The following is a 56385-nucleotide window of genomic DNA, read 5'->3' on the forward strand; positions in this document are numbered from 1 at the left end:
CCACAGGCCGGTCCCGCCCACGACCGTGCCCACCACGCCCAGACCCCCCAGGGTCAGGGCGGTCCGCCGGCTGACCGACCTCACGACCCGTCCTCCCCCCGGGCCAGCACGGCCCGACGCTCCTCGTACTCCTGCGTGCTCAGCTCTCCAGCGGCGTACCGCTCGTCCAGGACCTGCCTCGCCCGCGGCCCGCCGGAAGACGTTCGAAGGTCCGCGCCGCCGGAACCATCTGCCAGGCCACCAGCCAGCACGCGCACGGCCGTGTAGCCGAGCAGCGCGACCCCGACCACCAGCAGGACCGACCACAACCAGGTCACCGGGTCAGGCTCCGCCGTCGTGGAGGTGCTCCACCATGCATGTCAGGTCCTGTCACAGGTCCTCCAGCATCTGTTCCATCACGTCGATCTCGGCCTCCTGGTCGGCCACGACCTGCTGCGCCAGCTCTTGCGCGTCGGGGTCCTGCCCGTCGGTCAGAGCCCCTTCGGCCATCAGGATGGCCCCACGGTGGTGCTCGATCATCAGCTCCAGGAACCGGCGGTCGAACTCCTGCCCGGAGTGCGACTCCAGCTCGGCCATGGCCTCCTCCTGGGTCATCCCCTCCATCTGCATCGTCGTGCCCATGTCCCCGTGGCCCATGTCGGCCATGTCGTCCTCGGGCGCGGGTGGCTCACCCCAGGCCTGCAGCCAGGTGTGCATGAGCTCGATCTCGGGGCCCTGAGCCGCCTCGATCTGCCCGGCCAGGTCCTGCACCTGCGGGGTGGCGGCGCGTTCCTGGGCCAGCTGGGCCATCTCGACGGCGCCCTCGTGGTGCACGATCATCTGCTGGGCGAACTGGGTGTCCATCGCGTTGTGCGAGGTCTGCACCGCCGCCGTCGCCGTCGCCGTCGCCGTCAGGGTCGGCGGGTCGTCGTCGGTCCCGGTCTGGCTGCTGCAGGCACCGAGCACCAAGGTCAGCGTGAGGGTGGCGGTCAGGACTGGTCGCGGTGCTGAGAAGGTCACGAGGGTCCACCCTGCACCGCTCACCTGCCGGGAAGCCTCAGGTTCGATGGAGATTCGATGGAGATCCCAGGGGCAGGGCCAGGCGGAGGGTCGCCCCCGTCCCCGGCCCGTCGCTGGCGGCGGACAACGTGCCCCCGTGGGCTTCCACGATGGCCCGGCTGATGGTCAGCCCGATGCCCGAGCCGGACCGGTCCCGGTCGCGCGCGCTGTCGCCACGGAAGAACCGCTCGAAGACGTGCGGCAGCTGGTGGGCGGGGATCCCCTCACCGTCGTCGACGATCTCGACCACCGCCACCGCGCCGTCGCGGACGGCCCGCACCGTGACCTGGCCACCGGGCGCCGTGTGCCGCAGGGCGTTTCCGAGCACGTTGGTCAGCACCTGGCCCACCCGTACCGGGTCCACGTCGACCACCAGGTGCGGGCCTGCGGCCGGGTCCACGTCGACGAGCAGATCCACCTGCTTGCGGGCGTACGCCTCCCGCATCGTCTCGGCAGCCAGGCGCAGCAGGTCGGGCACAGCCACCGGTCGCCGGTCCAGGAGGAGACGTCCCTCCTCGGCCCTGGACACCTCGTCGATGTCCTGGGCCAGCCGGGCCAGCCGGTCGGTCTGCTCGGCCAGCACGGCCCGGGTCTCCGGTCCCGGCGGCACCACGCCGTCCGAGAGGCCCTCATGGTATGCCGTCAGCGTGGCGATCGGGGTGCGCAGCTCGTGGGCCAGGTCGGACAGCAGTCGCCGCCGCGTGTCCTCGACCCCTTCCAGGCGGGCAGCCATCACGTTGAACGCCTCGGCCAGCGTGTCCAGCTCGGTGCCCGAACCGACGTCGGGCACCCGGGCGTCGTAGTGGCCCCGCTCCAGCTCCTGGGCGGCGTCCGTCAGGTCGGCCAGGGGCCGGCGCAGCAGCCGGGTCAGGAACCAGGTGACCCCACCCGCCGCCAGCAGAGAGATCAGCAGCCCCAGGCCCACCGCGAGCAGCGAGGCGTCCCGGTAGGCCAGCTCAACGTGCACCATCTCCGACGCCCCCTCCGGCAGGCCAGCCCGGAGCAGGTGCTCGTGGAAGATCGGCGGTCCGACGACCGCAGCGACCAGTCCTACGGTCAGGGCACCAGCCACGAGCACGACGGCCTGTCCCACCAGCAGACGGGTCGCCAGTCCGGCCCTCCGGAGGACCCACGTCTCTTCTCGAGGGGCCCGCCGCGTTCGTCGAGGGGGCAGGTCCGTGCTCATCCCGGTCCCATCCGGTAGCCGACCCCCCGGACGGTAGCCACGTAGCGACCCTCCTCAGGGGCGTCGCCCAGCTTCCTGCGCAGGTGGGCGATGTGGCTGTCCACGAGATGTTCGTCACCCACCCAGCCGCCACCCCAGACCTCTTCGATCAGCTGGCGTCGGGAGAAGGCGGTCCGCGGGCGGGAGGACAGGGTCAGCAGCAGGTCACGCTCGGTCGGCGTCAGGTCCACCGGTCGCCCCGCCAGCCGCACCTCCAGACCCGCCTGGTCGACCTGCAGGTCACCGAACACCCGCATGGGCTCCACCGGGTGGTCCCCGCGGGAGCGGCCTGCGCGGGGTCGGCGGAGCATGGTCTGCACCCGGGCCACCAGCTCGCGCACGCTGAACGGTTTGGTCACGTAGTCGTCCGCGCCCACCGACAACCCGATCAAGGTGTCCACCTCGTCGGCCCGGGCGGTCACCACCACCACATAGCAGTCAGAGAAGGTCCGGATCCGGCGCAGCACCTCCACCCCGTCCATCCCCGGCAGCCCCAGGTCCAGGACGACCACGTCCGGGTCCTGGGCGCGCGCGGCCTCGACGGCCTCGGGGCCGGTGTGGACGACCGAGGTGCCGTAACCGGCCCGGGACAGGTAGCTCGAGACCACGCCCGCCAGTGCGCGCTCGTCCTCGACGATCAGGACACGGGCTTGATGGGCAGGGGAGTTCGTCACGGACATGCCCGCATCATCGCGCACCCGGGAGCGTGGCCCCGCCAGAACCTTCATCGAACCTACAGGCATCGCACGCAACAGACGCAGCAGACGGGACGAGACTCGCTGCGAGGTGGACCCCCGACCTGAGGAGAAGCGATGATCTGGAGCGGTATCGGCCTGACCACGCTGCTGGTCACGATCATGCTCACCGTCGCCCTCTGGACCACGGTCCTCATCACCGTCCGGGCTCTCCTGCCCCGCGGACGCTCCTCACGAAGGGGCCCGGACCTGGGCACGCGCCGACGCCGGACCGCCGGTCCCCCTCAGTGATGCTCCCGTGATCCGCCGGCGTCCTCACCGAGGACGAGGGGCGCAGAGGACGCCCGTTCGGACGACGGCAGCGGAACCCGTTCGACTCGTGACGCTTCTGTCGCGTTGAACTGCTCGCAGCGCCGGTAGACCAGTCCATGAGGATCGACGACGACCGACTCCCGCACCGCCCGCACCGGCCCGCTGAGGGCGGTGCGGGCAGCAGGGTCAGGGCATCGGGTGCGCGTGGCTGTGCTCCCAGCCTGCTTTGCCCTGGTGCATACCCGGATTGTGCGATCCGTCGAAGCCCATCATCTGGGCGTGCATCTGCACGTGCTGACCGAACGCGGCGTTGTCGTCGTCCGCCTGGGCAGACCCGGCGACGACCAGCCCAGGACCTGCCAGGGCGACGACAGCGAAGACCTTGACGAACTTGTGCATGAGTGTCCTTTTCGCGAGTGGGCGACAGCCGGTCCGCTGCCGCCAGTCCGATCGTGGCACCCGCGGTGGGGGCTGGTGGGCCGAGGACGAGTTTCTCCATCAAACCTTCGTGATCGGGGTGAGGAGTCCTTGCCCGCCACGGTCAACCGTCGGCGGGCAGGGCCGGGGAACCGGGAGCTTGTGGAGGTTGGTTGGAGGCACCCGTCGACCGAACATCAATTCTCCATGGGACCGCCGCAGATCCGCTGCCCCGGCACGTGAGGCTGGTCCGTGTCCAGCCTGAGGCCGCAGAAAGGAACACGCGTGACGACCACCAGTACATCCCGACCCGTGCAGATCGAGGTCGTGGACAGCCCTGGATGCCACTCGTGCGACGAGACGCACCGCGTGCTCAGCGGGCTCAAGAAGGACGGGTATCTCATCGAGGTCAGGTCCTTCGACGCCCGCACCGCACCGGGTCAGGACCGGATGCAGGAGCACCGGGCCGGGCTCACCCCGCTGGTGCTCGTCGACGGGGCCTTCTTCAGCCAGGGCGGGGTGTCCCGCCGCGAGCTGATCACCCTGCTGGAGAACTGAGATGGGAGAGCTGCTCACCACCGGTTCGGTGCTGGCCGCTTTCCTCGCCGGAGGGGTGGCCCTCTTCGCCCCCTGCTGCATCGTGTTCCTGGCCCCCAGCTACCTCGCCGCGGCCGTCAAGAACCGGCGGTGGCGACTGCTCCCCCTCACCTTCCTGTTCGCAGCCGGTCTGGGCCTGGTCATGGTACCGATCACCCTGGGCATCGGCCTGGTCGCCTCCGCGGTCGCGAACTACCACACCCCGCTGTACTACGCCGGCGGCGCGCTCATGCTGGCACTCGCCGCAGTCAGCCTCTCCGGGCGCATGCTCACCCTCCCCGCCTCGCTGCGCGCGCCCGACACCCGGGGCGGCGACGGGCTCAGCTTCTTCAGCCTCGGCGTGTTCTCCGGCATCGCCAGCAGCTGCTGCGCCCCCGTCCTGGCCGGGGTCATGACCCTCTCGGCTCTCTCCGGATCCGCCGTCGGAGGTTTCGCCCTCGGTCTGGCCTACACCTTCGGGATGGTCTTCCCCCTGTTCGTCATGGCCCTGTTCTGGGACCGCTTCCGCCTGGGGGAGCGACGCTTCCTACAGGCACGCCCCGTCCGGCTGCAGCTCGGCGGCCGGGTCCTGGCCACCAACTCGATCAACATCGTGGTGGCGGCCGCCTTCACCGCGATGGGCATCTTCGTGATCTACCTCGCCGGCACCGGGACGATGACCAACGGCCCGGAGTCCCAGGTCGAGATCGGCCAGGGCCTCGCCGGTCTGTTCGACCGCTTCGAGCAGTGGGTCTCCCCGCTGCCGGAGCCCTTGCTGGGCCTTGGCGTGATGGCGCTGGCCGCCGTCTTCGTCGTCGCGACCCTGCGTGACCGACGGCGCCCGCAGGGCGAGCCCCGTCAGAAAGAGGGCGTCTCCGAGGCCGACGCCCCCGCCGACACCTGCCACCACGCGCCGGCGCTGCACACCGGTGCCGTCCCCGACGACGCAGAACACCGCTGAGGAGAAGACGTGTCCACCAGAGCCGCCCGCGAGTCCCGTCTCGCCAGGATCGAGGCGCAGGAGCAAGAGGCCGAGAAGCGCCGACGACGACGCCGGTTGACCGTCATCAGCGTCGCGCTCCTGGCCGTGGTCACCGTGGTCTCGGCCATGCTGCTGACCTCACGCCCAGCCTCCGACGCCCAGGCCCGCCCGGCGCCCACCTTCACCCTGACCGACACCGACGGCCAGGTGGTCAGCCTGGAGCAGTTCCGCGGAAGCAACGTCCTCCTCTACTTCAACGAAGGTGCCGGTTGCCAGTCCTGCCTGGTTCAGATGGCCGAGATCGAGAAGGACGAGGACCTGTTCGCGGACCTGGACCTCACCGTCCTACCCATCGTCATGAACACCCGCGACCAGATCACCCGCGACATGCAGCTCAACGGGGTGCGCACGCCGTTCCTCCTCGACGACGGCACCGTGTCCGACGCCTACAACACCCTGGGCAAGGGCATGCACGCCGGACTGCCCGGCCACAGCTTCGTCCTCATCGACCGCAACGGCCAGCAGCGCTGGTACGGGGAGTACCCCTCCATGTGGCTCTCCCCGACAGACCTCCTCATACAGGTCCAGGAACACCTGCCCGCCTGACCCACCCGCTAGGCCGCATCCTCGAGCTCACGCTCGTGATCCTCTCGGTCATCACGCGAGCTTCCCCGCCGACCACGCCGGCGCGTCAGGCAAAAACCACCGCTTGGTGGACAGTCCCGACGGTGGCGTGACCACCAGCCTGCGGTGTGGCCAAGCCCGAGCTGGGGGCCTCCGCCGCGGCTCTCGTGTTGGCCGCGGCCCGAAGTTGATGCCACGTGGTGGACCTCTCGTACTCGACTGGTGGGACCTGCCCACGCTTGAGTGGAGCTGGCCCTCCTTGCACAAGTCCACCCAGCCGGCATTCGCGTACGCGACCTCACGCCCTGCACCCATTCGAGCCGGCGGCACCTGTCGGCCACGTCATGCATTCTGAGATCCTGACGGCCTGCGGAGCCGCTGGCCTTCCGCCAAGTCCGTACACGCCATGGTCGACTCCGGGGTGCCAGTGCGTCGGGGGCACCACCGGGATGCGTAGACATCGGCTCCTGGCCGAGGGTGGCTTCGCTGTGCTGCTTGCCCGAGGGGCCGTCACGAGCGGTGTGACAGCCACCATGGCGGCAGGCGTCACTAGCAGTCTCAACTGGCACACTACTGCCACACCGGGAGCGTTCCGACTGTATGCCTAGGTCAAACGCTTGCGGGTTATGCTCCCGTCACTCACCCCGAGGTCCTCGTCGAGGACAGCAGCAGACCCCCGGGCCGTCGGCCCGGGGGTCTGCTGCCTCCGTGGGGGAAGCGGTCGGCTCAGACCTTGGGACCGCTCTCGCGCCCGGGCAGTCCGGACTCCTTGCCCGAGTCCTTCAGCTGGCGGGCCGCCTTCATCCGCAGCTGGCGGGCCTCCCGCACCAGCTTGGCCGACTTCTCGGCCTTCTTCTCGGTGCCCTTGCTGTCGCGCGGGGGCAGCAGGATGGTCTCCTCGGCGGCCATGCCGGCGGCCAGCTCGCGGCCCCGCTCCAGCTCGGCATCCAGCTCGGCGCCCAGGACCAGCACGTTGTTGATGATGAAGATCAGCAGGAGCAGGACGATGACACCACCCAGGGCCCCGTAGGTGGCGTTGTAGCTGCCGAAGTTGGCCACGTAGAAGCCGAAGCCGGCCGCTGCCAGGATGGCCACCACGACGGCCAGGGCGGCACCGGGGCTGAGCCAGCGGAACTTCGGCTGCTTGATATTCGGGGTGCCCCAGTAGAGCAGCGCCACGATGACGACGAGGATGAGCAGGATCACCGGCCACTTGGCGATGTTCCAGACCGTGGTGGCGGTGCCGGAGAGCCCGATCGCGCCGAAGACCAGCTCGGAGACCGTGCCGGACAGGGTCACCGACAGGACGATGGTGATGAGCAGCAGGAGGATGACCACGGTCAGGCCCACGAGCCAGGGCCGCAGCTTCCAGACCGGGCGCCCCTCCTCGACCTCGTAGACGTTGTTCATCATCCGGCTGAACGCGTTGACGTAGTTGGACGCCGACCACAGGGCACCGAGCAGACCGACGATCAGCAGGATCCCTGCTCCCCCGGCCTCGCCCATGCTGTTGAGGTACTTCACGACCGTCTCGATCGTGCCCTGCTGCAGCCCCAGCTCGGCGCCCAGGTCCTCGATGGCCGTCTGCGTGGCCTCGCCCTGGCCGAGGAAGCTCAGCGAGGTCGACAGGGCCAGCAGCATCGGCGCCAGCGACATGATGGCGAAGTACGTCAGCGCCGCGGCCAGGTCGGGGCCGCCGTCCTCGCCGAACTCGGCGACGACCCGCTTGGCCACCGCCTTCCAGTCGGGCTTGTCCAGCTCGGCGGGGCTGTCGGGCCCACGCTCCTCGGCCTGGTCGAAGGACCCCTCCTGCTGGTCGCGGGCCATGGTCTCCCGGTGCTGCGTCTCACTCACGCGCCCCAGTGTGGCACGCAGGTCCGACCCCGGCAGGTCGGTGCGCCCCGTCCGGGGCCCGACCGGGTATGCCGAAGGGCCAGGTCCGGGGGCGGACCTGGCCCTTCTCGCGGTGCGCCCACAGGGACTCGAACCCCGAACCCGCTGATTAAGAGTCAGCTGCTCTGCCAATTGAGCTATAGGCGCGACAGCCGACAACTGTAGCACCGGGGGCAGCCCCCGCCCAAAACGCGCGGGGGGCGGGCACCCGCACCCACGGGCGCGAGGGCATACGCAAGGATGGGCCCATGCGCGCCCTGGTCAAGCCCCGTCCCGGTCCAGGCCTTGAGCTGATGGAGGTGCCCGAGCCCTCGCCGGGGCTGGGCGAGGTGAAGATCCGGGTGCTGCGGGCCGGGCTGTGCGGCACCGACCTGCACATCGAGTCCTGGGACGACTGGGCGGCCTCGATGCTGCGCCCGCCGCTGGTCGTGGGCCACGAGTTCTACGGCGAGGTCGTCGAGGTCGGCGAGGGGGTGCCCGACGACGAGCGCTACGGGCTGCGGCCCGGCCAGCGGGTCTCGGTGGAGGGGCACGTGGTGTGCGGGCACTGCCGCAACTGCCGGGCGGGCCGGCGGCACATGTGCGTCAACACCTCCAACCTGGGGGTGAACCGGGACGGGTGCTTCGCCGACTACGTCGTGGTGCCGCACTCCAACGTGTGGGTCCAGCCCGACCTCATCGACCCCGACCTGGGCGCGGTGTTCGACCCGCTGGGCAACGCGGTGCACACGGCGCTGTCGTTCCCGCTGGAGGGCGAGGACGTGCTTATCACCGGGGCCGGCCCGATCGGGGTGATGGCCGCGGCGGTCGTGCGGCACGCCGGTGCCCGGCACGTGGTCGTCACCGACGTCTCGGCCCCGCGGCTGAAGCTCGCCGCCGCCGCGGGGGCGGACCTGGTCCTCGACGTGTCGACGGAGCGCATCGCCGAGGCCCAGGAGCGGCTGGGGATGACCGAGGGCTTCGACGTAGTGCTGGAGATGTCCGGCAACCCGCGGGCGATGGCCGAGCTGATCGACAACTGCACGCACGGCGCCCGGGTGGCGATGCTGGGCCTGCCCTCGGAGCCCTACGCGATCGACTGGGGCAAGGTCATCACGCACATGATCACCCTCAAGGGCATCTACGGCCGGGAGATGTACGAGACCTGGTACAAGATGACCGCGATGCTGCAGACCTCGCAGGTGCTGCGCGACCGCGTCCGCTCGGTCATCACCCACCGTTTCCCGGCCGAGCAGTGGCAGGACGCCTTCGACGCGGCCCGCTCCGGCGAGGTCGGCAAGGTCATCCTGGACTGGAGCTGAAGGAGAAACCATGTATGCCGTCAAGGACCAGCTGCGCGCCGAGCTCGACCAGATCGAGGCCGACGGGCTGACCAAGCACGAGCGGCTGATCACCACGCCGCAGTCCTCCCACATCGCCACCACGGCCGGGGAGGCGCTGAACTTCTGCGCCAACAACTACCTGGGCCTGGCCGACCACCCGCAGATCGTCGACGCGGCCCGGAAGGCCCTGGACGACTGGGGCTTCGGGATGGCCTCGGTCCGCTTCATCTGCGGCACCCAGACCCAGCACCGCGAGCTGGAGACCGAGATCGCCGACTTCCTCGGCACGCAGGACTCGATCCTGTTCCCCTCCTGCTTCGACGCCAACGGCGGCATCTTCGAGGTGCTCCTCGGCCCGGAGGACGCGGTGATCTCCGACGAGCTCAACCACGCCTCGATCATCGACGGGGTGCGGCTGTGCAAGGCCAGCCGCTACCGGTACAAGAACCGGGACATGGACGACCTGCGCGCCCAGCTGCAGGCCGCGAGCGACCAGGGCGCCCGACGGACCCTGGTCGTCACCGACGGCGCGTTCTCGATGGACGGCTACCTCGCGCCGCTGCCGCAGATCTGCGACCTGGCCGAGGAGTTCGGGGCGCTGGTCATGGTCGACGACTCGCACGCCACCGGCTTTCTCGGCGAGGGCGGCCGCGGCACCCCCGAGCACTTCGGCGTGATGGACCGGGTCGACATCGTCACCGGCACCCTGGGCAAGGCGCTCGGCGGCGGCTCCGGCGGCTTCGTGGCCGCCCACACCGAGGTCGTCGAGCTGCTCAAGCAGCGGGCCCGCCCCTACCTGTTCTCCAACGCGGTGGCCCCCTCGGTCGTGGCCGGCTCCCTGGCCGCGCTGCGGCTGGCCCGCGACTCCGACGAGCCCCGGCGCGCGCTGCGCCGCAACGCCGAGCTGTTCCGCACGCTGATGACCGAGGAGGGCTTCGAGCTGCTCCCCGGTGAGCACCCGATCGTGCCGGTGATGTTCCCCGGCGAGGACGGGGCGCGCCGCGCCAGCCAGACGGCCGACGCCATGCTCGCCGAGGGCGTCTACGTCATCGCCTTCTCCTACCCCGTGGTCCCCCGCGGCAAGGCCCGCATCCGGGTCCAGCTCTCCGCCGCCCACTCCGAGGAGGACGTGCGCGCCTGCGTCGCCGCGTTCGTCTCGGCCCGCGACAAGGTCGGCTGAGCGCACGGACGCTGCGCCACCGGTGACCGGTGGCGCAGCGCCTCAGCGTCCGTCGGCGGTGCAGAGGATCGGGATGCTGCGCACCTCCTGCAGGGTCCGGCCGGAGTCCTCGTCGGAGAAGACCAGGTCGTTGCGACCCATCCGCAGCAGGAGGGTGCCGTCCTCCTGCACGGTCCCGGGGTCGGGCGTCCAGGCCAGGGCCTGCGCCTCCTCCAGGGTCATCCCCACCCGGTAGTCGAGCGACATGACGATGCGCCCGTCGTTCCCGGTGACCGACCAGCCGTCGACGACAGGGGTTCCGGCCGGGTCGGTGGTGACGTCGATCCGCAGGGCAGCGCCGAAGAAGTGCTGCTCGAGCGGCCGGCCGCCGCAGGCCGGGGCCGACTCGGTCCGCCGGACCTCGGCCTCGCCGAAGATGTCGGCGAGGCCCGGCAGCACCTGCCCCGCCGGCACCCCGACGGTTGCCGGTGCGGCCAGGTTGACCTGCTCGTCGGGCGCCGCGCAGTGGAGCGGGCCGAACTGGACCGTGGAGACGACGTCGTCGGTGAAGACGTGCACGTCGTCCTGGGCGTGCCAGGTCGGGGCGTCGAGCAGGATCTGGTTCTGCCGTTCCTCGGCCTCCGGCATCATGGCCAACGCCTCCTCGCCCGGCATCCCGATCCGCAGGTCGAAGGGCAGGGCGAGCAGCTCGCCCGCGTCCTCGCGCACCTCGTAGGTGTCGACCTCCCACTCCCCCTCGACCTCCCGGCCGCGGACGTAGAGCGTGGTGCCGTCGACCTCCCAGTGCGCGAAGCGGGCCTCGCCGGGGCCGGGCACCAGGCCGACGGCCTCGCAGCCGGTCGCGTCGCCGAAGTCGGGGTAGTAGCCCGGGCCGGGCGGGTCGAACTGCGGGCCGAGGTGCTCCTCGACGGCGGCCACGACCTCCTCGCCCGGAGCGGGCAGGGCGATGCCGGCGATGGACCCCGGGGCCAGCTCGAGGCGGTCGGGGGCCGTCGTCTCCCCGGCGGTGTCCTCGACGGTCGGCAAGGGCGTCGGCGTCGGCGTGGCGGTTGAGACGTCCCCGTCCGGGGGGACGGCCGGCTGCGGTGCCGACAGGTCCTGCAGGCCACCGCCGACGGCGAGGGCCAGCGCCAGGGCTCCCGCCCCGGTGGCGGTCAGCCCGGTGGCGGCCAGCACCCGACGACGGCGCCGGATCCCCATGCCGTCCTGCCACGCGGCGTCCACGAAGTCGACCTCCGCGACGTCCTCCGCACCGCGGTCGAGCAGCTCCCTCAGCCGATCGCGTGTCATGACCGTTCACCCCCGTCCAGGGTCAGCGCCGGGGCGGCCGCGGGCAGCAGCCGGCGAAGGTTGACCAGGGCCCCGCGGGCCAGCGTCTTGACCGTGCCCCGGGCGATGCCGAGCGACTCGGCGATCTGGGCCTCGGACAGGTCCTCGTAGTAGCGCAGCACCATGACGGCGCGCTGTCGGGGCGGAAGGGCCGCCAGCGCCTGCCGCACCGCGGCCCCCTCGACCCACCGCTCCGCGGGGTCGGACGCCTCCCCCCGTTCGGCCAGAGCCGTCACGACGCCGGGATCGGTGACGCTCTGCCGCCGCCCCCACCGACGCCACCCGGAGACCGCGTCGCGGTAGATGATCCGGCGCACGTAGGCGTCGGGCGAGCCCTCCCGCACCCCGGCCCACCGGCTGGCCAGCTTGGCGAAGGCCTCCTGCACGAGGTCCTCTGCCTGGTCCCGGTCCCCGCAGACGAGGTATGCGGCGCGCAGCAGCCCTCGCTGCCGCGACCTCACGAACGCGGCGAAGTCGTCGTCGACCTGGCTGGCCATGGTGTCCGTCCTCGGTTGTCCATGGCCTTTATACGCCCGGGACCGGGCCTCCGGTTGTGTCGACGGACGGATCGGGGTTCGGCACCGCCCACGCCGTCCCCTCAGGAGGGCGCGCCGCAGCCCCCCGCGCCGCAGGCGCAGCCGCCCAGGCTGCCGCCGCCGCACCCGTCGGTGTCGACGGCCGCCGAGGCGGCGCGCAGCTCCTGGTCGGTCAGCGGCGTCGCGCCCAGCCGCTCCCCCAGCCGGGCGAAGACCTCGACGAGCCGGCGCACGTGCCACTGGGGCTCGTCCAGCTCGTGCCGGTGCACCTGTGCGCCGGAGAACCGGTCGGCCAGCCAGGCGGCGTGGCCGGCGGGGCTCACGGCGGAGTCCGTGCCCCACCACACGTCCACGGGGCAGCGGACCACGGCCGGGTCGACGCCCCAGGGCTCCTGCGCCTGGGCCAGGTCCAGCACGATCCCCTCCGCGCCGGCGTCGGCCCCCAGCCCCAACTCCAGCTGGTCACGCAGGAAGACCGGGTCCTGCAGGGCCAGGGAGTGCAGCATCCGCTGCTGCTCGTCCATGTCCCGCAGCCACGCGTGCTGCTCCATCGCCGGGCTGCCCGCGTCCGGGGCGACCGGGGCCTGCGGCCACACCAGGGTCAGGGCCGCCACCCGCTCCGGGTGCAGCGCCGCCAGCGCCACGGCGGCGGGGGTGGCGCCGCCCGCCGCCAGCAGCCCGACCGGCCCGTCCACACCGGCGTGCGTGAGCACGTCGAGCACGTCCTGGGCCAGCTCGCGCGCCGGACGGACCTCGCCGCCGGGGGTGTCGCCATACCCCGGGCGGTCCACGGTGAGCACCCTCAGCCCCAGCGCACGCAGCGCGTCCCGGGCGGGCGTCGCGCTGAAGCGGGAGCCGGGGGTGCCGTGCAGGGCCACGACGGGGATGCCGTCGGCAGCTCCCTGGACGCGGTAGGCGGTCCCGCTCGTGGTGGTCGGCGTGCTGTCCGTGCTGGTGGTCACGGGGCCCATCGTCTCAGAGCCAGCCCGAGCGCTTGAACGACCGCCGGAGCAGGAGGACGGCGACCACCATGAGGAGCACGGCGAGGGGGTAGCCGAGCACCCAGTGCAGCTCGGGCATGTGGTCGAAGTTCATGCCGTAGACGCCGGCGATGAGCGTCGGGACGGCGATCATCGCCGCCCACGCCGAGATCTGGCGCATGTCGGCGTTCTGCTGGACCCCGATCTGCGACAGGTGGGCCGAGAGCACGTCGGTAAGCAGCGCGTCGTAGCTGTCGATGCTGGCCAGGGTCGTGTCGAGGTGGTCGGCCACGTCGCGGAAGTGCAGCTGCAGCTCCGGCGAGGTCACCGGCCCGTCCGGCTCGCTCAGCTCGAGCAGGGGCCCGCGCAGCGGCAGCGCGGCCCGGCGGAACTCCAGCACCTCCCGCTTGAGCCGGTAGATGGTGCTCGAGTCGGTCCGGTTGCCGCCGCCGAAGACGTCCATCTCGATGGCCTGCAGGTCCTGCCCGACCTCGTCGTCGATCTCCCGGTAGGTGTCGACCACCTTGTCGAGCAGGCCGTGCAGCACCGCCAGCGGGCCCTCCCGCAGCAGCTGCTGCTCGTGCTGCTCGAGCCGGGCCCGGACGCTGTGCAGCGGGGCGGCGTCCCCGTGGCGGAGGGTGACCACGAAGTGGTCGCCGATGATCGCCATCACCTCGCCGGTCTCGATGTCCGAGGTCGCCTCGACGTAGCGCAGCGTCTTGACGACGGCGAAGACCGTCCCGTCGTAGTTCTCCACCTTGGCCCGCTGGTTGCCGTGCAGCACGTCCTCGACGGCGAGCGGGTGCAGCTGCAGCTCGCGCCGGACGAGGTCGAACTCCCCCGGCCCGGGGTCTTTGAGCCCGACCCACAGGAAGTCGGCGTCCGGTCGCCCAGGCTCCCGGAGCGCGGCCAGCTCGTCGCTGAGGTCGCCGCACGGGTGCCGGTCGCCCGACCGGTAGACGGCCTGGTCGACGATCACCGCAGGGCCCCGGTCACGGCATACCGGACCACCGGCGCCGGCTCAGCCCCGGTGGAAGGTGCGGCGCAGCACGCCGAGCAGCAGCGCGGCCCCCGAGACGCCGCCCAGGCCCATCGCCAGCCGGTCGTAGCGCGGGGTCCCGTCGGCCTGGAAGGCCGCGTCGTTGGCCTTGCCCTTGAGCGAGGCGACGGCGTTGGTCTTCAGGGTCTGCGGGTTGATCCGGTAGGTGAGCTCGTCGACCGTGCGGGACATCCGGCTGCGGGTCGCCGCGATGTCGGCCTCGATCTCCTGGGGGGACCGTGCGGGCTTCTTGTCGGCCATGTGCGTCCTCGTCCTGATGGGGTGGGCGTGCTGATCACCTGAGACGATAACTCAGAACCCCTGTTCCCGAACCTCGGAGGTGCACGTCATGACCCGTCTGGAGCCCGGACAGCCGGCCCCCGCCTGGACCCTGCCCACCGCCGACGGCGGCGAGCTGAGCCTGTCCGACCTCGCCGGCCGGAAGGTGATCCTCTACGTCTACCCCGCGGCGATGACGCCCGGCTGCACCACCCAGGCGTGCGACTTCCGGGACAACCTCGGTGTCCTCGAACGGGCCGGGTATGCCGTCGTCGGCATCTCCCCCGACTCCCCCGAGAAGCTGGCCCGGTTCGCCGAGAAGGAGGGGCTGACCTTCCCGCTCGTCGCGGACGAGTCGAAGGAGGTGCTCACCGCCTACGGCGCCTACGGGGAGAAGCAGAACTACGGGCGGACCGTCATGGGCGTGATCCGCTCGACCTTCGTGATCGACGAGGAGGGCCGGGTCGAGCTGGCCCGCTACAACGTCAAGGCGAAGGGCCACGTGCAGATGCTGGCGCGGCAGCTGGGCGTCGAGCTGGGATGACCGCGGTTAGGCTGGTCCGTGCGCGCTCGTGGTGGAACTGGCAGACACGCAGGATTTAGGTTCCTGTGCTCCGGCGTGCGGGTTCGAGTCCCGCCGGGCGCACCGCCGACCCGGTATGCCGCGCCGCTCACCCGGGCAGGCGCACCGTGCCGGAGACGGTCGTGACGGTGTCGCCGCCGACCCAGACCTGCCCGTCGCGCCGCTCGACGTGCACCCGACCGTCGCGGTGGCGCCGCACGCCCTGCCCGGCGACGTAGCGGTCCGGGAGCCGGCCCGCGCCGACGAGCCACTGGGCCAGCCCGGCGTTGAGGCTGCCGGTCACCGGGTCCTCCCCGAAGTCCGTGCCGTCGCCGTAGAAGGCCCTCACCTCGACGTCCTTGCCGACCGACGCCGGGTCCGGCCAGCGTCCGACCAGGCCCACCTTGAGCAGCCCGGCGAGCGCCGGGACCGGCTCGACGGCCAGCACCTCCTCGGCGGAGCCCAGCTCGATGCCGATCCAGCCCGGCCCGTTGTCCACCCAGGCCATCCCCAGCACCCGGGCGGGGTCCAGGTCGAGTGCCGCCAGGACCTCCTCGGCCCGGGCGGGGTCGACCTCGCCCGACCGGAGCAGCGGCGGGGCGGCGAACGCCAGCCGCTCCCCGCGGCGGACCGTGACCAGGCCCACGCCGCACTGCTGCACGACCCGCCCGGCGTCCCGCGGCACCCCGCCGGCCTCGAGCCAGGCGTGGGCGCTGCCGAGCGTGGGGTGTCCGGCGAAGGGCAGCTCGCCCCCGGTCGTGAAGATGCGCACGCGGTAGTCGGCCGCGGGGTCCGTCGGCGGCAGGAGGAAGGTCGTCTCCGACAGGTTGGTCCACCGCGCGAACTGTGCCAGGGTCTGCTCGTCGAGCCCGTCGGCGTCGTGGACGACGGCGAGCGGGTTGCCGCGCAGCCCGTGCGCGCTGAAGACGTCGACCTGGCTGAACCTGCGGGGGGTCGTGGTCACGATCCGCCCCCTCCTGTCTCGACGACGAGCCCTTCCCGCGCCACGCCGGGGGTGCGCACCTGCCACGTCCGGCCCCACGAGCGGGCCTCGGCCACCACCACGTCCACGAGGTCGGTCGTGGTCAGGCACAGGACGGTCGGGCCCGCGCCGGAGACGACGGCCGCGTGCCCCAGGGAGCGAAGACGGTCGACGGCGCCCATGGTCGTGGGGTAGACGTCGCGCCGCTGCTCCTGGTGCAGCCAGTCCTGCGTGGCGTCGAGCAGCATCGAGGGGTCGGCCGTCAGCGCGTGCACGAGCAGGGCCGACCGGCCGGCCTGCCGGACGGCGTCCCCCCGGGGAACCTGCGGGCCCAGCACCGCCCGGGCGGTGGCCGTGTCCACCCGCGTCCCGCGAGGCCGCAGGACGACCGGCACGACGTCGGGGTGGAGCACCGGGCGTGCCGTGCGCACCACGGAAGCACCGGGCATCCAGGAGACGGTCAGCCCGCCGTACACGGAGGCCGAGGAGTTGTCCGGGTGCCCCTCGGCGACCCCGGCGGAGGCGTTGACCAGCGCCAGGTCGGCGGCCGTGAGCTCACCGCCGCGGACCAGCGCGAACCCCAGCCCCAGGCCGCCCACGATCGCCGCGGCCGAGGAGCCCAGCCCCGCCGACAGGGGGATCCGGTTCCGGCACGTCAGCCGCAGCCCGTAGCCCTCCAGCCACCCGTGCCCACCGGCCTCCAGCGCCTCGCGCAGGTGGCGGGCGACGAGGTGGCCCTCGTCGACGGGCAGGTCGGCGGCCCCCTCCCCCTCGAGCACGACCTCCAGGCCCACGTCCGCGGGCAGCACCTGCACGGCATACCCGTCCCGGATCCCCAGCCCCAGCCCGACGGCGTCGAACCCGGGCCCCAGGTTGGCGGCGCTGGCCGGGACCGAGACCGAGACGGTCGCGCCGACGGGCGGCGGCGTCATCACTCCAGCTCGAGCGCGCGGGCGGCGCTCACCACGTCGACCGGGACCCGCACGGGGTCGACGTCGGAGCCGTCGGCGCCCTTGAGGGCCCACTGGGGGTCCTTGAGCCCGTGCCCGGTCACCGTGCACACGACCGTGGCGCCGGCCGGGACGAGACCGGCCGCATGCGCCTTGAGCAGCCCGGCGACCGAGGCCGCGGAGGCCGGTTCGACGAAGATCCCCTCGCGGGCGGACAGCAGCCGGTGCGCGGCGAGGATCTCCTCGTCGGTCACGCTGTCGATCAGGCCCCCGGACTCGTCCCGCGCGGCCTCGGCCTGGGCCCAGGAGGCGGGGTTGCCGATCCGGATCGCGGTGGCGATCGTCTCGGGGTGGTCGACCGGGTGGCCCAGCACGATCGGGGCGGCGCCGGCGGCCTGGAAGCCGAGCATGCGGGGCCGGCGCGTCGCGGGGGCGGTCCCCCCGGCACCGGGTGCGCCGGGGTCGGCGTACTCGGTGTACCCCCGCCAGTAGGCGGTGATGTTGCCGGCGTTGCCCACGGGCAGGCAGTGGATGTCGGGCGCGTCGCCGAGGGCGTCCACGACCTCGAAGGCGGCGGTCTTCTGGCCCTCGATCCGGGCGGGGTTGACGCTGTTGACCAGCTCGACCGGGTAGGCCTCGGCCAGCTTGCGGGCCACGGTGAGGCAGTCGTCGAAGTTGCCGTCGACCTGGATGAGGGTGGCCCCGTGCGCGATCGCCTGGGACAGCTTGCCCATCGCGATCTTGCCCTCGGGCACGAGCACGCCGCAGGTCATCCCGGCCTTGGCCGCGTAGGCCGCCGCGCTGGCGGAGGTGTTGCCGGTCGAGGCGCAGATGACCGCCTTGGCCCCCTGGCGTGCGGCGTCGCTGATCGCGGCGGTCATCCCACGGTCCTTGAACGAGCCGGTGGGGTTGAGGCCCTCGTACTTGACGTGGACCTGCGCGCCGACGAGCTCGGAGAGGTGCTCGGCGGGGATGAGCGGGGTGCCGCCCTCGCGCAGGGTGACCACGGTCCCGGTGATCGTCGCGGGGAGTCGGTCGGCGTACTCGGCGATCACGCCGCGCCACTGGTGCGCCATGGGCAGTCCTCGAGGGTCCTGGGGAGGGGGCAGGTCAAGGGTATGCCGTGCGCGGGCGTGGTCCGGACGTGGGCCGGGCGGGCCCCTGCGCCCGCCCGGCCCGTCCGGGTCCGCCTGCACCGGCCCCTCAGTCGCACCACCCGTCCTGGACCGGCTCGTTGCGCGTGGGGCCCTCGCCGGCGGGCACGTCGTAGAAGGTGGCGTAGAGCACGACGTCGGTGTCCCCGCCGTTCCACGCCGTGTGGACGATGTTGCCGGGGTCGACGAACGCCTCGCTGGTGCCGTAGAGCCGTTCGACGCAGTCCGTGCTCTGCTGGTAGGTCAGCTGCCCCTGCGCGACGGAGACGACGACCGGACCCGGGTGGGTGTGCCACTGGAAGGCCGCCCCCGGGGCCAGGTCGACCCGGGCCACGATGATGTCGCCGGGGTCCTTGAGGTTGAGCACCTCGGTGGGCCCGCCGTCCAGCGAGCGCTTGATCTTCACCTCGATGTCGTCCGGGAAGTCGGCGCGGCCGGCCAGGACCGTGACCTCCGGCCCCATGGCGGGGGCGGAGGCTCCCGGGTCGTCGGCCGACGCCCCGGACGTCCCCAGGGCGGCCAGGCCCGCGGAGGCGGCCAGGGCCAGCGTGGCGGCGCCGGCGGTGCGCCGACGACCTGTCTGCGTGGTGGTCTGCATGGTCGTTCTTCCTTCGTGCTGCTCCGGCCCGGTCCCGGGCCGTCCGGGCTCCTGCCCCTGCGACAGGAGCTGTCGTCCCGTCACCGGGACGTCTCCCCCGTCGCCGGGGGGATGTTCTGGTTGACCCGGAAGGTGTTCTCCGGGTCGTAGCGGGCCTTGACCCGCGTGAGCCGGTCGTGGTTGCCGCGGTAGGCGGCCTTGACCCGGTCCGCCCCCTCCTCCATGAGGAAGTTGACGTAGGCGCCCCCGGCCGCGGACGGTCGCAGCGCCTCCCAGTAGTCCCGGCTCCAGCCGGTGATGAGGTCGCGGTTGGCGGGGTCGGGGTCGATCCCGACGATGACGCCGGCCCAGCCGCCGGACCGGTGGGGGAAGGCGGTCGCGTCCTCGGCCACCCTGGCGACGGCGCCGTCGACCGGGTAGAGGTGCATCGTCGACAGGGCGCTGGGCAGTCGGGTGCCGTGCTGCACGTGCGTGCTGACCGCCTCGTCGGTGATCCGGTCGTAGAAGTCGGCCTTCCAGTACCACTGGTAGCCCGGCGGGTAGAGGGCGTCGAAGGCGCTCTGCAGCGCGCTGAAGGGCATGTCGTGCAGGCCCACGAGCAACGGCTCCCCGAAGGCCGCCAGCTCGTCGAGCACCTCCTGGCCCCGGTCGTGCGGGCCCGTCCAGCACCAGACGATGCCGCAGACGTGGCGGTCCCACAGGGCCTCCGGGAAGGGTGGCCCGGAGGGCACCCGCAGCATCCCGAGCCAGCCGCTGACCTCCTCCGGGAGGGCGGGCAGGACCTCGCGGTACCACCGCAGAACCTCGGCGGCGTCCGCCGCGTCGTAGAGCACGGGACCCCCCAGGACGATCCCGCCCTCGCCCACGGGGTGGGAGCGGAACCGGAAGGAGGTGACCACCCCGAAGTTGCCGCCGCCGCCGCGCAGCCCCCAGAACAGGTCCGGGTGCTCGTCCTCGGATGCGGTCACGACGGTGCCGTCGGCGAGCACGACCTGCGCCTCGAGGAGGTTGTCGACCGTCAGCCCGTAGCGGCGCGAGAGGTAGCCGATGCCGCCGCCGAGGGTCAGACCCCCGACACCGGTGGTGCTGATCAGCCCGGAGGGGACGGCCCGTCCGGCCGGCACGGTGACGTGGTCCACGTCGCCCCAGGTGGCCCCGCCCTGCACGCGGACCGTCCCGTCCGAGCGGTCCAGGTGGACGCCGCGCATCAACGACAGGTCCACGACGAGGGCATCGTCCCAGACTCCGAGGCCGCCGGCGTTGTGGCCGCCGCCCCGGACGGCGACGGTCATCCCGTGCTCCCGGGCGAAGAGCACCGCCCGGGAGACGTCGACCTCGTCGGCGCACCGGGCGATCGCGGCGGGACGGCGGTCGATCATGCCGTTGTGGACGGCACGGGCAGCGTCGTAGCCGGCGTCCCCCTGGAGGATGACGCTGCCGCGCAGGAGCGTGGCGAGGGTGTCCACGGGTACGGCGGTCTGGGTGGCGGTCATGGGTTCTCCTGAGGTCGGCGTCCGACCGGGGTGGTCGGGCGAGCCACGCCCGACGCTAGGGAGGACACCGTTCGCCCAGCGTTCGCACCGCCCCCGGTCAGCCCTCCGGCAGGTCCGCAAGCGAGAGCCGGCAGCGCTCGGCCAGCAACCGGCTGCCCTGGGCCGTCGCCAGCTCCAGGGCGGCCTCGAGGGCTGGACGCCGCTCGCCCGCCGGACGCAGCAGCCCCCGTCGGCGCTCGATCTCGGGCAGCCACCACAGGTCCTCCTGGGCCCGGGCGTTGGCCGCGGCGGCGTCGAGCACGGCACGGGCCTCCGACGGGTCGGCGGTCACGTCGGCCAGCAGGCTCAGGAAGTAGCCGGACCGGGCCCCGACACCCGTGGCCCGCTGGTCGGTGATGGCTCGCCGGAGGCGGGCGGCACCGGCCTCGCCCCCGTCGATCCAGCCGTGCAGCGCCTCGCCCCAGCTGCCGTAGTAGCCCAGCTCGTAGCGCCCGCACTGCTGGGCGAGCTCGTCCACGAGCGGGACCAGACCGTGGCGGTCGTCGCGCAGGTGCGCCGTGACCGCGGCGTAGGCCAGGGCCAGGGCGCGGTCGTAGGGGTGCTTGCCGGCCCGGTCCAGGGCCTCCTGCGACGCGGCCGTCGCACCCTCCGTGTCACCGAGCAGGGCCCGGGCGTGGGCCGCCCACGCCCGGGCGTGCACCTCCGGGCGGGACCCGACCGCCAGCCGGAACGAGGTCAGGCCCTCGGCGATGGCTCCCTCCAGCTCGTCCAGCCCGTCCCGGGGCCGACCCAGGTGCACCAGGGTGGCGCCGACCGCGAAGCGGCCCACGGCCACCCTGACCCGGTCCCCCGAGCGGGTGGCCGCCGCCCGGGCCGCCTCCGCGGTCGCCAGCGCCTGCCGGTTGGCGCCGCGCACGTAGTCGGTGCCCCACAGACCGGTGAGCACGTCGGCGAGCGCAGGGTCGTCGTGGAGGCCCGCCGCCAGCTCCTGCGCGCGTTCCAGCGTGCTGCGCAGCGCCGGGGAGGTCCAGCCGTGCCGGGCGTTGAGGACCGCGGCGAGGTCGTGCAGGCAGTCCAGCTCGTCGCGGTCGCGCGCAGGTCCTGCAGGGAGCGCCTGCAGCTGGAGCGCGGCGGCCCTGAGGGACTCGATGGACCGGTCCGCGGCGAACACCCGGCCGGCCGCCCGGGCGGCCTCCCGCAGGTGCCGGACCGCCCGTTCGGGCAGGCCTGCCCGGGAGTACTGCTCCCCCAGCAGCGCGGCGACGTCCTCGAGGTGCTCGCCGTGCAGCCGCTCCAGCGCCTCGCCCACACGCAGGTGGACGAGCGCCCGCCGCGCCGGGGTCGCCAGCTCGTAGGCCGCGTCCCGGAGGAGGTCGTGGGTGAAGTCGTACCCCCCGGGACGTTCGACGAGGACGGCCGCCCGGCAGAGCTCGTCCAGCGCCTGGACGGTCGTCGCGTCGTCCAGGCCGCCGGCGAGCCGCAGGAGCGGCAGCGACGCCGACCGCCCGACCGCCGCGGCGACCACGGCCAGCTGCTGGGCGGCACCGCCGAGGACGGTCAGCCGGTGGGTCAGCACGCCGCGCAGGTCTCCCGTGGGCAGGTCCGCCGCCGGGAGGGTGCCGGCGCGCTCGTGCCGGACGAGGAGCCGGGCCGCCTCGACGAGGTGGAGGGGGAACCCGCCCGTGGCGGCGTGCAGCGCGGCGCAGCGGTCGTCGTCCCACCGTTCGTCCCCATGACGGCGGACCAGGGTGCGACCCTCGGACGGGGTCAGCGGCCCGGTGCGCACGACCAGGGTCGGCACCTGGGCCCGGACACCGGCCGTCCACCGGGCCAGGTCGGTGCTCTCCTCCAGCGCACCGGAACGGGCGGTCAGGACGAGGAGGAGGCGGGCCGCCGGCTCCCAGCGGGCCAGGGACGACACCAGGTCGAGGGTGTCCTGGTCGACCCACTGGACGTCCTCCAGGACGAGCACGGCCGGGGCCGAGGCCGCCAGCCGACGCACGAGGTCTCGGACGAAGCCCAGCCGCTCCCAGCTCGCCGCACCCCGCGCCGACCCCTCCCCGGGCCCGGAGGGGAGCGGTCGGCCCGGCTCGCCCGCGAGCCAGTCGAGCACGGGGGCCATCGCGACCGCCCCGCCCATCGCGTGGCCACCGCCGGCGGCGGTGCGCAGGCCTCGGCGCCGGGCCGCCGCGAGCAGCTCCTCCACCAGACGGCTCTTGCCCGAGCCCGCCTCTCCGTGCACGAGGGCGACCCGCAGCCCGGAGGTGGTCGCGGCGTCCAGCTGGGACACGAGCGCCGCCAGCTCCGGCTCCCGCCCCACGAGCGGATCCCTCTCCCCGGCGCCCGCCGGACGGACCACCCGTCCGGGCGGGTCCTCCGACGCCCCGCCCGCGCGCCCCAGGAGCTCGGCCAGCAACGCCTGCGCGGCGGCACCCGGGTCGACCCCGAGCTCGTCCCGGAGCACCCGGGCGCACCGGTGGTAGGCGGCCAGCGCCCCGGGCACGTCGCCGACGTGGGCCAGGAGGCGCATCAGGGTCACGTGGCCGGCCTCCTCCAGAGGCCGCAGGCGGACGCGCCGCCGGGCGGCGTCCAGGGCCGGCCCGTGGACCGGCGAGGACGGGTCGAGGCCGGTCGCCGTCCCCACGAGCAGGTCGCAGGCGTCGACGAACTCCTGCTCCACCTGCGCCCGCAGGTCGACCACCCACCCGTCGTCGAGCCCCGGCAGCAGGTCGCCGCGGTAGGTGCCGAGCAGGTCGCGCCCCAGGGCGAGCAGCGTCTCCTCGGGGGCACCGGCGGGACGGGCGCCCTCCACGGCCGCGCGCAGCCCGGTGACCGTGGCGCGGAGGTCGAGAAGGTCCACCGTGCAGCCGGGGCCGTCGTGCCAGGTGAGGTCGGTGGCGGTGACCTGGAGGCACCCGTCCCCGGCGAACAGCCGGCGCAGGTGGTGCAGCTCGCGACGCAGGTTGGTCAGGGCCTGGGGCCCCGGGGTGTCCGGCCACAGGGCGGCGGCCACGGTGGCCCGGGGCTGGGGGACGCCGGCGTGGACGGCCAGGTAGGCCACGAGGGAGACCGTCCGCGGCGAGCTGGGTGCGGCCGACCCGTCCTGCTGGACGGCGGCCCGCTCACCGAGCAGCAGGAACCGCATAACCCGTCCACCATCCCACGGCCGGGCGGACCCGTGCTCCGTCCCGGGCGGGCCCCGACCCTACGGCGACAGGGTCTGCAGGTCCTCGGACAGCGCCCGGAAGGCCTGCCCGCGGTGGGAGACGGCGTTCTTCTCCGCCGCGGAGTGCTCGGCCAGGGTGCGCCCGTCGGGCCGGACCAGCAGCGGGTCGTAGCCGAAGCCGCCGTCGCCACGCGGGGATCGGGCCAGGGTGCCCCGGCAGTGCCCCTCGCGCACCACCTCGCGGCCGACGGACCCGGGGCCCTCCCCCGGGACGACCAGCGCCGCGGCGCACACGAAGCCGGCTCCGCGGTGCTCGTCCGGCACGTCGGCGAGCTGGGCGAGCAGGAGGGCGTTGTTGGCCTCGTCCCGCGAGGTGCCGGCGGCCTCGGCCAACGGCCCCGCCCACCGGGCCGAGAAGACCCCTGGTGCGCCGCCGAGCACGTCCACGGCCAGGCCCGAGTCGTCCGCGAGCGCCGGGAGGCCGGTGGCGCGCGCGGCATACCTGGCCTTGAGCAGGGCGTTGTCGGCGAAGGTGACGCCCGACTCCACGACGTCCTCGAGCCCGGCGAAGGCGTCCAGGCCGACCAGCTCCAGGCCGGTCCCGGCGAGGGCCTCGGCGAGGATCTCCCGCAGCTCGACGACCTTGGCGGGGTTGCGGGTCGCCAGCACGAGGCGACGGTCCGTGCCGGTCACCAGGTCGGAGGGCCCTGGTCGACGTCGGCGCCGACCTCGTGGGAGTCCGCGCCGCCCATGTCGTCGGCGCCGAAGGCGGCCTGCTGGCGCGCGGTCAGCTCGGCGCAGCCCTCCGCGGCGACGTCGAGCAGCGCGTCCAGCAGCTCACGGTCGAAGGGGACCCCCTCGGCGGTGCCCTGGACCTCGACGTAGCGGCCGTCCCCGGTCATGACGACGTTCATGTCGGTGTCGGCGGTGACGTCCTCCTCGTAGTCGAGGTCGAGGACCGGCTCGCCGTCCACGACGCCGACGCTCACCGCGCAGACCGAGCCGACCACCGGCTCGGCCGAGGCCTTGATCAGCCCCTGGGACCGGGCCGACTCGACGGCGTCCACGAGAGCCACGAACGCGCCGGTGATCGCGGCGGTGCGGGTGCCGCCGTCGGCCTGGAGCACGTCGCAGTCGATCTGGATGGTGTTCTCGCCGAGCGCCTCCAGGTCCACGACCGCCCGCAGGGACCGTCCCACGAGCCGGCTGATCTCGTGGGTCCGCCCGCCGATGCGGCCCTTGACGGACTCGCGCTCGGAGCGGGTGTGGGTGGCGCGCGGGAGCATGGCGTACTCCGCGGTGGTCCAGCCCTTGCCGCTGCCGCGGCGCCAGCGCGGGACGCCCTCGGTGAAGGACGCGGCGCACAGGACGCGGGTGCGGCCGAACTCGACGAGGACGCTGCCCTCGGCGTGGTCGAGCCAGTTGCGGGTGATCCTGATCTCCCGCAGCTCGTCGGGGGCGCGGCCGTCGTGGCGGGTTCCGGTGGTCATGGGGCCAGCGTATGCCTCGCGCCGGCGGGCGGGAGCAGGGGACGGGGGCCCGCGACGGCGGCGCGCCCCGGACCTCGTCGAGGTCAGGGGCGCGCCGGGTCGTCGGGAGACGTCCTCAGACCTGCGGACCGCTCCCGGGGGTGGAGCTCGTGGGGGCCGGGTCGCCCGAGGGCTCCTGCGCCTTGGCCTCCACCTTCTTCAGCGAGCGCGCAGCGGCGTCGCGACCGCCCAGGCCGTAGGCCAGGGCCGCGGCTGCCGCGGCGCCGACGACGACGGCGCCGAAGGCCAGGTTGATGATCGAGTCGGCGATGCCCATGTACTTCAGGCCCATCGCCACGAACAACGCGATCGTGGCCCAGTAGACGACCGTGGTGGCCGTGCCGGTGCCCATCGTGCGGCGCAGCAGGTTGGCGATGAAGACGCCGGCCGCGATGATCGCGCCGCCGAAGATGACCCGCCCGCCGAGGGCGAGGATCTCCTCGAGGATGTCGGTGACCTCCGGGAACTCCAGGACCCGGGCCGCCATGACCGCGAAGAACAGCAGGATGGCGATCTGGGCGACGCGGGCGATGATCGAGGAGGCGCTGCGACCCTCCGGGACGGCGCCCAGCTCGGCGACCGCCCGGTCGGTGCCCAGCCCGCGCAGGGTGGTCTCCAGCAGCTGGGCCGCGAAGCGGGCGATGACGTAGCCCAGGCCCAGCAGGATGGCCGCGGCGATGATCCGCGGGATCGCGTCCAGGATGACCGTGAGCATCTGCTCGGCCGGGTCGGAGATGGCCGAGATGCCCAGGATCTGCAGGGCGGCGATGGTGACCACGATGAGGATGACCGCGAACAGCAGGTTGGCCACGACGGTGGACAGGCGGGTCCCGGACCCGGAGCCGGCCGCGTCGTCGGTGGTGGTGACCGTGGCGGTGGCCCCGTCGCCGGCGGTGGCGGTGGCCGGCCGGCCCCCGGTCTCGGCGGAGGCGCGGTCGCCCAGGCGGGCGACGGCCCGGTCGAAGCCGGCGGAGTCGAGCGCGGTCTCGGTGATCTGCTTGACGATCTTGGCGATGATCCAGCCGATGAAGAAGACGAAGCCGGCACCGATGATGTTCGGCAGGTAGCCGAGGATGTCGCCCAGCATGCCCTGGACGGGAGCCAGGACCTGGTCGAGGGCGAAGACCTGCAGGATCGCGATCAGGCCCAGCAGCCAGACGAGCAGCGACCCGATCTTGCCGACGGCCTGGCCCAGGGACTCCCCGTCCCGGGCCTCACGCTGGAAGAAGTCGAGCTTGGCGACGAGCTTGGTGATGGCCCACTGGACGGCCTTGGCCAGGATCCAGGTCGCGACGAGGATCAGCAGGGCGAGAAGGGCCTTCTCGGCCAGCCCCACCCAGTCGTAGTCACGCCAGGCGTTCATGGTTGCTCCTTGCACGAGACAGCACGGACAGTGACTTACGTCACTCCCGTAACGGTAGCAACTCTGGAAGAATCCTGGGAGGTGGACGGGGCGTTGGCCCCGTAGGCGCAGGTCAGAGGACCGTCGCCCCGAGGAACAGCAGGTATGCCGCGAGCGCCGCCCAGGTGACGCCGGCCACCCACGCGGCCGGGGCCCGGACTGCATACAGCACCCCGGCGAGAGCCAGGAGCACCCAGCACAGCGGGTGCCCCCACCGCACCGCCAGCTGCCGGACCCCGTCGACCTCGGTGGCGCGGTCGGGCACCACCACCGTCCAGAGGGTGGCCATCGCCAGTGCCAGGACGGCACCGACGAACCCGACGGTCCGGCGACGGCCCTCCGCCCACCCCCGGACGTCGCGCCCCGTCACGTCGGGCCCACCGGGAGGGTCGCGTCCGGGACGGCCAGCTCCACCTCGCCGGGCCAGACCTGGGCCGCCTCCGCGCGCGCCTCCTGCGGGTCGGTCCAGGGGGGCAGGTGGGTGAGCACCAGCCGGCGGGCGCCGGCGTCCCGGGCGGCCTGCGCGGCGCGCCGGGCGGTGAGGTGGACGCCCCGACCGGTGTCCCGCCCCTCGAGGTAGGACGCCTCGGACAGGACGAGGTCGGCGTCGGCCATCAGGGGCGACAGCCCCGGGCAGGTGTCGGTGTCACCGGTGTAGGCGAGCACCTGGCCGTCGGCCTCGACCCGCAGCCCGTAGGCCGGCACCGGGTGCAGGACGGCGTAGGGCGTGACGGTGAACGGGCCGACGGTGAACGACCGTCCGTCGACGAGGTCGACGAAGGCCATCCCCTTCAGCGGCTCGGGTCCGGCGACCCCGTAGGCCCGGGCCATCCGCTCCGCCGCCCCCGCGGGTGCGTGGACGGTGAGGTCCTCGCCCGCCGGGGACGGCCCGTAGGCCCGGAGCACGCGCAGCCCGGTCAGGTCGAGGCAGTGGTCCGGGTGCAGGTGGGACAGGACTACCGCGTCCAGCCGCACGGGGTCGGTATGCCGCTGCAGGGCGCCGAGGGCGCCCGGCCCCAGGTCGAGGAGCAGCTGCCAGGTGCGTCCCTCAGCCCGGGTCCGCACCAGGTAGCAGCTGGCCGGCGAGGCGGGGCCCGGCAGCGAGCCGGTGCAGCCGACGATCGTCAGGTCCATGGCCCCATCGTGCCCGCCCGGCGTGGTCCGTGTCCCGTGCCGGACGTCACGACCTCAGACGTCGGCCCGCGGCCCGGGCAGCACGCGACGGAGGATGTCGGCGACGCTGACCAGGCCGACGACGTCGCTGCCGTCCGCGACGACCGCGAGCTGCTCGGCGCTCTCCCGCATCCGGCGCAGCGCCTCGTAGACCGGGACGTCCGGAGCGAGCACGAAGGCCGGTCGCGCCGTGGCCCGGACGGGGTGCCCGCCCTCCTGGGTGAGGGTGTCGCGCACGTGCACGACCCCCGGCAGCCCCCCGTCCGGGGTGGCCAGCAGGATCCGCAGGTGCCCGCTGCGGGCGGCGGCCTCCTGGACCTCGTCCACGGTGGCGTCCACGCCGACGGCGACCGTCTCCTGGTCCTGGGGCACCAGCTCGCCGACGGTGAGCCGCTCGAGCTCGAGGACGTCGGAGATCTGGCTCTGGAAGGACTCTTCCAGGACGCCGTGCGCGGCGGACTGCTCGACGAGGTGCCGGATGGTCTCGGCGTCCCGGCCGCCCACGGCGGCGCGGTCGACGGGGGTCACGCCGCTGGCCCGCACCAGCCGGTTGGCCAGGGAGTTCACCCCGACGAGGAGGGGCCGGACCACGGTGACGAAGGCCCGCCCGGGGATGCCGACGAGCTTCGCGGCCAGCTCGGGGTGGGCGATGGCCCACGACTTGGGGGCCATCTCGCCCACGACGAGGTGCAGGAAGGTCACGAGCAGCAGCGACAGCGCGAAGGAGGTGCCGCCGGCGAGCCAGCCGGGGACGCCGAGGGCCTGCAGGGCCGGGCCCAGCCAGCTGTCGACGGCCGGCTTGGTGATCGCCCCCAGGGCGAAGGTGGCCGCCGTGATGCCCAGCTGGGCGCCGGCCAGCATGAGCGTGAGCTCGTCGATCCCGCGCAGGGCCGCACGGGCGGACCGGGAGGTCACCGCCTCGGCCTCGAGACGGTGGCGGCGTGCGCCGAGCAGGGCGAACTCGATGACGACGAAGAAGGCGCTCAGGACGATGAGCAGGACGGTGGCCAGGAGCACGACCCAGGGGTTGGTCATCGGTCGTCCTCCTCGTCGGTGCCGTCGGGGCCGTCGGGGCCCTCCTGCTCCCCCAGCTCCCGGGTGATGAGCCGGACCCGCACCTCGCTGGGGACGTGCCGGGCCACCTCGAGGACCTCGATCTCAAGCGCCCGGGAGACGGGCTCGTCCGAGACCACCTCGGCCGGGTCCGCCGGCAGGCCGACCGTCACCACGCGGCCCTCCTCCGGGAGGTCCCCCGTCTCGGCGATGACCAGGCCCGCGATCGTCTCGAAGTCGCCCTGGGGCAGGCGGTGGCCGACGGCCCGTTCGACCTCGTCGAGGTGCACGTCGCCGTCCATCCGCCAGCCCTCGTCCTCCTGGCCGACGATGAGCTCGGGGGTGGCCTCGTCGTGCTCGTCGGTGATCTCGCCGACGAGCTCCTCGGCCAGGTCCTCCATCGTCAGCACCCCCGCGAAGCCGCCGTACTCGTCGATGACGCAGGCCATCTGCTGGCCGGCGCCGGCCAGCTCGTCGACGGCGTTCGGCAGCGGCATGAGGGTGGGCACGACGACGGCGGGACGCATGACGTCCGAGACCGGTGCCGCCGGGTCGGGCCGGCCCCGGAGGACGTCCACGAGCTGGACGACGCCCACCGGCTCACCCGCGTCGTCGACGACGGGGTACCGGGTGTGCGCCCGCGCCATGAGCTCCCGCACCTCGCCCACGGTGGTCCCGGGCCCGACCGTGTCCACCTTGGCCCGGGGGATCATCGCGTGCTCGACGTCCTGGTCCGGGAAGTCGAGGATGCGGTCCAGCAGCATGGACAGCTCCTCGGGCAGGTCGCCGCTCTCGCGCGAGTCCGAGACGATCCGGCCCAGGTCCTCCGCGGTGGCGGTGGTGTCGAGGTCGTGGATCGGCTCGATCCCCACGGCCCGCAGGAGCAGGTTGGCCGACTTGTCGAAGAAGCTGATCAGCCAGCCGAAGACGGCCAGGTAGATGAGCGTGGAGCGGGCCAGCCAGCGGGCCATCGGGCCGGCGTTGGCGATCGCGAGGTTCTTGGGGTAGAGCTCGCCGAAGAGCATCTGGACCACGGTGGCCACGGCCAGCGCGGCCACCGTGCCCACCGAGATGCTGACGGCCGCGGGCACGCCCACGCCCCCGAGCAGGGTGCCCAGGGCCTGCCCCACGAGCGGCTCGGCGACGTAGCCGATGAGCAGGCCGGTCACGGTGATCCCCAGCTGGGCGCCGGAGAGCATGAACGAGGTGCGGCCGGTGACCTTCAGCGCGCGCTCCGCCGCCGCGTCCCCGGACCTGGCCTGGGCGGCCAGCCGGTTGCGGTCGACCGACATGTAGGCGAACTCCTGGGCCACGAAGTAGCCGTTCGCCGCGATGATGAGCAGGATCGCCGCGATGCCGACGAGCAGGAGCAGGATCGCCCCGGTCACGGCAGGAGGCTCCTGGCCCGGCCGGCGGTCGCGGCGTGCGCTGTCACCGAGGTCCCTCCCACGGTCGGCCGCCGGCGCTGCGCCGGCGGTGGTCCCAGGCTACCGGCCCCGGATCAACCGAAGGGTGGAGGTCGCGGGGCGGCCGCGGCCGTGCCTCCGTCCATACCGTCGAGACATGCCTCGACGTCCCCCTCTCCGTCCCCTCACCGGCCCCCTCGACGCACCGGTAACCCTCCTTCTCGCCCTGCTCGTCGCCGTCGGCCTGATCGGCGGCCTCCGGGGCGGAGAGCTCGCCGACGACCACCGCCCCGCCCCCACCGGCTCCGAGTCCGCGCAGGTCGCCGACCTGCTAGCCGAGCTGCCCGGCAGCGACCTGGGGCAGCTCGTCGTCGTGGTCACCCACGAGGACGGCGGGCCCCTCGCCACGGACGACCATGCGGCGCTCGGCCGGATGGGGGCCCTCCTGCCGGTGGCGGCCGGGGAGCAGGTCGCCGGGCCGGTCCCGAGCCAGGACGGCCGGGCCGCCCTGCTGCGGGTACCCGTGTCCGTCCAGGGGGAGGACGGCACCGACGTCACGCGCGCGGTCGTCGACGAGGTCCGTGCCGCGGTCTCCGCGGAGCTTCCGGAGGACCTGCGGGCCCGGACGACGGGCGGGCCGGCGGTCGCCGCCGACCTGGCCGCCTCCTTCGACGGGGCCGACGTCCGGCTGCTGCTCGTCACGGTCGCCGTGGTCGGTCTGCTGCTCCTGCTGACCTACCGCTCCCCCGTGCTGTGGCTCGTCCCCATCACGGTGGTGGGTCTGGCCGACCAGGTGGCCGCGGTGACGACGACGTCGCTGGGTCGGTGGCTGGGCCTGACCTTCGACGCCGGCATCATCAGCGTGCTGGTGTTCGGTGCGGGCGCCAACTACGCGCTGCTGCTCATCTCGCGCTACCGCGAGGAGCTGCGGGTCCACGAGGACCACCGGCAGGCGCTGCGCGTCGCCTGGCGCGGCACCCTGCCGGCCATCCTGGCCAGCAACGTCTCCGTCGTCCTGGCCCTGGCCACCCTGGCGCTGGCCTCCGTACCCGGCACCCGTGGCCTGGGCGTCGCGGCGGCCCTCGGGCTGCTCGTGGCCCTCGTGGCCGCCCTGGTCGTGCTGCCCCCGGCCCTGGCCGTGGTCGGCCGCGGCGTCTTCTGGCCGTTCGTCCCCCGGCCCGGCGCCGACCGCGGGCCACGGACCGACCCCTGGGGGCGTGTCGCCGGTGCGGTCGTGCGACGGCCGTGGCGGGTGCTGACCGCCGGGAGCGCGCTCCTTGCGGTGATGGCGTCAGGGCTCCTCGGCACCCAGGTCGGTCTGACCCAGACCGAACGCTTCCGGGTCGCCGCCGAGTCGGTGGAGGCGCTGACGACGCTGTCCGAGCACTTCCCGGCGGGCGCGGCCCAGCCGGTGGTCGTCCTCGCCGCACCGGAGCAGGTCGACGCCGTGACCCGGGCCGTCGACACCGTGCCCGGGGTCGTCTCGGTCGCTCCCGGCCCCTCCGGCGCCACCTCGGCGGGCGACGTGGCGACCCTGTCCGTCGTCTCCGACGCAGCACCCGGTTCCTCCGCGGAGCGCGACCTGGTGACGGACCTGCGGGCCGCGGCGGACGGCATACCCGGGACCCCTGTCCTCGTCGGCGGCGCGCCCGCGACCGAGGTGGACGCCCGGGACGGGGCCCGCGCGGACCTGCTCCTGGTGGCACCCCTCGTGCTGGCCGTCGTGGCGGCGGTCCTGGCGCTGCTGCTCCGCTCGCTCGTGGCGCCGCTGGTGCTGCTGGCCGTCAACGTCGTGAGCACCCTGGCGACGATCGGCGCGGGCGCGTGGCTCGGCCGGACGTTCCTGGGGTTCGAGGCCCTGGACACCTCGGTGCCGCTGCTCGCCTTCCTCTTCCTCGTCGCGCTGGGGATCGACTACACGATCTTCCTGGTCCACCGGGTGCGCTCCGAGGTGCCCGGGCTGGGGACGCGGGCGGCGGTCGTGCGCGGGGTCGCCACGACCGGAGGGGTCATCACGAGCGCGGGGATCGTGCTGGCGGGCGTCTTCGCGGCGCTGGGCGTCCTGCCGCTCGTGACCCTCGGTCAGCTCGGGCTGATCGTGGGGCTGGGGGTGGTCGTGGACACCATGCTGGTCCGGACCCTGCTCGTCCCGGCCGTGGTCACGCTGCTGGGGGACCGCTTCTGGTGGCCGGCCCACCCGGCGCCGGCGGACGGGGAGGTGCGCGCCCAGGACGGCGGGCGGCTGCGTTCCCCCGTGCTGGCACGATGACCCCGTGAGCACGGCGGACCGGGAGAGCGACCAGGCCGGGATGGTCCGCCGCCTCGTGCTGGTCCAGCACCTCCTGCTGGTCGTGCTCGTCGTCGTGGGCGTGGCCCGGGCGCTGGCCACGGGGACGGCGCCCCTGCCGCTGCTGCTCGCGAGCGCGGCGCTGCTGCTCTGGTATGCCGTCGGCGCCCGGGCCGCCTCCGTGCGGCTGCGGGAGCCGGGGCCGAGGTCGTCCGGCCGCACCGACGGGGGTCTGAGGGCGGGCGGCTGGTGGCTGCTGGGCCTGGTGGCCTGCTGGCTGGTGGCCACGGCCGTCTCCCCGGACCTGGTGTGGGTGGCGTTCTCGGTGTGGCTGCTGGCCGGCCACCTGCTGCCGCTGCGCGGGGCCGTGGTCCTCGGCCTGCTGGTCCTGGTCGTCGTCGTCGCGCGGGGAGGGCACGCCGAGGGGTGGAGCACCGCAGCCGTCGTCGGCCCCTCTGTCGGGGCCCTCTTCGCCCTGGCCCTGTCCCGTGGCCTGCAGGCGCTCGTGCGGGACAACGCCGAACGCCGACGCCTGATCGCCTCGCTCGTCGCGGCCCAGGAGGAGGCCGAGGAACTGCACGCCGAGCTGGCCCAGGCGCAGCGCGAGGCCGGGGTCCTCGCCGAGCGGACCCGGCTGTCGCGGGACATCCACGACACGCTCGCGCAGGGGTTCTCCTCCATCCTGCTGCTGGCGCGGGCGGGGACGGCCACGGACGACCCGGTGGGGCAGCGTCGCCTGCTCGACCAGATCGGGGCCAGCGCCGCCGACCACCTCGACGAGGCCCGTCGGGTCGTCGGTGCCCTCGCGCCCGCACCGCTGGAGTCCGGCCTGACCGACGCGGTCCGCCGGATCGCCGGCAGGTTCGAGGACGAGACGGGGGTCGAGGCGCAGGTGCGGGTCGACGGTGACGTCGGCGGCCTCCCCCCACCGCTGGAGGTGACGCTGCTGCGCACGGCGCAGACGGCGCTGGCCAACGTCCGGCAGCACGCGTCCGCCCACCGGGTGGTCCTCACCCTCGCCGAGGCCGGGGAGTCGGTGCGGCTGGACGTCGTCGACGACGGACGGGGATTCGTCCCCGGGGAGGAGACCGGGGCGCGCCGGGAGACGCCGTCCCGCGGGGGCTACGGGCTGCGGGCGGCGCGGGAACGGCTCCGCGAGCTCGGCGGGGACCTCGAGGTGGAGTCCGGGCCCGGCCGTGGCACCGCCGTGAGCGCCCACGTGCCCCGTGGGACGGGCAGGGCTCCGAGGAGGTCCTGGTGAGCGCCACGAAGGGGGTGCGGGTCCTGGTCGTCGACGACCATCCCGTCGTCCGGGCGGGGCTGACCGCACTGCTGTCGGTGCAGCCCACCCTGGAGGTGGTGGGCGAGGCCGCGGACGGGCATGCTGCGATCGACCAGGCCGCCGCGCTGCGTCCGGATGTCGTGCTCTGCGACCTGCGCCTGGGGCAGGGGCCCGACGGCGTCGCGGTCACGCGCGCCCTCCGTGCCCGCTCGTCCCCGCCGGCCGTGCTCATCCTGACCACCTACGACCACGACGCGGACCTGGTGCGGGCGGTGGAGGCCGGTGCCGCGGGCTACCTTCTCAAAGACGCCCAGCCCGCCGTGCTCGTGGCGACGATCGAGACGGCCGGCCGTGGCGGGTCGGTGCTCGGCCCCGAGCTGACGCAGCGGGTCGTGCAGACCATGCGGGTCCGGCGGGCCGAGCTCTCGGGTCGGGAGCGGGAGGTGCTGCAGCTCGTCGCGGAGGGGTTGTCCAACCGGGGCATCGCCCGTCGGCTGGTGGTGAGCGAGGCCACCGTCAAGACGCACCTGAACCACGTCTTCGGCAAGCTGGGGGTGGACAGCCGGACGGCGGCCGTCGCCGCCGCCCGCGCCGCGGGACTGATCGGCTGACGGTCTGCCGGGTGCAGACCTGGCCGCCAGCACGGCTTGGCCCACGTCGGTCGGCGCACGCCGGTCAGCCGGTGGTCACCTCGTCCTCGCGGCCCACGAACGCCCGGTGCACCTGGTCCACCTCCGGGCCCAGGAACCGCCGCGCCAGGAAGGTGAACCCGTGCGGGTCCCCCGTCGTCAGCCACTGGTGCTGCGGCTCGTTGTCGGCCGGGGCGAGCAGGTCGCCGTCGGTGAGCACGCGGAAGAGGTCGGCGGCCGTGGCCGCGGCCGACGAGACCAGGGTGACCTCCTCGCCGAGGACGTACTGCAGCGCCGAGGTCAGCAGGGGGTAGTGCGTGCAGCCCAGGATCAGGGTGTCCACCCCCTTGTCCTGCAGGGGCGCCAGGTAGCCCCGCGCCGTCTCGATCACCTCCGGCCCGCTGGTGATCCCGGCCTCGACCAGCTCGACGAAGCGGGGGCACGGCTGGGAGGTCACGTCGACGTCGGGGGGCGCGGCGACGAAGGCGTCCAGGTAGGCCCGCGACTGGTGCGTGGCCTGGGTGGAGATCACCCCGATCCGTCCCGAGCGGGTCACCGCCATCGCCCGGCGGACCGCCGGCCGGATGACCTCGACGACGGGGACGTCGTACCGCTCCCGGGCATCGGCCAGGACAGCGGCGGAGGCGCTGTTGCAGGCGATGACCAGGGCCTTGACCCCGTGGGCCACCAACCGGTCGAGGCACTCGAGGGCGAACTGCCGGACCTCGGCGATCGGCCGCGGACCGTAGGGGGTGCGGGCGGTGTCCCCGAGGTAGAGGATCGACTCCTGGGGCAGCTGGTCGAGGATCTCCCGGGCGACGGTCAGCCCGCCGAAGCCGGAGTCGAAGACGCCGATGGGGGCGTCGGTCATGCGCCGCTCAGCCTCGTGGGGTGTCGGACCCGCCGGTCCCGTCGGACCCCTCGGAACCCCCGGACCCCTCGTGCGGGTCGGCGGCGACGAACGGGTTGGCCAGCACGCCGATCCCCTCGATGGTCACCTCGCAGCGCTGGCCGGGGGTGATCGGACCGACCCCGGCGGGCGTGCCGGTGAGCAGCACGTCCCCCGGAAGGAGGGTGAAGGCTGCCGACGCGTGCGCGATGAGCTCGCCGATGCCGAAGTGCAGGTCGGCGGTGGTGCCGTCCTGGCGGACCTCCCCGTCGACGGTCGTGACGATGCTCAGGTCGGCGACGTCCAGGTCGGTCTCGATCCACGGCCCGAGTGGGGTGAAGGTGTCCATCCCCTTGGCGCGGGCCCACTGGTTGTCACCCCGTTGCAGGTCCCGCGCGGTGACGTCGTTGGCGACCGTGTAGCCGAAGACGACGGAGGCAGCGTCCTCGGCCCGCACGTCCTTGCACAGCCGGCCGATCACGACGGCCAGCTCACCCTCGTAGGAGATCTCGCGGGCGAAGGCCGGGATCACCACCGGGTCCCCGGGTCCGCAGACGGAGGTGTTGGGGATGAAGAACATCATCGGCTCGTCGGGCAGCTCGTTGCCCATCTCCCGGGCGTGGTCGGCGTAGTTGCGCCCGATCGCCACGACCTTGCTCCGCGGGATGACCGGGGCGAGGAGCCGGACGTCCTCGACGAGGTGGGTCTCGCCGGTCAGCTCGATCCGCGTGTAGAGCGGGTCGCCGGAGATCTCGGCGATCTTCTCGCCCGCCCCGTCCACAAGTCCGAAGCGGGGGTCGTCACCGGCGGTGAATCGGCAGATGCGCATGGTGCACAGGGTATGCGGTGCGCGCCCGCCCTCACGCGGCGCTCCTGCCCTCCCACGAGGGTGCGTCGAGGTCGGTCCAGGGCGGGGTGGGGTCGAACGGGCCGAACCGTCGGCCGCTGACACGCCACTGGGCGATGAGCATGCTCGTGACGAGGCTGTTGTCCAGCGGTTCGCCGCCCCAGCCGCCGGTCACGGTGCGGGGGGTGATGGTCCGGTGGGCGAGGATCGCATCGGCCCGGCCGAACATCGGCGGGGCGGGCACCAGCACCTCTCCCCCGGCGTCGCGGAACTCGAACCGCTGCCGGCCCAGGGCCCTCACCACAAGCTGTCCCAGGTGGACGGCCCGGTGGCAGGCCCCGCACAGCAGCACCGCGTTGTCGAGGTCGGTGGCCCCTCCGCGGGACCAGAACACCACGTGGTGGGCGTGCAGGAACCTCGTGCGCCCGCAGCCCGGGGTCCGGCAGCCGCCGTCGCGCAGCCGCAGGGCCTTGAGCTGAGCCGTGGAGAAGCGGCGTCGTCGTCGCCCGAAGGCCAGCACGGCCCCCTCCGCGTCGCGCAGGACGCACCGGCTGTCGGCCCCGCAGAGCACCTCCTCGGCCGTGCCGTCGTCGAGCGCCGGCCCGTCGTCGGGTGCGACGACCCCCGGCTGCTGCTCCGCGGAGCAGTCCTCCCCGCCGCCCGGATCCTGCCGGTGGACGAAGACCACCTCGGCCGAGGACGCCAGCACCGGTGCCTCCTGGGCGCTCAGGCCGATCTCCGCCAGTGCGAGGAGGGCCGGACCGGCCTGTCCCGGGGGCGGTGCCGTGCGGTCCACCGACTCCTCGTGCGGCTCCTCGGGGTGGGCCTCATCACCGGCGTCCGGGTCGACCTCCGGGTCGGGCACCTCGCCGGGCTCGTGGACCACCGTGCGGATCCGCTCCAGCTCCGACCGGGTCAGGGCGGCCAGCAGCCGGCGTCCGTCCGCCGGCCCGAACCGGCCCCAGACGACGAGGTCGCCGCTGTCCTCGTCCCAGCGCCACTGCAGGGACTGCGGCGGCGGGTCGGACGGGCGCGGCGGCTGACCGGGCTCCGGGTCGGGGCGGCTGCTCCGCTCCTGCCGGCGCTCCTCCTCGGCCGCCACCGTGCGCAGTCCCGCGGTGATCCGCTCCACGTGGGCCGCCGGCGCGTTCCTGGCCAGCGCGACCAGCTCGGGCTCGGTCTCCTGGGTCGCGACCCGGCTGATCGCCCGCACCTTGGAGTAGGACAGCTCGCCCTTGCCGAACGCCTGGGCGGTCTGCGGCAACGAGCGGAGCGAGCGGGCGACCCGGACGTGGTCGCGCGCCGTGCGCAGGCTCATCCCCGCGCGCCAGGACAGCCAGTGCGCCAGGCTCCGGATCCCCGGTCCCGCCCATCCGCCCTGCTCGTCGAACCGGCCCAGCAGCGCCAGGAACCGCGCGGTCGCCGCCGCGATCTGCCCGGCCAGCTGGGCGATCTCGTCCCCCAGGGCGTCCAGGTCGTCAGGCGTCAGGTGTCCCTCCCGCGTCGGCCCCGGCCCTGCTGCGTCCGACCCCTCACCGTCGCCGGGCTCGCGGACCGCCCCGCCAGGCGCAGCCACCTCGTCGTCCCCCACGGACATCTCCCCTCCTCCCCGAGCCCGGGCCCCTCCCGGCTCGTGCGGAGCACGCTAGGACGGGCCACCGACAGACCCGCCACCGGCCGTTCCTCACCGACCCCGCGCCGCGACGGGCTGCTCCGCGGAGCAGCCCGGCCCTACCCTTGGACGTCGTGGAGGTCCTTCCCGAGCAGGTATGGCGTCGCCGCGCGGCCGAGCACGCGGCTGCGGTCGAGCAGCTGACCGCCGACCGGCTCGCCCGCAGGGTGGCGGGCCTCCGGCACCCGGTCGACGACTTCCTCTGGGAGTACTACGCCTTCCGCCCCGCCCAGCTCGCCCGCTGGCACCCCGGCCCCGGGGTCGCCCTGGAGGGCGCCGCCGACCGGGCCGGGTGGACGTCCTACGCCCAGGCCGGCGGCACGGCATACCTCGACGTCCCTGCTTTCCTCGCCCGGCGCGGCCGGACGGTGGAGTTCGTGCGTGATCTGGTCTCGGCCACCCTGTCCCGACCGGGACGGTTCGGCTGCTTCGGCCTGCACGAGTGGGCGATGGTCTACCGTGCCGGCGAGGAGGAGCTGCGGCTGGGCCGCGAGGGCACCGACGCGGTCGTGGAGTCGCACACGATCACGTGCAGCCACCACGACGCGTTCCGGTTCTTCACGCCCGAGGCGGCCGGTCGCAACACGCTGTCCCCGACCCGCGAGGGCCAGCGCGACCTGGAGCAGCCCGGCTGCCTGCACGCGGCGATGGACGTCTACAAGTGGTGCTTCAAGCTGGCCCCGGCGGTGCCGAGCGAGCTGACCCTGGACGCCTTCCTGCTGGCGCGGGACGTGCGGGAGCTGGACATGCGGGCGGCGCCGTACGACCTGCGGGAGCTGGGCTACGCACCGGTGCGGATCGAGACGGCCGAGGGCAAGGCGGAGTACGTCGCCGCCCAGCGCGGCTTCACGACGCGGTCCAACGCGCTGCGGCGCCGGCTCCTGGCCGTGCTCGACACGCTCGCGGAGGACGGGGCCCGTGAACAGCTCGCGGCCCCCGGGTCCGCTCAGACCAGCTGGTAGAGCCAGCCGTGCCGGTCCTCGGCGCGGCCGTACTGGATGTCGAGCAGCTCCTGGCGCAGCGACAGGCTGACCTCGTGGGTGTCGGGCATGGTCAGCTCGCCACCGTTCCAGGCCAGCCGGCCCACGGGGGTGATGACCGCGGCCGTGCCGCAGGCGAACACCTCGCTGATCTGCCCGGAGGCGACGCCGTCGCGCCACTCGTCGATGGTGAACCGGCGCTCCTCCACCGTCAGGCCCCGCTCGCGGGCGAGCTCGATCAGCGACGAGCGGGTCACGCCCGGCAGGATCGTCCCGGTCAGCTCGGGGGTGACGATGCGTCCGTCGGCGTAGACGAAGAACAGGTTCATCCCGCCCAGCTCCTCGACGGCGAGGTGCTCCTGCGCGTCGAGGAAGACGACCTGGTCGCAGCCGTTCTCGATGCCCTCGGCCTGGGACGCCAGGGAGGCCGCGTAGTTGCCGCCGCACTTGGCGGCACCGGTCCCGCCGGGGGCCGCCCGGACGTACTTCTCGCTGACCCACAGGCTCACCGGCTTCAGCCCGCCGGCGAAGTAGGCCCCCGCCGGGGAGCAGATGACCGAGAACAGGGCCCGGTTGCTCGGCCGGACGCCCAGCGCCTCCTCTGTGGCGATCATGAACGGGCGGATGTAGAGCGAGGTCTCCCCCGAACCCGCCGGGGGCACCCACGCCTGGTCCAGCCGGACGACCTCCTTGATCGCGTCGAGGAACATCGTCGGCGGCAGCTCGGGGAGCGCCAGCCGACGGGCCGAGGCGTTGAGCCGCTCGGCGTTGCGCTCGGGCCGGAAGGTCCACACCGTCCCGTCCTCGTGGCGGTAGGCCTTGAGCCCTTCGAAGATCTCCTGGCCGTAGTGGAAGACCGCCGCCGACGGGTCCAGCGGGATGGGGCCGTAGGGCGCGACGCGGGCGTCGTGCCAGCCCTGGCCCTTGTCCCACTCGATCATGGCCATGTGCTCGGTGAACACGTTGCCGAAACCGGGGTTCTCCAGGATCGCGCCGATCTCCTCCGGCGAGCGGCGCTGCTCGCGCTCGGTGACGGTGAAGGCCGTGGACGTCGTCGTCGTGGTCATGGCACGCAGCGTAGTCGCCCGTCCCGGCACCCGGTGCCCGGCCTGGCTACCCTGCCGGTATGCCGCGCCGCACCGGTTCCACCGCGCCGCCCGGGTCCGCCCTCGCGCGCTGGCGGCTGCGCACCCAGCGGCTGACCGGGCCGCACGCGGACGACGCCGCCGCGGTCGTGGACCATCTGCTGGCCGTGCAGGCCGAGAACCCCGCCCGGACGGCGTGGGCGGTCGCGTCCCGCACCACGCGGAGGGATCCGGACGACCTGACCCAGCTGCTGGCCTCGGGCCGTGTGCTGCGCACCCACGTGCTCCGGCCGACCTGGCACTACGTGGCCCGCGACGACGCCGACCGGCTGCTCGCGCTCACCGGCCCGTCGATCCGCACGGTCTCCCTGCGCATGCTCACCACCGACCTCGGCGTGCCGGTGCGCGACGTCGAGCGGCTGACCGGGGCGCTCCTGGACCTGCTCGAGGAGTCGCCCGCACGGACGCGTCCGGAGGTCGCCGCCGGGCTCGCCGCACGGCTGCCGGACCTCGCGGACGACCTGCGCGGTCAGGTCCTGGGCACCCTGCTGCAGGTGGCCGAGGCCGACCGGCTCGTCGTCGGCGGACCGCCCCGGGGCGGCGAGCACACCTGGTCGACCTGGGGCCAGGTCGTCCGCGCCCGGGTCCCCGCCGACGAGGTGGACCGCGCGGAGCTGGGCGCATGGGTGGCCCGGCGCTACGTGGCGGGCCACGGGCCCGCCACCGCGGGCGACCTGGCCTACTGGGCCACGCTGCGCCCGACGGAGGCGCGGACCGCGCTCGAGGCCGGCGACCTGCGCCGCACGGAGGTGGACGGTCGCGCCTACTGGCACCTCGACGAGCCGCCCGCGGACGAGCCGGCCCAGCCCCGCGCCCACCTGCTGCAGGTCCTCGACGAGACCTACCGCGGCTTCCAGGAGTCGCGCTGGCTGCTGGACGAGCGGGGTGTCGTGCCGCGCGGCCGCGAACGGTCGCTGGGCATGGTGCTCCTGGACGGGCAGCTGGTCGCCTCCTGGCGCGACCGGCGCACCGCCTCGACGGTCCGCTTCGAGGTGTCCCCCCACCGGGCCCTGGCGGCAGCTGAGGTCGCCGCCGTGGAGGAGGCTGCGCAGAGGTATGCCGCGTTCCTCGGGCTGGCGGGGAAGGTGTCCGTGGCGACCGGCTAGCGGATCCAGCTCATCATCGCCCGCACCCGTCGGCCGACGTGCTCGATGGGGTGGGCCGCCCGGGCGGCGGCACGCCGGCTGGTCGCCCCGGCGGCCGGGTCGTGCCCGGGGCGTCCGTCCGGGCCGTGCTGGGTGGCGAAGCCGGCCTGGGTGATCTGCTCGACCCGGGTCCGCAGCTCGTGGACCACCGCGAGGTAGGCGACCTCCTCCTCGACCCCCTGCCGCACGAGCTCCTCGAACGCCTCCTCCACCGCCCGCTGGAGGGGTGCGTGGACCTGCTCCTCGGCATACCTCCAGGCGGTGGCCTGGTGCTCCAGGGTGGTGACGACCGCACCCGAGCGGAGCGACCCCATCGCGGCGGCGTAGGCGGTGAGCGTGGCCCAGGCGGCGCCGCTGCCGTCCCGGCCGACCGCGACGAGGGCGGGGCAGCCGCGGCCGTCGAGGTACTCCTCGCGCACCCGGTCCCCGTCGCCGACGGCGCGCAGCATGGCCAGGTCGACGCCCTCGGGGACGGCCAGCTCCCCGGAGACGACCGGCTCGGCCGAGGTGACGACCACGAGGTCGCCCGGCTCGGTGTGCGCGGTGAGCAGCCGCTGGACGCCCGTGAGGTCGTGCTCGCCGGAGTCGCCGCCCGTGGGCACGAGCACGATGTCGCACCTCTGCACCGCGTCCTCGGGCGTGGCGACCGCCAGCCCCTCCATCTCCGCGCGCGCCGCCCCGCGGCTGTCCGGCGCCGTCCCCACCCAGACGTCGACCCCGCTGTCTCGCAGGTTCAGGGCGTGCGCGGCCGCCACGGCGTCGAACCCCAGGACGGCCACCTGCCGGTCCTGCAGGAGCGTCAGGTCGGCGGAGTCGGGGTCGAGCACGGAGGTCATGCGCCCAGCCTAGTGAGCACCGAGGACACCCTCCCGCCGGACCTCACCGCAGGAAGAGCGCCCGCAGCCGCACGGTCGTCAGCCACATCCCGACGCCCGTCATCGCCAGGAAGTAGCCGACGTGCACGAGCGTCACCAGCCCCAGATGGCCCACCGACAGCTGCCGCATCAGCTCCACCGCGTGCCACAGCGGCATGGCCATGACGAACCACTGCACCGGCTCGGGGTAGACGGTGATCGGGTAGAGCGTGGCCGAGAACAGGAACATCGGCAGCATGGCGAAGTTGATGAGGTCCATCTGCTGGAAGGTCCGCATGAAGCTGGTGATCCCCATCCCCAGCGCGGCGAACCCGAGCGCCACGAGGACGGCCACCGGCACCATGAGGAGCGCCCACCAGCTGGTCACCAGGCCCATCAGCGCGAGCACCCCGAGGAAGCCCACCGCGTAGACGAAGCCCCGGAACAGGGCCATGAGGATCTCCCCCGCAGCCACGTCCAGCGGGCCGAGGCTGGTCTGCAGCATGGCCTGGTAGAGCTTGGCGAACCGCAGCTTGAAGAAGACGTTCCAGGTGGAGTCGTAGATCGCGCCGTTCATCGCCGAGGTGGCCAGCAGGGCCGGCGCGATGTAGGCGGCGTAGGAGATCGGCTGCCCGCCCGGCCCGACGACCTCGCCCACCAGGCCGCCCATCCCCACGCCCATGGCCAGCAGGTAGAGGACCGGCTCGAAGAACCCGGAGACCAGGATCATCCAGTTCTGGTTGCGGATGACGGTGAAGCCGCGCTCCAGGACCGCGCCGATGTTGCCCGAGGAGAGGGACCGGAAGGGACGGGGACCGGGGGTATGCGGTGGGGCCGGGGCCGGGGCCGGGGTCGCGCTCACGAGTGCAGCCTCCGGGTGTAGACGCGGACGCCGGCCAGCACGCCGCCGACGGTCAGCGCGAGCAGGAAGCCCAGGTGGACGACGAGCATCAGCGGGGACACCGGTGCGCCGTAGCTGGCCAGCCGCGCCAGCTCGGTGCCGTGCCAGACCGGGGAGATCCACCCGATCCAGTGCAGGTAGGTCGGCAGCACGGACAGGGGGAAGAAGGTGCCGGCGAAGAGGAACATCGGCATGACGACGAAGCGCTGGATGAAGGCGAACTGGAAGCCCTCGTCCCGCAGCGTGGCGGCGTAGGCCTGGAGCGGGGCGCCGAACGCGGTGGCGGTGAGCACCCCGACCGGCACCACCAGCAGCGACTGCGCCCAGCCGCTCGGCGCGGCCCCGAAGGCCAGCATGACCAGCCAGAAGACCAGGGACTGGAGCACGAACCGGATGACCACGGCCACCAGGTGGCCCAGGGCGACCTGGCCCGGCTCGAGCGGACTGGCCGCCGGCGCGTGGTAGAGCCGCTGCCACTTGAAGCCGGCCATGACCGGGTAGGTCATCTCGGCCGTGACGGACATGACGACGGTGGAGACGAGGAGCGCGGGCGCGACGAAGGTCAGGTAGTCGACCCCGTCGACGCTGCCCGCCCCCTGCTGCACGAGCGTGCCGAGCCCGATGCCCAGGGCGACCATGTAGATGAGCGGCTGGCCCACGGAGTAGAGCAGGATCGGCCAGAAGTAGGCCCGCATGCCCCGCAGCACCGTCTCGGCGTAGTACCAGACGCCGCGGGCCCGGGCCCGGGCCGCCATCACCCCGTGCCCGGGCGCCCGGCCGGAGTAGGCGAGCGCGTTGGTGTCCGCGTCCACGACGGCCTGCGCGGCGGTCGGACGCGGCTGGTGGTCAGTCAACGAGCGTCCTCCCGGTCAGCCGGAGGAAGACGTCCTCCAGGGACGACCGGCGCACCAGCGAGGTGATCGGGTGCAGGCCGCGCCGGGAGATCTCCTCCAGGGCCGCCTCGCCGTCGTCGGTGTAGACGAGGATGCGGTCGGGCAGGACCTCGTTGCGCGTCCCGACCCCCTCGAGGTCGGCGACGACCTGGGCGTTGCGCTGCGACCCGAACCGGACCTCGACGACCTCCCGGGTGGAGTGCTCCCGGATGAGCTGCCGGGGCGAGCCCTCGGCCATGATCCGGCCGTGGTCGACGACGATGAGCCGGTCGCACAGCTGCTCGGCCTCGTCCATGAAGTGGGTCGTGACCACCAGGGTGGTGCCGGCCTCCTTGAGGCGGAACAGCCGGTCCCACAGCACGTGCCGGGCCTGCGGGTCCAGCCCGGTGGTCGGCTCGTCGAGCAGGAGGATGCGCGGCTCGTTGACCAGGCCCCGCGCGATGGTGAGGCGGCGCTTCATACCCCCGGAGAGGTTGTCCACCTTCTCCCTGGCCTTGGCCTCCAGCTGGGCGAAGGCGAGCAGCTCGTCGGCCTTGGGGCCGAGGTAGGAGCGGGGCAGGCCGAAGTAGCGGCCGTACATGACGATGTTCTCGCGGACCCGCAGCTCCTCGTCGAGGTTGTCCTGCTGCGGCACCACGCCCAGGTGGGCGCGGACCTCGGGGCCCTGCCGGCCCGGGTCCAGCCCGAGCACGCGCAGCTGCCCGCCGGTGCGGTCGAGGGTGCCGCCGATCATCCGCATGGTCGTCGACTTCCCGGCCCCGTTGGGCCCGAGCAGGCCGAAGCTCTCCCCCGGGTGCACCTCGAAGTCGATCCCGTCGACGGCCACGAAGTCCCCGTACTCCTTGCGCAGCCCCTGCGCGCTGATCACCGGCTCGGTCACGTCGCAGGATGCTACGTCAGTTCTTGGCGAGCTCCTGCTGCACCCAGAGGGCCTCGGCCCGGTGCTGGGCCGCCCCGCCGGGCGTCTCGCTGATCACCGGCGCCCCCGCCTCGCGGACGACGGCCACCAGCTCGTCGGGGTCGATCCGCCCGGACCCGAGGTTGGCGTGCCGGTCGGCCCCGGAGTCGAAGTCGTCCCGGCTGTCGTTGAGGTGCACCAGGTCGATCCGGCCGGTGATCTCCCGGATCCGCCCGACCACCTCGGTCAGGGGGATGCCCCCGGCCCAGGCGTGACAGGTGTCGAGGCAGAAGCCCACGTCCTGCGCGCCCTCGGCCTGCTGGACCGCCTCCCAGAGCAGGGCGATCCGGTCGAGCCGGCGGGCCATCGCGTTCCCGCCCCCGGCGGTGTTCTCGAGCAGGAGCGGGACCTTGATGTCGGTGGCCTCGACCGCCTTGCGCCAGTTGTCGAAGCCCTTGGCGGGGTCGTCCGCGTCGCCCACGTGGCCGCCGTGGACGACCAGACCCTGGGCGCCGATCTCGGCGGCGGCGTCCATGTGCTGCTGGAGCAGCTTGCGGCTGGGGATGCGGATGCGGTTGTTCGTGGAGGCCACGTTGATCATGTAGGGCGCGTGCACGTAGAGGTCGACCCCCGCCTCCCCCGCCGCGGCGCGGAGCGCCTCCGCCCCACCGGGGTAGAGCACCTGGGGCCCCTTGTAGCTCTGCGGGTCGCCGAGGAAGTGCTGCACGAGCGTGGTGCCGCGGGCCTGCGCCTCCGCCACCGGGTCGGTCTGGTCGACGTGCGCACCGATCCTGATCGTCATGTGGCTCAGCCTAGGTTCCGCGGGCGGAGGCCCACGAGGCGCGCCCTCCCCGGAACCAACTCGGACCACGACCCGACGTCGGTGTGCAGGACGGCGGCCGCCGACGTGGGGAAGCCGGCCCCGACCGCCTCGACGATCGCGTGGTCGCCACGGTGCGGCTGGGCCAGCTCGAGGGTGAGGGTGGCGACGACCGGCTGGTGCCCGACCAGCCACACGGTGGTCGCGTCGTCGTCGGCCTCCTGCACGGCCGCCAGGGTCGCGTCCACCCCGCCGTCGTAGACGGCCCGGGAGGGCCAGGTCGGCACCTGCGCGGGGTCGAGCCCGGCACCCCGCAGTGCCAGCTCGGCGGTCCGGCGGGTGCGGGCGGCGGTGGAGACGAGGACGAGATCGGGCAGCAGCCCCTCACCCGCCAGCCACCGGCCCAGCGCGCCGGCGTCCTCGACGCCCTGGGGCGCCAGCGTCCGTTCGTGGTCACCCCCGGGGTTGCCGTGCTCGGCCTTGGCGTGCCGGATGACGACGAGGGTGCGGGGCATGGCAGCGACCGTACCGAACCCTCAGGCGTGCGCGCCTCCGGTCGCCACCACGTGGTCCAGGCGCCCCCGGTCCCGGTATGCCGTCAGCTGGCGGTGCAGGTAACGCCCCATCCGCGGGAAGGACGCGGGCGAGGCGCCGCCGACGTGCGGCACGACGAGGACGCCGGGGGTGGACCACAGCGGGTGGCCGTCCGGCAGCGGCTCGGGGTCGGTGACGTCGAGGGCGGCCCGGAGGCGCCCGGACGCGCACTCGGCCATCAGTGCGCCGGTGTCCACCACCCCGCCACGGGCCACGTTGACGACGAGCGCGTCGTCGGGCAGGGCCGCCAGCACCTGCGCGTCGACGAGGCCGGTGGTCGCGTCGGTGAGCGGCACGCAGACCGCCAGCACGTCGGCCGTGGGCACCAGCTCGGGCAACCGGTCGGTCCCGTGCACCCGGTCGACCAGCTCGTCGCCCTCCCGGTCCCGGCTCGCCACGGCGACCACCTCGCACTCGGCGGCCAGCAGCCTGCGGGTCAGCGCCTTCCCGATGCCGCCGTAGCCCAGCACGAGCACGGTGGAGTCGGCCAGCGACCGCCACGGCTGCCCCTCCGGGGTCGAGCGGTCCCACGTCTCCGCCGCCTGGGACAGGACGTGCTTGGGCAGGTGGCGCTGCGCGGCGAGCATGAGGGTCAGGGCCATCTCGGCGGTCGCGGTGTCGTGCACGCCGACCGCGTTGGCCATCTCGACCCCGTCCGGCAGGTACGGCAGGGCGTGCTCGAAGCCGGCCGAGGCCAGCACCACGCCCCGCAGCCCGGGCACCTCGTCCATCCGCCGCAGCCAGGGGCCGGCGACCATCGGCAGGGACAGCACGTCCACGTCCCGTCCCCCGCCGGGCACGCGGTCGCGGTCCCGCGGGTCGTAGACCTCGACCTCGACGCCCTCGACCGGGTCGAGGAACGGAACGAGGTCGGAGGGGACGGCGGCGACGACCGGGGCGGCCACCCTCAGCCCTCGACGCCCAGCGTGGTGAGGATCAGCTCCCGGGCCTTGGCCGCGTCGGCCTGGCCCCGCATCTCCTTCATCACCTGACCGATGAGGGCACCGACCGCCTGCACCTTGCCGCCGCGGATCTTCTCGGCGACGTCGGGGTTGGCCGCGACGACCTTGTCGACCGCCGCCTGCAGGGCACCGTCGTCCTGGACGAGCTCCAGGCCGCGGGCGTCAGCCACCTGCGCCGGGGTCCCCTCCCCGGCGACCACGCCGTCGAGCACCTGCCGGGCCATCGAGTCGTTGAGCCGCCCGGACGTCACCAGCCCGTCGAGCTCGGCGACATGTGCCGGGGTCACGCCCAGGTCGGTCACGGCGACCCCGTCGGTGTTCGCCCGGCGGGCCAGCACCCCGGTCCACCACTTGCGGGCGGCGGGCGGGGAGGCCCCCGCGGCGACGGTCTCCTCGATGACCTCCACCGCGCCGGCGTTGACGACGTCGCGCATCTCCAGGTCGGTGAATCCCCACGCGTCCTGCAGGCGGCGTCGCCGCTCCGCCGGGTTCTCCGGCAGCGTGGCCCGCAGCCGCTCGACGTCCTCGCGGGACGGGGCGACGGGCACCAGGTCCGGCTCGGGGAAGTAGCGGTAGTCGTCGGCGTCGGACTTGGGCCGGCCCGACGTCGTGATGCCGGTGTCCTCGTGCCAGTGCCGGGTCTCCTGCAGGATGGCCTCGCCCGCGTCGAGCACGGCCGCGTGGCGCGTCATCTCGTAGCGCACCGCCCGCTCGACCGACCGGAGCGAGTTGACGTTCTTGGTCTCCGTGCGGGTGCCCAGGGTGGTCGACCCCGTCGGCATGAGCGAGACGTTGGCGTCGCAGCGCATCGAGCCCTGCTCCATCTTGACGTCGGAGACGTCCAGCGCCCGCATGAGGTCCCGCAGCGTCGACACGTAGGCGCGGGCCACCTCTGGCGCCCGCGCCCCCGCCCCGGTGATCGGCCGGGTGACGATCTCGATGAGCGGGATCCCGGCGCGGTTGTAGTCCACGACCGAGTAGTCGGCCCCGTGGATGCGCCCGGTGCTCCCGCCGACGTGCGTGGACTTGCCGGTGTCCTCCTCCATATGGGCCCGCTCGATCTCGACCCGGAAGGTGAACGCCTCCCCGCCCGCCTCGTTGGCCGGCACCTCGACGTCGACCCACCCGTCGAAGGCGATCGGCTCGTCGTACTGGCTGGTCTGGAAGTTCTTCGGCATGTCCGGGTAGAAGTAGTTCTTCCGGGCGAACCGGCACCACTCGGCGATCCGGCAGTTCAGCGCCAGGCCGATCCGCACCGCCGACTCGACCGCGGTGGCGTTGACCACCGGCAGCGCGCCGGGCATCCCGAGGCAGACCGGGCAGGTCTGCGTGTTGGGCTCGGCCCCGAACCCGGTGGCGCAGCCGCAGAACATCTTCGTGGCGGTCGAGAGCTCGACGTGGACCTCCAGGCCCACGACCGGCTCGTAGCGGGTCAGCAGCTCCTCGTAGGGCACGGTGGGGGCGGCCTGGGTCGTGGGTCTGGTCGCGGCACTCACGCGCGCACCTCCTCGGTCCGGGACCCGGCGGCGCCGGGGACGGTGGTGGGCACCTCGGGGAGCCGGTCGACGACCGGCCCGCCCTGCGCCCGGGCGAGCCGGGCCTCCAGGGCCGCGCCCACGGCATACAGGCGCTGGTCCTCCATCGCGGGGGCGAGCAGCTGGATGCCCACGGGCAGCCCGTCCTCCGGGGCCAGCCCCGAGGGGATGGACATGCCGGGGATGCCGGCGAGGTTGGCCGGGATGGTGGCGATGTCGTTGAGATACATCGCCATGGGGTCGTCCAGCTTGTCGCCGATCCGGAAGGCGGTGGTCGGGGCGGTGGGGCTGACGAGCACGTCGGCCTGCCCGAACGCCGCCTCGAGGTCGCGCGCGATGAGCGTGCGGACCTTCTGGGCCTGCCCGTAGTAGGCGTCGTAGTAGCCGCTGGAGAGGGCGTAGGTGCCCAGGATGATGCGGCGCTTGACCTCGTCGCCGAAGGCGTCGTCCCGGCTGGCGGCCATGACCTGCTCGGCGCTGGGGCTGTCCTCCGGGGTGGTGCGGCGGCCGTAGCGCATCGCGTCGTAGCGGGCCAGGTTGCTGCTCGCCTCGGACGGCAGGATGAGGTAGTAGGCCGCCATCGCGTGGGTGAAGTGGGGGCAGGAGACCTCGACGATCTCCGCGCCCAGGGCTCGCAGCTCCTGGAGCGCCTCGTCGAAGCGCTGCTGCACGCCCGGCTGGAAGCCCTCGCCGCCGATCTCCTTGACGACGCCGACCTTCAGCCCGGCGAGCGAGCCGTCCTCGGCGGACGCGCCAGCCACCGACTCCACGACGGGCGGCACGGGGGCGTCGATGCTCGTGGAGTCCATCGGGTCGTGGCCGCCGAGCACCTCGTGAAGGAGAGCCGCGTCGGCGACCGTGCGGGCGCACGGGCCGATCTGGTCGAGGCTGGAGGCCAGCGCGATGACGCCGTAGCGGCTGACCCCGCCGTAGGTCGGCTTGACGCCGACGGTCCCGGTGACGGCGGCGGGCTGGCGGATGGAGCCGCCGGTGTCCGAGCCGATCGCCAGGGGGGCGAGGAACCCGGCGACGGCGGCGCTGGAGCCGCCGCCGGAGCCGCCGGGGATGCGCTCCAGGTCCCAGGGGTTGCGGGTGGGGCCGAAGGCGGAGTGCTCGGTGGAGGAGCCCATGGCGAACTCGTCCATGTTGGTCTTGCCGAGGATCGGCATCCGGGCCTCGCGCAGCCGGGTGACGATGGTGGCGTCGTAGGGCGGCACGAAGTGCTCCAGCATCCGGGAACCGGCCGTCGTGGTCAGCCCCTGGGTGCAGGCGATGTCCTTGACGGCGACCGGGACACCGGCCAGCCGGGGCAGGTCCTCGCCAGCCGCCCGGGCGGCGTCGACCTCGCGAGCGGTGGCGAGGGCCCCGTCGGCATCGACGAGGAGGAAGGCGTTGAGGGCCGGGTTGAGCCGCTCGATGCGGTCCAGGTGCGCCTGCACCAGCTCCTCGGAGGTGGTCTCCCCGGCGGCCAGGGCATCGGCCATCTGGACGGCCGTGAGCCGGGTCAGGTCGCGACCGGCGTCGGTGGTCGTGGTCTCGCTCACGGGTGTCCTCACTCCTCGTCGAGGATCCGCGGCACGCCGAAGCGCCCGTCCTCGGGGTCGGGGGCGTTGGCCAGGGCCTGCTCGGCGGTCAGGCTGGGTCGCACCTCGTCGGGGCGGGTGACGTTGACCAGCGGCAGGGGGTGGGACATCGGGGGCACGTCGGCGGCGGCGACCTCGTTGACCTGACCGACCCAGTCGACGATCTGGTCGAGCTGGCCGGCGAGCCGGTCCAGCTCGGAGTCCTCGAGCTGGATGCGCGCCAGCATGGCGACGTGCGCGACGTCGTCGCGCGAGAGGTTGGACATGGGCGACAGTGTAGGTGGCCGTCGGAGCGTCGCCGTCCCCCACCGCCGCCGGGCGTCACCGGTCGTCGAGCTGCCGCAACCGCTCCAGGACCAGCTTCGGCGAGGGGTTGGTGTGCGGGACCCCGTCGATCACGACCGTCGGCACCGTCTCGTTGCCGCCGTTGACCTCACGCACGTAGGCGGCACCCTGCTCGTCCTCCCAGATGTTGATCCAGGTCGCACGGTCGCGGGCGGAGCCGAGCCGTGCCTTGAGCATCGCGCAGAAGCCGCACCCGGGGCGCCAGTAGATGACGACGTCCGGTCGAGCCTCGGTGTCGCTCATGGTGAGGACCTCCTCGTGGGTGGGGCCGCCGCGTCCACGCCACGGTGAGGTCCACCAGGCGACGGCGAGCGCCACGACACCGTAACCGACCGCGAACGCCGGCCGCCCGTCTCGGGCCGCGTCGACCACGACGAGGCCCAGCAGCAGGACGAGCAGCACCCAGAGCGGGCGGGACCTCACCTCCGGCCCTCGTCCCGCGCGGCACCGGCCCGGAGCACGTCGGCGGTGACCTCGAGCTCGCCCCGGTGCTGGCAGAGCTCCTCGAGCACGTGGACCAGGGCGCCGCCCTGGGTCCGACCGACCGGCAGGGCATGGGTCTCCGGGCGGTCCTGCCCCACGCACGGTGCGGCCCACTCGGCACCCTCGACGGCCTCGACGAAGCGCTGACGACCTGCGGCCACCTGCGCCTCGAGGTCGACGAGCGTGCCGACGGCCCGGAACTCCGCGTCCCGGTCGCGGTGGTTCGGCCGGCCGGCCACCTTGTGCCCCGCCCAGAAGTCCATGACCCCCACGCAGTGGACCACGACGGCGTAGGGGCTGTTGCTCCCCTCGACCACGAGCCGGGCGTTCACCAGCTCCTCGCCGAGCGTCCTGCAGGTCTCGAGCATCCCCTCGAGCGCCCGGTCGACGAACCAGAGCAGGTCGTCGGGGTCCACCCGGCCGGTCACGACTCCTCCCCCGACGGGCCAGGCGGCGGCCCCTCGGCCAGCAGCCGCACGAAGCCCTCCTCGTCGAGGACCGGCACCCCCAGCTCCTCGGCCTTGGCGGCCTTGGAGCCTGCGTTGGCCCCGACGACGACGTAGTCCGTCTTCTTGGAGACCGACCCGGACGCCTTGCCGCCCCGGGAGACGATGGCCTCCTTGGACTCGTCGCGGCTGAAGCCCTCCAGCGAGCCGGTCACCACGACGGTCAGGCCCTCCAGGGTCCGCTCGACGGACTCGTCGCGCTCGTCGGCCATCCGGACCCCGTCGGCGGCCCAGCGCTGCACGATCTCGCGGTGCCAGTCGACGTCGAACCACTCCTTGACCGACTCGGCGATGACCGGCCCGACGCCCTCGACGGCGGCCAGCTCCTCGGTGCTGGCGGCCCGGATCGCCTCCATCGAGCCGAGCTCGGCGGCCAGGGCCCGGGCTGCGGTCGGTCCCACGTGCCGGATCGACAGGGCCACCAGCACCCGCCACAGCGGCTGGGCCTTGGCCTGCTGGAGGTTGTCGACCAGCTTCTGCCCGTTGGCCGAGAGCACCCGCCCGTCGACGACCGCGTCCTGCGGATCCGTCTTCCTCGCCGCGCGCGTGAAGAGCGGGACCTGCGCCACGTCCTGCGCCGTCAGCGAGAACAGCGTGGCCTCGTTGGTGAGCACGCCGGCGTCCAGCAGGGCGTTGACCCCCTCGGCCCCCAGCGCCTCGATGTCGAACGCGCCCCTGCCCGCCAGGGAGTAGAGCCGTTCCCGCAGCTGCGCAGGGCACTCCTTGGAGTTGGGGCAGCGGATGTCCTTGTCCCCCTCCTTCTCCGGCCGCAGCGCCGTCCCGCACGAGGGGCAGTGGGTGGGCATGACGAAGGGCCGCTCGCTGCCGTCGCGCAGGTCGACGACCGGCCCGAGGATCTCGGGGATGACGTCGCCGGCCTTGCGCAGCACCACGGTGTCGCCGACGAGCACCCCCTTGCGCTCGACCTCGTGCTGGTTGTGCAGCGTGGCCCGCTCGACCGTCGACCCGGCCACCTGCACCGGCTCCATCAGCCCCCACGGGGTGACCCGCCCGGTGCGGCCGACGTCCACCCGGATGTCCAGCAGCCGGGTGGTGACCTCCTCGGGCGGGTACTTGTAGGCGATCGCCCAGCGCGGTGCCCGCGAGGTCGACCCCAGCCAGCGCTGCACGTCCACCTCGTCGACCTTGACGACCACCCCGTCGATCTCGTGCTCCACGGCGTGCCGCTGCTCCCCCCACCGCTGCACGTAGTCGCACACCTCCTCGATCGTGCCGAGCACCCTCGTGCGCCCCGACACCGGCAGCCCCCAGGCCGCCAGCACCTCGTAGGCCTGCGACTGGCGGACCACGTCGAAACCCTCCCGGGCCCCGATCCCGTGCACGATCATCCGCAGGTCCCGCGACGCGGTCACCCGGGGGTCCTTCTGCCGCAACGACCCGGCCGCGGTGTTGCGGGGGTTGGCGAACGGCGCCTTCCCCGCCGCCACCAGGCCGGCGTTGAGCTCCTCGAAGGAGGACACCGGGAAGTAGACCTCCCCGCGCACCTCCACCAGCCGCGGCACCGGGACCGGCTCGGTGGTGCCCGCGCCCTGCTCCACGACGGCCCCCTCGACCAGGTGCGTGCCCCCGCCCTCGCCGACGACCCCCTCGGCCTCCTGCTCCTCGGGCGGCCGCAGCCGCAGCGGGACCCCCTCGATCGTGCGGACGTTGAGGGTGACGTCCTCCCCCGTCCGCCCGTCGCCCCGGGTCAGCGCCCGCACCAGCCTTCCGTCCTCGTAGAGCAGGTTGACCGCCAGCCCGTCGATCTTCAGCTCGCACAGGTAGCTCACCTGCGCCCCGCCCACCTCCCGCTCGACCCGCTCGGCCCAGGCGACCAGTTCCTCGGTGGAGAACGCGTTGTCCAGGCTGAGCATGCGCTCGAGGTGGTCGACGGCCGTGAACTCGGTCGAGAAGGTCCCGCCGACCACCTGGGTCGGGCTGTCCGGCACCCGCAGCCCGGGGTGCTCCTCCTCCAGCGCCTCCAGCTGCCGCACCAGCGCGTCGAACTCCCCGTCGCTGACGACCGGGGCGTCCTTGACGTAGTAGGCGAACTGGTGGCCCCGAATCTCCTCGGCCAGCTCGGCCCACCGGTGGCGGGCCTCCTCGGGCACGTCGTCGACCGGGTCGGGAGGGATGGTGCTCGCGTTCACCCGCCCATCCTGGCAGGGTCCACCGACACCGCAGGGGTATGCCGTCGCCGCCCGCCCCCGCGCGTGCCGATGAGCAGCGAGCCGGCCAGGACGACCCCGGCGCCGAGGAGCACGAGCGGTCCGACGCTCTCCCCGAGCAGGAGCACCCCCAGGACCACGGAGACGACGACGATGGGGTAGGTCACGCTCGTGGCGACGGTCGGGCCGGCGGCCCGCACCACGGCATACTGCATCGCCTGCGCGAGCCCGGTCCCGACCACGCCGAGCGCGCCCACCGCCAGCAGCGGGCCCCACAGGGCCCATCCCCCGGCGGACGCGGCCGGACCGGCCGGGGCCAGCGGCCCTCCGGAGGGCAGGTCGCGCAGCCACCAGTCGGCGAGCAGGAGCACGGGCACCTGGGCCAGCGCGACGAGCACCTGGGCCGCCGGCATCGACAGGCCGCCCGGGTCCACGCCGTGCAGGTGGCGGCGCACGTAGGTCCACCCGATCCCGTAGCTCGCCGAGGCCACCAGGACCATGAGCAGGCCGACCGGGTCCGGCCCGCGCTCGAGGGACCACGGCTGGGCGATGAGGACGATGCCCACGAAGCCGATGCCGACCCCGAGCTGGCGCCGCCGCCCGACCGGCTCGCCAGGCAGCAGGACCGCCGTCGCCACGACGGCGGCCACCGGGGTGGTGGCGTTGGCGATCCCGGCGACCGCCGAGGTCACCCGCACCTCGCCCAGCGCGAACAGCGTCCAGGGCAAGGAGCACAGCAGGGTGCCGGTGACGAGCAGGTGCCCCCAGGTGCGCCGGCCCCGGGGCAGCCGCCTCCCGGTCACCGCGACCAGGGTCAGCAGGACGGCCGCTCCCAGGACGATCCGCAGGGCGGTCACCTGGACGCCGCTGAGGGCCTCCAGGCCGAGCTTGATGAGCAGGTAGCTCGATCCCCAGACCAGGGCCAGGGTCAGGTACCAGACCTGCCAGGGGACGGGCGCCCGCGTCCCCGCGGGCAGGCCCGGGGCGGTCATCCCGCGGCGATCCCGGCCAGGCGGGCGGCAGCCTGCACGGTCGCGGCCGTGGTGGCCCGCGCCTCCTCGGGCGTCGAGCCGGCCAGGCCGCAGGAGGGGGTCACCGTCAGGCCGGCCAGGTCGGCGACGGGCAGCCCGAGCTCGCGCCAGCCCACCAGCAGCCGGTCCACGTGCTCGGCGGCCGTCGGGGTCCCGGGGCCGTCCGAGGGCAGCGCCCCGGCCCACAGGCCGACCCCGGCGTCGAGGAGGGTGGCCACGGCGTCCCAGCCGGGCCGCCGCAGGAGCGCGACGTCGAGGCTCACCGCGTCCACGCCGGCACGCCGGAGGAGGTCCAGGGGCAGGTCCGGTGCGCACGAGTGGACGGCGACCTCGACGGTACCCGCCGTCCGGGCGGCGTCCACGACGTCGCGCAGCGCCCCCGTCAGCTCGGCGGGCCCGGGCGTGCGGAGCACGGAGTAGCCGGACTCCGACCGCACCTGTCCTAGCGACACCGCCGTCAGGGACGGTTCGTCGAGCTGCAGCACGACGTCCGCGCCCGGCACCAGGCGGCGCACGTCCGCCACGTGCCCGGCGACCCCCTCGGCCAGGGAGGCGACCAGGTCGCGGGAGGCCCCGGGGTCCGACAGCACGCGGTCGCCCAGCGGCAGCCACACCCCGGCGGCCAGGGTCCACGGCCCGGCCACCTGCACCTTGAGCGGGCCCGCCCATCCGTCGAGGGCCTCGGCCAGCTCGTCGAGGTCCTGCCCCCACAGCGCTCCCGCCCGCTCGTGGTCGCGACCCGGGCGGTCGACGAGGCGCCACCCCTGGGGCTGCAGGTCCACCGGCAGGTCGACGAGCAGGTGCGCGCCCCGGCCCAGCAGGTCCGACCCGGGGCCCCGGGCCGGCAGCTCGGGCAGGTACGGCATCCCGACGACCCCCTCGGGGACCGACCCGGTCAGCGTCCCGAGGACCACCCGCAGGGCCTCCCGCACGTCGGTGCCGGGCCACGACCCGATCCCGGTGGCGCGCACCCCGTCCGCGGGCGGCATACCCGCGCCGGTGCTCACGCGGCCCTGCCCGCGGCGGCGATCGTGCCGGACCCGACCACGCGGGTGCCGTCGTAGAGGACGACCGACTGCCCGGGGGCAACGCCCCTCGTCCGCCCGTCCAGGTGGACGACGAGCCGCTCCGGTATGCCGTCGGCCCGCTCCACGCGCGCCGTCGCCGGGTGCTCCTCGCCGTGGGCGCGCAGCTGGGCGCCGACGCGCACCTCCCCGGTGGGGGCGGGGCCGCACCAGCGCACGTGGTCGGCGGTGACCAGGTCGACCCCCAGCAGCTCCTCGGGGCCGACGACGACCGTGTTGGACCGGGTGTCGGTCGAGACGACGTACCTCTTGGAGCCGTCCGCGGGCGGCACCTTCAGCCCGAGACCGCGCCGCTGGCCCACGGTGTAGCCGTGCGCCCCCCGGTGCTCCCCCAGCACGGCGCCGTGCTCGTCGACGACCGGTCCGGGCCGCTCCCCCAGCCGCTGGGCGAGCCAGCCGCGGGTGTCCCCGTCGGCGATGAAGCAGATGTCGTGGCTGTCCGGCTTCTTCGCGACCGAGAAGCCGCGGGCGGCGGCCTCCGCGCGGATGTCGGCCTTGACCGTGTCGCCGAGGGGGAAGAAGCTGCGGGCCAGCTGGTCGGCGTCGAGCACGCCGAGGACGTAGGACTGGTCCTTGGCCGGGTCCACCGCACGGTGCAGCTCGCGGCGGACCCCCTGCGGCGCAGCCGGATCGGGCACCTCGACCACCTGGGCGTAGTGACCCGTGGCGACCGCGTCGAAGCCGAGGGCCAGGGCCTTGTCGAGCAGGGCGGCGAACTTGATCTTCTCGTTGCAGCGCAGGCACGGGTTGGGGGTGCGGCCGGCGGCGTACTCGGCGACGAAGTCCTCGACGACGTCCTCGCGGAAGCGGTCGGCCATGTCCCACACGTAGAACGGGATGCCGAGCCGGTCGGCCACCCGGCGGGCGTCCCCGGCGTCCTCGAGGGTGCAGCACCCGCGGGCGCTCTCCCGCAGCGTCGAGGCGGACTGGGCCAGGGCCAGGTGGACCCCCACCAC

The 56385-nt window shown here is 73.9% G+C and carries 56 protein-coding genes and 2 tRNA genes (1 of these 58 only partly in view); 13 read left to right on the plus strand and 45 right to left on the minus strand.

Annotated features, from left to right (window positions below):
- Positions 1–80 precede the first annotated feature (80 nt).
- From FJR00_RS11780 to FJR00_RS11795, 4 genes are all read right to left on the minus strand, one after another.
- Positions 81–317 (minus strand): SHOCT domain-containing protein, encoded by a 237-nt coding sequence (locus FJR00_RS11780; protein ID WP_141338923.1) that lies wholly within the window; start codon positions 315–317, stop codon positions 81–83.
- Positions 318–369: 52 nt separating this feature from the next.
- Positions 370–999, minus strand: a complete 630-nt coding sequence (locus FJR00_RS11785; RefSeq protein WP_141338924.1) for a DUF305 domain-containing protein — start codon at positions 997–999, stop codon at positions 370–372.
- Positions 1000–1036: 37 nt separating this feature from the next.
- Entirely contained in the window at positions 1037–2134 is a 1098-nt protein-coding gene (locus FJR00_RS11790) for a sensor histidine kinase (protein WP_238330471.1), read from the minus strand.
- Positions 2135–2220: 86 nt separating this feature from the next.
- Positions 2221–2943, minus strand: a complete 723-nt coding sequence (locus tag FJR00_RS11795; RefSeq protein ID WP_075957363.1) for a response regulator transcription factor — start codon at positions 2941–2943, stop codon at positions 2221–2223.
- A 132-nt stretch (positions 2944–3075) separates the two neighbouring features.
- On the opposite strand from FJR00_RS11795, the gene FJR00_RS15785 reads away from it, so the two are divergent.
- Entirely contained in the window at positions 3076–3249 is a 174-nt protein-coding gene (locus FJR00_RS15785) for a hypothetical protein (protein WP_158068614.1), read from the plus strand.
- 207 nt (positions 3250–3456) lie between these two features.
- Here FJR00_RS15785 and FJR00_RS11800 read toward each other — a convergent pair whose 3' ends face one another.
- Entirely contained in the window at positions 3457–3669 is a 213-nt protein-coding gene (locus tag FJR00_RS11800; protein WP_075957364.1) for a hypothetical protein, read from the minus strand.
- Positions 3670–3972: 303 nt separating this feature from the next.
- On the opposite strand from FJR00_RS11800, the gene FJR00_RS11805 reads away from it, so the two are divergent.
- From FJR00_RS11805 to FJR00_RS11815, 3 genes are read left to right on the plus strand one after another with little or no spacing between them, the layout of a single operon-like run.
- Positions 3973–4245: a glutaredoxin gene (locus FJR00_RS11805; RefSeq protein ID WP_141338926.1), complete on the plus strand. Its 273-nt coding sequence runs from the start codon at positions 3973–3975 to the stop codon at positions 4243–4245.
- Between the two features lies 1 nt (position 4246).
- Entirely contained in the window at positions 4247–5224 is a 978-nt protein-coding gene (locus FJR00_RS11810) for a cytochrome c biogenesis CcdA family protein (protein WP_141338927.1), read from the plus strand.
- A gap of 9 nt (positions 5225–5233) precedes the next feature.
- Entirely contained in the window at positions 5234–5851 is a 618-nt protein-coding gene (locus FJR00_RS11815) for a peroxiredoxin family protein (protein WP_075957365.1), read from the plus strand.
- Positions 5852–6595: 744 nt separating this feature from the next.
- Here the strand turns inward: FJR00_RS11815 and FJR00_RS11820 are convergent.
- Together FJR00_RS11820 and FJR00_RS11825 are read right to left on the minus strand one after the other, a co-directional pair.
- Positions 6596–7723: a YihY/virulence factor BrkB family protein gene (locus FJR00_RS11820; protein ID WP_141338928.1), complete on the minus strand. Its 1128-nt coding sequence runs from the start codon at positions 7721–7723 to the stop codon at positions 6596–6598.
- 113 nt (positions 7724–7836) lie between these two features.
- A tRNA-Lys gene (locus tag FJR00_RS11825) sits at positions 7837–7909 on the minus strand.
- Positions 7910–8010: 101 nt separating this feature from the next.
- Between FJR00_RS11825 and tdh the strand changes: the two genes are divergently transcribed.
- Positions 8011–9063 (plus strand): L-threonine 3-dehydrogenase, encoded by a 1053-nt coding sequence (gene tdh, locus FJR00_RS11830; protein WP_141338929.1) that lies wholly within the window; start codon positions 8011–8013, stop codon positions 9061–9063.
- Between the two features lie 10 nt (positions 9064–9073).
- Entirely contained in the window at positions 9074–10264 is a 1191-nt protein-coding gene (locus tag FJR00_RS11835) for a glycine C-acetyltransferase (protein ID WP_141338930.1), read from the plus strand.
- A gap of 42 nt (positions 10265–10306) precedes the next feature.
- Here FJR00_RS11835 and FJR00_RS11840 read toward each other — a convergent pair whose 3' ends face one another.
- The 5 genes from FJR00_RS11840 to FJR00_RS11860 all read right to left on the minus strand — a co-directional run bounded on the left by FJR00_RS11840 (position 10307) and on the right by FJR00_RS11860 (position 14409).
- On the minus strand, positions 10307–11554 hold the full coding sequence (locus tag FJR00_RS11840) for a hypothetical protein (RefSeq protein WP_141338931.1): 1248 nt from the start codon (positions 11552–11554) through the stop codon (positions 10307–10309).
- A complete protein-coding gene (locus tag FJR00_RS11845; protein WP_141338932.1) occupies positions 11551–12090 on the minus strand; it encodes a SigE family RNA polymerase sigma factor in 540 nt (179 codons plus the stop codon). Before FJR00_RS11845 ends, FJR00_RS11840 begins: the two co-directional genes overlap by 4 nt.
- 101 nt (positions 12091–12191) lie before the next feature.
- Positions 12192–13091 (minus strand): alpha/beta fold hydrolase, encoded by a 900-nt coding sequence (locus FJR00_RS11850; RefSeq protein ID WP_141338933.1) that lies wholly within the window; start codon positions 13089–13091, stop codon positions 12192–12194.
- A 13-nt stretch (positions 13092–13104) separates the two neighbouring features.
- Entirely contained in the window at positions 13105–14088 is a 984-nt protein-coding gene (locus FJR00_RS11855) for a magnesium and cobalt transport protein CorA (protein WP_141338934.1), read from the minus strand.
- Positions 14089–14130: 42 nt separating this feature from the next.
- Entirely contained in the window at positions 14131–14409 is a 279-nt protein-coding gene (locus FJR00_RS11860; protein ID WP_075957370.1) for a DUF3618 domain-containing protein, read from the minus strand.
- A gap of 88 nt (positions 14410–14497) precedes the next feature.
- On the opposite strand from FJR00_RS11860, the gene bcp reads away from it, so the two are divergent.
- Together bcp and FJR00_RS11870 are read left to right on the plus strand one after the other, a co-directional pair.
- Complete coding sequence (bcp, locus tag FJR00_RS11865; protein WP_141338935.1) at positions 14498–14971, plus strand: thioredoxin-dependent thiol peroxidase; 474 nt, start codon at positions 14498–14500, stop codon at positions 14969–14971.
- A 22-nt stretch (positions 14972–14993) separates the two neighbouring features.
- Positions 14994–15073: transfer RNA gene (locus tag FJR00_RS11870), tRNA-Leu, on the plus strand.
- 25 nt (positions 15074–15098) lie between these two features.
- Here the strand turns inward: FJR00_RS11870 and FJR00_RS11875 are convergent.
- The 13 genes from FJR00_RS11875 to FJR00_RS11935 all read right to left on the minus strand — a co-directional run bounded on the left by FJR00_RS11875 (position 15099) and on the right by FJR00_RS11935 (position 29877).
- Positions 15099–15953, minus strand: coding sequence for a PhzF family phenazine biosynthesis protein (locus FJR00_RS11875; protein ID WP_141338936.1), 855 nt, complete (start codon positions 15951–15953; stop codon positions 15099–15101).
- Entirely contained in the window at positions 15950–16903 is a 954-nt protein-coding gene (locus tag FJR00_RS11880; protein ID WP_141338937.1) for a homoserine kinase, read from the minus strand. The genes FJR00_RS11875 and FJR00_RS11880 overlap by 4 nt, the downstream gene beginning before the upstream one ends.
- A complete protein-coding gene (gene thrC, locus FJR00_RS11885; protein ID WP_141338938.1) occupies positions 16903–17997 on the minus strand; it encodes a threonine synthase in 1095 nt (364 codons plus the stop codon). The genes FJR00_RS11880 and thrC overlap by 1 nt, the downstream gene beginning before the upstream one ends.
- 127 nt (positions 17998–18124) lie before the next feature.
- Entirely contained in the window at positions 18125–18673 is a 549-nt protein-coding gene (locus FJR00_RS11890) for a cupin domain-containing protein (RefSeq protein ID WP_141338939.1), read from the minus strand.
- A gap of 80 nt (positions 18674–18753) precedes the next feature.
- Entirely contained in the window at positions 18754–20166 is a 1413-nt protein-coding gene (locus tag FJR00_RS11895; protein WP_141338940.1) for an FAD-binding oxidoreductase, read from the minus strand.
- 97 nt (positions 20167–20263) lie between these two features.
- A complete protein-coding gene (locus FJR00_RS16540; RefSeq protein WP_141338941.1) occupies positions 20264–23311 on the minus strand; it encodes an ATP-binding protein in 3048 nt (1015 codons plus the stop codon).
- A gap of 60 nt (positions 23312–23371) precedes the next feature.
- Positions 23372–24025: an RdgB/HAM1 family non-canonical purine NTP pyrophosphatase gene (gene rdgB / locus FJR00_RS11905; RefSeq protein ID WP_202876663.1), complete on the minus strand. Its 654-nt coding sequence runs from the start codon at positions 24023–24025 to the stop codon at positions 23372–23374.
- Positions 24022–24822, minus strand: a complete 801-nt coding sequence (gene rph, locus FJR00_RS11910) for a ribonuclease PH (protein ID WP_141338943.1) — start codon at positions 24820–24822, stop codon at positions 24022–24024. Before rph ends, rdgB begins: the two co-directional genes overlap by 4 nt.
- 115 nt (positions 24823–24937) lie before the next feature.
- On the minus strand, positions 24938–26224 hold the full coding sequence (locus FJR00_RS11915) for a mechanosensitive ion channel (RefSeq protein ID WP_141338944.1): 1287 nt from the start codon (positions 26222–26224) through the stop codon (positions 24938–24940).
- Between the two features lie 112 nt (positions 26225–26336).
- Entirely contained in the window at positions 26337–26633 is a 297-nt protein-coding gene (locus FJR00_RS11920; protein ID WP_141338945.1) for a hypothetical protein, read from the minus strand.
- A complete protein-coding gene (locus FJR00_RS11925; protein WP_141338946.1) occupies positions 26630–27397 on the minus strand; it encodes an MBL fold metallo-hydrolase in 768 nt (255 codons plus the stop codon). The genes FJR00_RS11920 and FJR00_RS11925 overlap by 4 nt, the downstream gene beginning before the upstream one ends.
- 54 nt (positions 27398–27451) lie before the next feature.
- Positions 27452–28471: a hemolysin family protein gene (locus FJR00_RS11930; RefSeq protein ID WP_141338947.1), complete on the minus strand. Its 1020-nt coding sequence runs from the start codon at positions 28469–28471 to the stop codon at positions 27452–27454.
- Positions 28468–29877: a hemolysin family protein gene (locus FJR00_RS11935; RefSeq protein ID WP_141338948.1), complete on the minus strand. Its 1410-nt coding sequence runs from the start codon at positions 29875–29877 to the stop codon at positions 28468–28470. The genes FJR00_RS11930 and FJR00_RS11935 overlap by 4 nt, the downstream gene beginning before the upstream one ends.
- 175 nt (positions 29878–30052) lie before the next feature.
- On the opposite strand from FJR00_RS11935, the gene FJR00_RS11940 reads away from it, so the two are divergent.
- From FJR00_RS11940 to FJR00_RS11950, 3 genes are read left to right on the plus strand one after another with little or no spacing between them, the layout of a single operon-like run.
- The gene (locus FJR00_RS11940; RefSeq protein WP_141338949.1) at positions 30053–32164 is read left to right on the plus strand and encodes an MMPL family transporter; all 2112 of its coding nucleotides are present in this window, start codon (positions 30053–30055) and stop codon (positions 32162–32164) included.
- A gap of 4 nt (positions 32165–32168) precedes the next feature.
- Entirely contained in the window at positions 32169–33443 is a 1275-nt protein-coding gene (locus FJR00_RS11945) for a sensor histidine kinase (protein WP_238330464.1), read from the plus strand.
- Positions 33440–34075: a response regulator gene (locus FJR00_RS11950; RefSeq protein WP_238330465.1), complete on the plus strand. Its 636-nt coding sequence runs from the start codon at positions 33440–33442 to the stop codon at positions 34073–34075. Before FJR00_RS11945 ends, FJR00_RS11950 begins: the two co-directional genes overlap by 4 nt.
- Before the next feature lie 64 nt (positions 34076–34139).
- Here FJR00_RS11950 and murI read toward each other — a convergent pair whose 3' ends face one another.
- The 3 genes from murI to FJR00_RS11965 are packed head-to-tail and all read right to left on the minus strand — an operon-like array spanning position 34140 to position 37426.
- Positions 34140–34964, minus strand: a complete 825-nt coding sequence (gene murI / locus FJR00_RS11955) for a glutamate racemase (RefSeq protein ID WP_075957381.1) — start codon at positions 34962–34964, stop codon at positions 34140–34142.
- Between the two features lie 7 nt (positions 34965–34971).
- Positions 34972–35811 carry a fumarylacetoacetate hydrolase family protein gene (locus FJR00_RS11960; RefSeq protein ID WP_141338950.1) on the minus strand — a complete coding sequence of 280 codons (840 nt, stop codon included), beginning with the start codon at positions 35809–35811 and terminating at the stop codon, positions 34972–34974.
- A 31-nt stretch (positions 35812–35842) separates the two neighbouring features.
- Positions 35843–37426 (minus strand): HNH endonuclease, encoded by a 1584-nt coding sequence (locus tag FJR00_RS11965; protein WP_141338951.1) that lies wholly within the window; start codon positions 37424–37426, stop codon positions 35843–35845.
- Between the two features lie 149 nt (positions 37427–37575).
- Between FJR00_RS11965 and FJR00_RS11970 the strand changes: the two genes are divergently transcribed.
- A complete protein-coding gene (locus FJR00_RS11970; protein ID WP_141338952.1) occupies positions 37576–38463 on the plus strand; it encodes a 3-methyladenine DNA glycosylase in 888 nt (295 codons plus the stop codon).
- Here the strand turns inward: FJR00_RS11970 and FJR00_RS11975 are convergent.
- Positions 38448–39548, minus strand: coding sequence for a branched-chain amino acid aminotransferase (locus tag FJR00_RS11975; RefSeq protein WP_075957383.1), 1101 nt, complete (start codon positions 39546–39548; stop codon positions 38448–38450). The two genes, FJR00_RS11970 and FJR00_RS11975, sit on opposite strands and share 16 nt — an antisense overlap.
- Before the next feature lie 59 nt (positions 39549–39607).
- Between FJR00_RS11975 and FJR00_RS11980 the strand changes: the two genes are divergently transcribed.
- Positions 39608–40732, plus strand: coding sequence for a winged helix DNA-binding domain-containing protein (locus tag FJR00_RS11980; protein WP_141338953.1), 1125 nt, complete (start codon positions 39608–39610; stop codon positions 40730–40732).
- Here the strand turns inward: FJR00_RS11980 and FJR00_RS11985 are convergent.
- From FJR00_RS11985 to mnmA, 16 genes are all read right to left on the minus strand, one after another.
- Positions 40729–41607, minus strand: a complete 879-nt coding sequence (locus FJR00_RS11985) for a ketol-acid reductoisomerase (protein ID WP_141338954.1) — start codon at positions 41605–41607, stop codon at positions 40729–40731. The genes FJR00_RS11980 and FJR00_RS11985 overlap by 4 nt on opposite strands.
- A gap of 43 nt (positions 41608–41650) precedes the next feature.
- The gene (locus FJR00_RS11990) at positions 41651–42487 is read right to left on the minus strand and encodes an ABC transporter permease (RefSeq protein ID WP_141338955.1); all 837 of its coding nucleotides are present in this window, start codon (positions 42485–42487) and stop codon (positions 41651–41653) included.
- Positions 42484–43380: an ABC transporter permease gene (locus FJR00_RS11995; protein WP_238330466.1), complete on the minus strand. Its 897-nt coding sequence runs from the start codon at positions 43378–43380 to the stop codon at positions 42484–42486. The genes FJR00_RS11990 and FJR00_RS11995 overlap by 4 nt, the downstream gene beginning before the upstream one ends.
- Positions 43373–44299 (minus strand): ABC transporter ATP-binding protein, encoded by a 927-nt coding sequence (locus tag FJR00_RS12000; RefSeq protein WP_141338956.1) that lies wholly within the window; start codon positions 44297–44299, stop codon positions 43373–43375. Before FJR00_RS12000 ends, FJR00_RS11995 begins: the two co-directional genes overlap by 8 nt.
- A gap of 16 nt (positions 44300–44315) precedes the next feature.
- Positions 44316–45119 (minus strand): deoxyribonuclease IV, encoded by an 804-nt coding sequence (locus FJR00_RS12005; protein ID WP_141338957.1) that lies wholly within the window; start codon positions 45117–45119, stop codon positions 44316–44318.
- Between the two features lie 5 nt (positions 45120–45124).
- Positions 45125–45652, minus strand: a complete 528-nt coding sequence (locus FJR00_RS12010; protein WP_141338958.1) for a SixA phosphatase family protein — start codon at positions 45650–45652, stop codon at positions 45125–45127.
- A 21-nt stretch (positions 45653–45673) separates the two neighbouring features.
- On the minus strand, positions 45674–46636 hold the full coding sequence (locus tag FJR00_RS12015) for an NAD(P)-dependent oxidoreductase (protein WP_141338959.1): 963 nt from the start codon (positions 46634–46636) through the stop codon (positions 45674–45676).
- Positions 46637–46638: 2 nt separating this feature from the next.
- Positions 46639–48147, minus strand: coding sequence for an Asp-tRNA(Asn)/Glu-tRNA(Gln) amidotransferase subunit GatB (gene gatB / locus FJR00_RS12020; RefSeq protein WP_377466388.1), 1509 nt, complete (start codon positions 48145–48147; stop codon positions 46639–46641).
- Positions 48148–48185: 38 nt separating this feature from the next.
- Positions 48186–49712, minus strand: coding sequence for an Asp-tRNA(Asn)/Glu-tRNA(Gln) amidotransferase subunit GatA (gene gatA, locus FJR00_RS12025; protein WP_141339001.1), 1527 nt, complete (start codon positions 49710–49712; stop codon positions 48186–48188).
- A gap of 68 nt (positions 49713–49780) precedes the next feature.
- Entirely contained in the window at positions 49781–50077 is a 297-nt protein-coding gene (gene gatC, locus FJR00_RS12030) for an Asp-tRNA(Asn)/Glu-tRNA(Gln) amidotransferase subunit GatC (RefSeq protein WP_075957392.1), read from the minus strand.
- Positions 50078–50132: 55 nt separating this feature from the next.
- A complete protein-coding gene (locus tag FJR00_RS16355) occupies positions 50133–50579 on the minus strand; it encodes a glutaredoxin domain-containing protein (protein WP_238330467.1) in 447 nt (148 codons plus the stop codon).
- The gene (locus FJR00_RS12040; RefSeq protein ID WP_141338961.1) at positions 50576–51067 is read right to left on the minus strand and encodes a mycothiol transferase; all 492 of its coding nucleotides are present in this window, start codon (positions 51065–51067) and stop codon (positions 50576–50578) included. Before FJR00_RS12040 ends, FJR00_RS16355 begins: the two co-directional genes overlap by 4 nt.
- A complete protein-coding gene (gene ligA, locus FJR00_RS12045; RefSeq protein WP_141338962.1) occupies positions 51064–53295 on the minus strand; it encodes an NAD-dependent DNA ligase LigA in 2232 nt (743 codons plus the stop codon). The genes FJR00_RS12040 and ligA overlap by 4 nt, the downstream gene beginning before the upstream one ends.
- Positions 53292–54305 carry a DMT family transporter gene (locus tag FJR00_RS12050; RefSeq protein ID WP_141338963.1) on the minus strand — a complete coding sequence of 338 codons (1014 nt, stop codon included), beginning with the start codon at positions 54303–54305 and terminating at the stop codon, positions 53292–53294. The genes ligA and FJR00_RS12050 overlap by 4 nt, the downstream gene beginning before the upstream one ends.
- The gene (locus FJR00_RS12055) at positions 54302–55351 is read right to left on the minus strand and encodes a uroporphyrinogen decarboxylase/cobalamine-independent methonine synthase family protein (RefSeq protein WP_238330468.1); all 1050 of its coding nucleotides are present in this window, start codon (positions 55349–55351) and stop codon (positions 54302–54304) included. Before FJR00_RS12055 ends, FJR00_RS12050 begins: the two co-directional genes overlap by 4 nt.
- Positions 55348–56385: the 3' portion of a tRNA 2-thiouridine(34) synthase MnmA gene (gene mnmA / locus FJR00_RS12060; protein ID WP_141338964.1), read on the minus strand. The gene runs 78 nt beyond the window's last position; 1038 of the gene's 1116 nt are visible here — the last part of the coding sequence; its start codon lies off the right edge, out of view — the gene reads right to left on this strand; it ends in the stop codon at positions 55348–55350. The genes FJR00_RS12055 and mnmA overlap by 4 nt, the downstream gene beginning before the upstream one ends.

This window comes from Ornithinimicrobium kibberense (assembly GCF_006519705.1).
Lineage (GTDB): Bacteria > Actinomycetota > Actinomycetes > Actinomycetales > Dermatophilaceae > Ornithinicoccus > Ornithinicoccus kibberensis.

Coding starts and splice junctions, on each gene's coding strand:
- FJR00_RS11795 (WP_075957363.1), bottom strand. CDS start 2,943: ATGTCCGTGACGAACTCCCCTGCCCATCAAGCCCGTGTCCTGATCGTC.
- FJR00_RS15785 (WP_158068614.1), top strand. CDS start 3,076: ATGATCTGGAGCGGTATCGGCCTGACCACGCTGCTGGTCACGATCATG.
- FJR00_RS11800 (WP_075957364.1), bottom strand. CDS start 3,669: ATGCACAAGTTCGTCAAGGTCTTCGCTGTCGTCGCCCTGGCAGGTCCT.
- FJR00_RS11810 (WP_141338927.1), top strand. CDS start 4,247: ATGGGAGAGCTGCTCACCACCGGTTCGGTGCTGGCCGCTTTCCTCGCC.
- tdh (WP_141338929.1), top strand. CDS start 8,011: ATGCGCGCCCTGGTCAAGCCCCGTCCCGGTCCAGGCCTTGAGCTGATG.
- FJR00_RS11835 (WP_141338930.1), top strand. CDS start 9,074: ATGTATGCCGTCAAGGACCAGCTGCGCGCCGAGCTCGACCAGATCGAG.
- FJR00_RS11840 (WP_141338931.1), bottom strand. CDS start 11,554: ATGACACGCGATCGGCTGAGGGAGCTGCTCGACCGCGGTGCGGAGGAC.
- FJR00_RS11845 (WP_141338932.1), bottom strand. CDS start 12,090: ATGGCCAGCCAGGTCGACGACGACTTCGCCGCGTTCGTGAGGTCGCGG.
- FJR00_RS11860 (WP_075957370.1), bottom strand. CDS start 14,409: ATGGCCGACAAGAAGCCCGCACGGTCCCCCCAGGAGATCGAGGCCGAC.
- bcp (WP_141338935.1), top strand. CDS start 14,498: ATGACCCGTCTGGAGCCCGGACAGCCGGCCCCCGCCTGGACCCTGCCC.
- FJR00_RS11880 (WP_141338937.1), bottom strand. CDS start 16,903: ATGACGCCGCCGCCCGTCGGCGCGACCGTCTCGGTCTCGGTCCCGGCC.
- thrC (WP_141338938.1), bottom strand. CDS start 17,997: ATGGCGCACCAGTGGCGCGGCGTGATCGCCGAGTACGCCGACCGACTC.
- FJR00_RS11890 (WP_141338939.1), bottom strand. CDS start 18,673: ATGCAGACCACCACGCAGACAGGTCGTCGGCGCACCGCCGGCGCCGCC.
- FJR00_RS11895 (WP_141338940.1), bottom strand. CDS start 20,166: ATGACCGCCACCCAGACCGCCGTACCCGTGGACACCCTCGCCACGCTC.
- FJR00_RS16540 (WP_141338941.1), bottom strand. CDS start 23,311: ATGCGGTTCCTGCTGCTCGGTGAGCGGGCCGCCGTCCAGCAGGACGGG.
- rph (WP_141338943.1), bottom strand. CDS start 24,822: ATGACCACCGGAACCCGCCACGACGGCCGCGCCCCCGACGAGCTGCGG.
- FJR00_RS11915 (WP_141338944.1), bottom strand. CDS start 26,224: ATGAACGCCTGGCGTGACTACGACTGGGTGGGGCTGGCCGAGAAGGCC.
- FJR00_RS11925 (WP_141338946.1), bottom strand. CDS start 27,397: ATGGACCTGACGATCGTCGGCTGCACCGGCTCGCTGCCGGGCCCCGCC.
- FJR00_RS11930 (WP_141338947.1), bottom strand. CDS start 28,471: ATGACCAACCCCTGGGTCGTGCTCCTGGCCACCGTCCTGCTCATCGTC.
- FJR00_RS11940 (WP_141338949.1), top strand. CDS start 30,053: ATGCCTCGACGTCCCCCTCTCCGTCCCCTCACCGGCCCCCTCGACGCA.
- murI (WP_075957381.1), bottom strand. CDS start 34,964: ATGACCGACGCCCCCATCGGCGTCTTCGACTCCGGCTTCGGCGGGCTG.
- FJR00_RS11960 (WP_141338950.1), bottom strand. CDS start 35,811: ATGCGCATCTGCCGATTCACCGCCGGTGACGACCCCCGCTTCGGACTT.
- FJR00_RS11965 (WP_141338951.1), bottom strand. CDS start 37,426: ATGTCCGTGGGGGACGACGAGGTGGCTGCGCCTGGCGGGGCGGTCCGC.
- FJR00_RS11975 (WP_075957383.1), bottom strand. CDS start 39,548: ATGACCACGACGACGACGTCCACGGCCTTCACCGTCACCGAGCGCGAG.
- FJR00_RS11980 (WP_141338953.1), top strand. CDS start 39,608: ATGCCGCGCCGCACCGGTTCCACCGCGCCGCCCGGGTCCGCCCTCGCG.
- FJR00_RS11985 (WP_141338954.1), bottom strand. CDS start 41,607: ATGACCTCCGTGCTCGACCCCGACTCCGCCGACCTGACGCTCCTGCAG.
- FJR00_RS12005 (WP_141338957.1), bottom strand. CDS start 45,119: ATGACGATCAGGATCGGTGCGCACGTCGACCAGACCGACCCGGTGGCG.
- FJR00_RS12010 (WP_141338958.1), bottom strand. CDS start 45,652: ATGCCCCGCACCCTCGTCGTCATCCGGCACGCCAAGGCCGAGCACGGC.
- gatA (WP_141339001.1), bottom strand. CDS start 49,712: ATGGCCGATGCCCTGGCCGCCGGGGAGACCACCTCCGAGGAGCTGGTG.
- gatC (WP_075957392.1), bottom strand. CDS start 50,077: ATGTCCAACCTCTCGCGCGACGACGTCGCGCACGTCGCCATGCTGGCG.
- FJR00_RS12050 (WP_141338963.1), bottom strand. CDS start 54,305: ATGACCGCCCCGGGCCTGCCCGCGGGGACGCGGGCGCCCGTCCCCTGG.